Raw genomic sequence first — 56,687 nt, forward strand, 5'->3', positions numbered from 1 at the left:
GCGCCTCAATCCCGGCACGCCGGGACCCAGTAAGAGCCAAGGACGCGCACCTCAGATCAGCGCCTCAATCCCGGCGGCGTGGATGAAGCCAAAGCACTGGGTCCCGGCGTCCGCCGGGATGAGCGGGTCGTGAGGGGGAGATGCAAAAAGGGCCGCCGGTTCGTCCGGCGGCCCTCTGTCTGTCCGAAACCCGGTCGGGCTTAGCCTTCCATGTCGTCCGGCAGGCCGACGGCGTGGAAGCCGGCGTCGACGTGGACGACTTCGCCCGTGGTCGAGCGGCCCAGGTCCGAGCACAGCCACAGGGCGGCGCCGGCGACGCCTTCCATCGAGGTCTCTTCCTTGATCAGCGAGAACTGGGCCGACTTGGAGTGCAGGCCGCGCCCGCCCGAGATGCCGGCCAGCGACAGGGTGCGCATGGCGCCCGCCGAGATGGCGTTGACGCGGATGTTCTTCGGACCCAGATCGCGGGCGATATAGCGCGTCGCGGCTTCCAGGGCGGCCTTGGCCACGCCCATGGTGTTGTAGTTCGGAATGACCCGCTCGGACCCGAGATAGGTCAGGGTGATCATCGCGCCGCCGTTGGGCATCAGCCTGGCCGAACGCTTGGCCACGTCGACGAAGCTGAAGGCCGAGATGTTCATGGCCAGCAGGAAGCTGTCGCGGGTGGTGTTGTCGACGAAGGAGCCCTTCAGCTCGTCCTTGTTGGCGAAGGCCACCGAGTGGACGACGAAGTCGATCGTGCCGAATTCCTTCTCCAGCTCGGCGAAGGCGGCGTCCATGGAGGCGTCGTCGGTGACGTCGGCCTGGATCAGCAGCTTGGCGCCGACGCTTTCAGCCAGGGGGCGCACGCGGCGCTCAAGACCCTCGCCCAGGTAGGTGAAGGCCAGCTCGGCGCCCTGGGCGGCCAACTGCGAGGCGATGCCCCAGGCGATGGAGCTGGAGTTCGCGACCCCCATGATCAGGCCCTTCTTGCCCTTCATGAGGTCTCCGGTGGGCATGTCCCAGCCTTCGCTCGTCGCCATGGGTTCGTCTCCGTATCTAGAACTTGTTCCGCCTTTTGGACGGGCGCGCGGCGGGTGACAAGCGTTCAGGCCCTGATCCGCTTCCTGATCCGTCGCTGGCGTTTCGCGGCGAGCGGCCTAAGTTGTAGGCATGAGCTTCGACGTCGACAGTCCGAATGCGCAACCGGAGGCGGGGCCGGTCTTCTTCGACCGCCGCGAACTGGACCAGATGCTGCGGGTCTATGGGCGGATGGTGGCGGCGGGCGAATGGCGCGACTACGCCATGGCCGGCCAGAAGGATCGCGCCGAGTTCGCCGTCTTCCGCCGCCACGGCGACGCGCCGCTCTACCGTATCGAGAAGCGCCCGGCCCTGCGGCTGAAACAGGGTCAGTGGGCCGTGATCGGCGAGGGCGGCCATGTGCTGAAACGCGGCCGCGACCTGGCCCAGGTGCTGCGTGTCTTCGACAGCCGAAAGTTCACGGTGGTGGAGTAGGGCGGAAGGAGAGGGCCAAAGAAAAGGCCCCGACGTCGCCGTCGAGGCCTTTTCCGTTAGGACTTGCGAAGCCCCTATTCGCGGCTGCCCATGAAGGCCAGCAGGAACTGGAACAGGTTGATGAAGTTGATGAACAGGCTCAGGGCGCCGAAGCCCGTGGCCACGCCCATCGCGTTCTTGTCGCCGCCGAGGGCGTAGTAGGTCATCTTCAGGCGCTGGGTGTCATAGGCGATCAGACCCGAGAAGATCAGCACGCCGGCGCCCGAGATGATCAGGTACATCACGCCCGACTGCATGAAGATGTTCACGATCGAGGCGATGACCAGGCCGATCACGCCCATGATCAGGAAGGTGCCCATGCCGGTCAGGTCCTTCTTGGTCGTGTAGCCGACCAGGCTCAGACCCGCGAAGGCGGCAGCCGTGACGAAGAAGGTCGAGGCCAGCGAACCGTTGGTGTAGCGCAGGAACAGCACGCCCAGGCCCGCGCCGATGGTGGCGACCACGGCCCAGTAGAGCATGTTCACGCCCTTGGCCGTCGGGTTCTTCATGAAGAACATCGAGCCGAACAGCATGACCAGCGGCGAGAACTGGACGATCATGCCCAGCATCGTCAGGCCGATACGGCCGTCGTCCATGCGGGCGAACAGCAGTTGCTGCACCGCCGGGACGTTGCCGGTGACGTAGGCCAGGACGCCCGCGACGACCAGACCGATCGCCAGCTTGTTGTAGACGCCCAGCATGAAGGCGCGCAGACCGGCATCGACGGACATGTCCGCCGACTGCGGAAGCGGGCGCGCATAGCCGTTGTTGAAATCGCTCATCGCGAAAGAAGTCTCCCATTCGGCCAGGAATGTCCCGACCTTTGGCTGAAATATCGGGACGCTGAGGCGTCCTTGCAAGAAAAACCGGACTTCCGGCCGCCGGTTCCGCCCGCTACCAAGGGTCGCATGTTACGCCTGTTCACCGCCATCGTCATTCCCGAGGACGTCGCCGAGACCCTGGCGCGCCGCCAATCCGGCCTGCCCGGCGCGCGCTGGCGGCCGCTGGACGCCCTACACGTCACCCTGGCTTTCTATGGCGAGGCGTCCGAGCGCACGGCTGATGACCTGGCCTCGGAGCTGACGCGGGCCGAGGGCGGGGGGGCGTTCGAGATCACCCTGAACGGCGTCGGCGCCTTCGGCGACAACCACCGCAGCCATACCCTATGGGCGGGTCTGGAGCGGTCCGAGCCGCTGAACGTCCTGGCCGGGCGTTGCCGGTCGGCGGGCGAGCGGGCGGGCGTTCCGCCGGAGAAGCGCGAATACCGGCCGCACGTCACCCTGGCCTATCTGAAGCCCCAGGCGAATCCTGATCGCATCGGCGCCTGGATCACCGGACACAATCTGCTGAAGTCGCCGCCGATCCGCGTGGATCGCTTCGGCCTCTATTCCAGCGTCCTGACCGGCGACGGCAGCGTCTACACCCTGGAACGCGAGTATCTATTGTGATCGACCGCCCGATATCGCCTCCCTCGTCTCCCTTGGGCCCCACGCTGGAGACGGAACGCCTGTTCCTGCGTCCGCCGACGCTGGAGGATTTTCCGCGCTGGGCTGACTTCATGAGCGACCCCGAGACGACGCGCTTCATCGGCGGGGTGCAATCCCGGCATGAGGTATGGCGCGGCATCGCCTCGGTCGCGGGCATGTGGGCGCTGCACGGCGAGGGCATGTTCTCGTTGATCGAGAAGGCGACCGGCCTGTGGATGGGGCGCATCGGGCCGCTGCATCCCTATGGCTGGCCGGGCCGCGAGGTGGGCTGGAGCCTGCACCGCGACGCCACGGGCAAGGGCTACGCGATCGAGGCCGCCGCCGCGACGATGGACTACGCCTGCGACGTGCTGGACTGGCCGGACGTCATCCACTGCATCGATCCCGACAACCGGGCGTCGGAGAAGGTGGCCGAGCGGCTGGGCTCGACCAATCGCGGGCCGGGCGTCATGCCGCCGCCGTTTCATGAGCACGCGGTCAACCTATGGGGCCAGACGCGGGACGAGTGGCGGGTGAACCGTTTGAAGCTGGCTCGCTGATCTTCTCCTCCCCATGAAGCGGGGAGGAAACGCTTGCAGCTGGAACATAGGCGGAACATAAAGGCGGCATGGCCGCTGCCGCGCTACACCTCGAACTGGTCTTCAGCCGCCCGGAGACGACCCTGTCGGTCACGCGGGGCGCGGCGCGGCTGATGCTGGACATGGGCTATGCGCCCCTGCTGGAGGTCTGCCTGCCTAACGGACGGCGCGCCGACGTCATGGCTCTGGGGCCCAAGGGCGACATCATTATCTGCGAGGTGAAGTCGGGGGTCGACGACTATCGCGTCGACCGCAAATGGCAGGAGTACGGCCCCTTCTGCGACGCCTTCTACTTCGCCGTCGCGCCGGAGTTTCCTGAAGGCGTCCTGCCCGACGAACCCGGCCTGATCGTCGCCGACGGCTTCGGCGGGGCGGTGGTGCGCGAGGCGATCGCCACGCCCCTGGCCCCCGCACGCCGCAAGGCCTTGACCCTGGCCTTCGCGCGCCTGGGCGCGCTCAGGACGATGCGGGACTGAAGCCCTATCCGCCCACGGCGTGCAGGGCCGCGCCGTGTTCACGCAGCCAGCGGCGGTGCGGGCGGGGGTCGCCGATCAGGCGCGCCACGACGGACCAGTAGGCGGGGCTGTGGTCGGCGTGGACCAGATGGGCGACCTCGTGCGCGGCCAGGTAGTCGGCCACGGCGGGCGGGGCCATGATGACGCGCCAGGAATAACGGATCGAGCGATTGTGCGGACTGCACGAGCCCCAGCGCGAGCGGGTGTCGACGATGGACACCTTCACCGGCTTCTGGCCCAGCGTCTTCAGATGGACTTCGGTTCGCTCGACTAGAAAGTCGCGCGCGGCGCGACGAAACCAGTTCTCGATGCGACGAGAGAAGGCCTCGCCTTCGCCGCCCGAGCGCAGCAACGGCCCCGCGGCCGTCTCGATCAGGCGCGCCGCCCCTGCGCCGCCTGTGGCCTCCAGCCGCAAGGGCCGTCCCAGCCAGGTCACGATTGCGCCCGGCTCAAACGCCAGGGTGTCGACCCGCGCGGCCAGCCGTTCGGCGATCCATCCGGCCTTTGTGCGAGCGAAGGCCACGACCTCGCCCAGGCGCCGCTCGCTAGGCGCCACGGCCACGGCCTCGCCCGCGCGGGCGTCGATGCGGATCGACAGCCTTCGCGCGCGCGGATTGACCGACAGTCTCAGGGCGCCGCCGCCCTCAAGCGGCAGACGCTGACCGTTCCGGTACGACACTGAGGTCTTCGTTCTGAGCGATGAAGTCACGCACGCGCGGATAGATCTCCTCGCGGAACCGGCGGCCGTTGAAGACGCCGTAGTGGCCGACCTTGGGCTGGACGTAGAGCAGGCGCCGGTCGTCGGGAATGTTGGGCGTCAGGCCGTGCGCGGCCTGGGTCTGGCCCACGCCGGAGATGTCGTCCATCTCGCCCTCGATGGTGGCCAGGCCGATGTCGGTGATCGCCGTCAGATCGACCGTCTCGCCGCGATGCTGCAACAGGCCGCGCGGCAGCAGGTGCTGCTGGAAGACGATGTCGATGGTCTGGAGATAGAATTCCTCGGTCAGGTCCAGCACTGACAGATATTCGTCGTAGAACTGCTCGTGCTTCTCGACCCCGTCGCCGTCGCCCGCCACCAGATCCTCGAAATAGCGGCGATGGGCGTCGACGTGCTTGTCCTCGTTCATCGACATGAAGCTGTAGAGCTGGACAAAGCCCGGATAGACCCGCCGTCCGACGCCCGGATAGGGCCAGGGCACGGTGTGGATCATGTTCGACTTGAACCAGGTGAAGGGCTTTTCCTCGGCCAACTGGTTCGTCACCGTCGGCGACAGTCGGGCGTCGATGGGCGAGCCCATGAAGGTCATGGAGGCGGGCCGGTTCGGGTCGTTCTCGGCCGCCATCACGGCGCAGGCCGCCAGCACCGGCGGCCCCGGCTGGCAGACTCCGACGACGTGGGCGCGCGGCCCGACCGCCGCCAGCATGTCGCGCACATGGTCGATGTAGTCGTTGAAGTCGAAGCGCCCTTCCAGCATCGGCACCTGGCGGGCGTTGGTCCAGTCGGTGACATAGACGTCGTGGTCCTGCAGGAAGGTCTCGACCGTGCCGCGCAGCAGGGTGGCGTAGTGGCCCGACAGCGGGGCCACGATGACCACGGCGGGCGCCGCCGTTGGTTTGCCCGCGCGCTTCAGGTCGCCGATGTTGCGGGCGAACCGCACCAGTCGGCACCAGGGTGAGGACCAGACGACCTGTTCGGCGGTGCGGACGGGCTTGCCCTCGATCTCGAGCGTCTCAAGACCCCAGTCGGGCTTGCCGTAGCGGCGCGTCAGGCTCTCGAACACTTCCGCCGAGGCATAGGCGGTGCGGCCGATGGCCGTGTCCGACGCCGGATTGAACGGAGAGGTCCAGAACTGGCGGGCCATCTGGGCCCCGATCCGGAACGGCGTCGCCGAATGATAGGCGAGCTCGTGAAAAGCGTAGAGCATGAAACCCCGACTGCGGCCCCCGCCGATGCGGAACGCCGATCATACAGAGTGGTGCGCCGCAAAAAAGGCCGGTCGCGCTTCGTTCAGGGAAAGGTGATCAGCCCTTCTCCATCGCGTTCTCGATCAGGGTCGCGGTGCGGCTGGGCCCCAGGTCGTGCGCCACGGCGCTGCGGAACTGTCCGTCCGGCCCCATCAGATAGACGGTCAGGCCGTGGTTCATGGTGTAGCCCTCGCCTTCGCCGACCTTCTGATAGAAGGCGCGATAGGCCTTGGCCGCCTGCGCCACCTGTTCCGGCGTGCCGGTCAGGCCGATGACCCCGTCAGGGAAACCGTCCGATGACAGATAGTCCTTCAGCATCTGCGGCGTGTCGCGCTCGGGGTCGATGCTGATGAAGACGATCTGCAGATCTTCAGCCTTGTCGCCCATCCGCTCCTGCACGGCGTTCAGCACGCCTAGGGTGGTGGGGCAGTAGTCGGGGCAGTAGGTGAAGCCGAAGAAGACCAGGGTCCATTTGCCGTTCAGGATCGTCTGATCAACCGTCTTGCCGTTCTGATCCGTCAGGGTGAAGTCGCCGCCGACCAGGGGCTGGCCCGTCGCGACGTCCGTGGTCTGGGCCGCCTGCTGGCGCCCGCCGACGACCACCATGGTGATCAGGCCCAGCGCCAAGGCGATGACCGCGCAGGCGGCGGCGAACAGGATCACAGGACGGCGGGGCATGGCGTCTCCTCATCGGGAACGGAGGTCGTTTCGGCGGCCGCGACACGGCGAACCGTGCAGCCGCTCTTCGCCCGGTCTATAGAAGAGCGGTGAGCCCTACAGAAGCCCCCATCCCGTCGCACGCCCATCGCGAGGTCCAGCCGCACGTCCTGACCCAGGCGGCCGGCGAACTGGCCGGTCTGCCGGAGCTGCCCCGGCGCGGGCGGGGCCTGTCGCTGCGCACCCTGATCGTGCTGCGCTGGCTGGCGGTGATCGGCCAGACCTCGGCGATCCTGACGGCCTATTTCGCCCTGCATTTCCCCCTGCCTTTGTGGGAGTGCCTGGCCGTGATCGGCGCGGGCGTGGCGATGAACCTGGCCACCATGGCGCGCGCGCGGCGCATCGACGGCAGCCTGCCCGACGGGCCGAGGACCGCCGCCCAGCTAGGTTTCGACATTCTGCAGCTGGCGACCCTGCTGGCCTTGACCGGCGGGCTGGCCAACCCCTTCTGCCTGCTGCTGGTGGCGCCCGTGACCATCGCGGCGGCGGCCCTGCCCGCGCGCCAGGCGGTGATCCTGGGCGTGATGGCGCTGATCGCCGTGGGCTTCCTCTTCTCCTGGTCCTTGCCTCTGCCGTGGCGCCTGCATGAACATCTGGAGCTGCCGGGCCTCTATCGTTTGGGGCTGGGGCTGGCGCTGGTGACGGGCGTGCTGTTCACGGCCGGCTACGCCTGGAAGGTGGCGGCCGATGCCGACAAGCTGGAGCTGGCCCTGGCCACCACCCAGGACGTGCTGCAGCGCGAACAGCGGCTGGCGGCCCTGGGCGGTCTGGCCGCCGCCGCCGCGCACGAGCTGGGCACGCCGCTGGCCACCATCCAGGTCGTCGCCAAGGAGATGCTGCGCGACGCGCCCTCGGGCAGTCCAGCAGCCGAGGACGCCGCCCTGATCCTGCAACAGGCGGAGCGTTGCCGCGCCATCCTGAAACAGTTGTCGTCCCAGCCTGAGGAAGGCGACGCCCTGTTCGCCGACATCGGCCTGAAAGCCCTGTTGGAGGAGGTGGCCGAGCCGCATCGCGGCTTCGACCTGGATTTCGATATCGCCCTGAAGATCCCGTCCGGCCAGGACGCGCCGCGCCTGCGCCGACTGCCCGAGATCGTCCACGGTCTGTCCACCCTGGTGGAGAACGCCGCCGACTTCGCCACCGCCCGCGTCCAGTTGACCGCCGTGGTCGACGCCGGGTGGATCGAGATCGACATCGTCGACGACGGCCCCGGCTTCGCCTCCGAAATCCTGCCGCGTCTGGGCGAGCCCTATGTGACCAGCCGCCCCCAGGCTAAGGCCCGCCGCGCCCTGGCGGCCCAGATCGCCTCGGCCACGCGCCCGGCCCGCCGGGAACGCCGCGCGCCGCCGCCTCCGGTCACGGCCCCCATCGCCCCCAGCCAGGGCGGCATGGGTCTGGGCTTCTTCATCGCCCGCACCCTGCTGGAACGCTCCGGCGCCAAGGTGTCGGTGGGTGCGGGCGACGTCGCCAAGGGCCAGCCGGGGGGCGCCCGCGTCTCGGTGCGCTGGCCGCGTCAGGTGCTGGAAGTCACCGCCTCGGCCATGGAAGGCGATGGAACCTGATGTCGCAGTCACGAGCTTGGCCCTTGACCCTGCGTCCCTGACGCACGACCTGAAACCTCAGGAGAAATACATGTCCGAACTCGAGACCCAGATCACGGAACAGATTGCAGCCCTCAGCGACAGGTCCTTGTTGCTGTTGGACGACGATCAGGCTCTGCGCACCCGTCTGGGCCGGGCGCTGGAATCGCGCGGCTTCGCCGTCGCCCTGGCCGGGTCCGTGGCCGAGGCCAACGACGCCCTGCGCCAATCGGTCCCCGCCTTCGCCGTTCTGGACATGCGGCTTGAGGACGGCAACGGCCTGAAGGTGGTCGAGATGATCCGCGAGCGGCGCGAGGACGCCCGCATCGTCATGCTGACCGGTTACGGCGCCATCGCCACGGCGGTCGCGGCGGTCAAGGCCGGCGCCGTGGACTATCTGCAGAAGCCCGCCGACGCCGACGACGTGGTCAAGGCCCTGCTGTCGACCGGCGAAGCGCCCGAGCCGCCGGAAAACCCGATGTCGGCCGACCGGGTGCGCTGGGAGCATATCCAGCGCGTCTATGAGCTGTGCGACCACAACGTGTCGGAAACGGCCCGTCGCCTGGGCATGCACCGCCGCACCCTGCAGCGCATCCTGGCCAAGCGCGCCCCGCGATGAAACGTCCTTCTCCCCTTGTGGGAGAAGGTGGCCCGTTAGGGCCGGATGAGGGGTGTCGGTGCAACGTCGCCGATTGCGCTGACCGGATTCAGATTGTCAGGATGAGGAGCAGCCACCCCTCATCCGTCAGGCTTCGCCTGCCACCTTCTCCCACAAGGGGAGAAGGAATAACTTAAAAGAACAGCGCGTCGGGGCGGCGTTCTTGCTGAGGCGCGGCTTGCGGTGGGCTGGGGCGCGCCGCCGAGGGCTGCTGCGGCTGTTGCGGCTGCGGGGCCTGGCCGTCGATGACGACGGGCGGCGGCGCGTCCTCATAGGGCTGGGCCGTGGCGTAGGGGTCCTCGACCTGGCCCATCAGGTCGCCGACCGGGTCGGGCGCGATCCAGCCTTCGGGCAGGGGCGGGCCGTTGGGGATGGCCTGGACCGCCAGCTTGGGCAGGGCCGCTTCCATGAAGCCGCGCCAGATGGCGGCGGGCGAGGAGCCGCCGGTGACGCGGGCCATCGGCTTGTTGTCGTCCTTGCCGACCCAGACGGCGGCGACGAAGCCGCCCGTATAGCCGACGAACCAGGCGTCCTTGTAGTCCGAGGTGGTGCCGGTCTTGCCCGCGATGTCGCGCCCGCCGATAGCGGCCGAGCGGCCGCTGCCCGAGGTGATCACGCCGCGCAGCATCTGGTTCATGTAGTAGAGTGGCGGATTGTTGATGGCCTGGCCGCCTTCCGACGGGCCGTGGGTGTAGATGACCCGGCCGGACGGGGTGCGGATGCGGCTGATGCCATAGGCGTCGACGCGGCGCCCGCCGTTGGCGAAGGCGTCGTAGGCCTGGGCCATCTCCAGCGGACTGACCTCGACGGCGCCCAGGGCCATGGACGGCTGCAGGCCGATCTCGCTGGTGATCCCCAGGCGTTTGGCGGCGCGGGCCACGCTGTCGCGGCCGACCTGGTCGGCCACATAGGCGGCGACGGTGTTGGTCGACTGGGCCACGGCCTGGGCCAGGGTCATCTGACCGGAGAAGCGGCCGGAGTAGTTGCGCGGCGACCAGCCGCCGATGGTCACGGGCTGGTCCACCACCGGGGTCTCGGGCGTATAGCCGGCCTCGACCGCCGCTAGATAGACGAAAGGCTTCCAGGCTGAGCCGGACTGGCGACGCGCATCGACGGCGCGGTTGAACTGGCTGTCGCCGTAGGAGGCGCCGCCGATCATGGCGCGCACCCGGCCGTCGCCGTCCAGCGCGACCAGGGCCGCCTGTTCGACGCCCTTGCCCTTGTCGCGGTCCAGGATGCGGCGCACGGCGCGCTCGGCGTCGGTCTGCAGCGTCAGGTCCAGGGTGGTCTCGACCACGAGGTCTTCGGTCGGCTCGCCGACCAGGCCGCGGATCTGCTTGTCCAGCCAGTCGATGAAGTATTGGGCGTGCTGGCTGGCCAGGGTCTTGGACACCCGCACCGGCTCGGCCACGGCGGCTTCGCGCTGGGCCGGGGTGATGGCGCCGACCTCGACCATTTCGTTCAGCACGACGTTGGCGCGGGTGGCGGCGCGCTCGCTCTCGGACACCGGCGAATAGCGCGAGGGCGCCTTCAGCAGGCCCGCCAGCAGGGCGGCCTCGCCGACCGTCAGCTTGTCGGCGCTCTTGTCGAAATAGCGCTGCGAGGCGGATTCGATGCCATAGGCGCCGGCGCCGAAATAGACGCGGTTCAGATAGAGGGCGAGGATCTCCTTCTTGGAGAACTTCATCTCCAGCCACACGGCCAGCATCAGCTCCTGAACCTTGCGCTTCATGTTCTGATCGGGCGTCAGGAACAGGTTCTTGGCCAACTGCTGGGTGATGGTCGAGCCGCCCTGGACCACGCGCCCGGCCTTCAGGTTCGAGGCCATGGCGCGGCTCATGCCGATCGGATCGAAGCCGGGGTGGTGATAGAAGCGGCGGTCCTCGATGGCCACGAAGGCGGCGGGGACGTAGTCGGGCAGGGCGTCCAGATCGACCGGGGGCGCCATCTGGGTGCCGCGCACCGCGATCAGGGCGCCGGAGCGGTCCAGATAGGTGATCGAGGGCTGGCGATCGACCTCATACAGGCTGGAGGTGTCCGGCAGGTCGCGCGCGAAAACGGCGAAGAAGACGACGGCGAAGATCAGGCCCCAGACGGCCAGAACCGCGCTCCAATAGAACAGGCGGCCCATGAAGGTCCGGCGCGGTTTTCCTCCGCCCTGGTCGTTCCCGTCGGGTCCGCGGTCTTTGCGCGCCATGAACATCCCTCTATGCCAGCGACGCGAACCCTAGCCGTTCGCGTCGCCGACGAAAACGCCCCCGTTTCCGATCACGACAGCGTGAGCGCCTATTTCGCCGAAAGAATGGCGCGCCGCGCCAGCCAGACGCCCTGATCGCCGGCGTTCTCCGCCGTCAGCCCGCCCTCGTCGAGCAGGGCGCGATAGGCCTTCGGCGCCAGGCTGCCGTGATAGAGCGGCTCGCCGCGCCATTCGCCGATGGCCTCGCCGTGGGCCGGACCGGCGGTGAACATCAGCCGTCCGCCGGGCGTCACGCGCGCAGCCAGTACGGGCAGGACCGCCGTCTGCGCTTTCGGCGTCAGGTGGAACAGGCTGTGCCAGGCCAGTACGCCGTGAAAGGCGCCCTCCGGCAGGGCTTCGCGCATGTCGCCGATGCGCCAGTCGCCTTTGGGCAGGGTCTCGCGCGCGTGGGCGATCAGGCCCGGCGAGGCGTCGAGGCCGACGACCTCGAACCCGCGCTCCAGCAGGGCGGCGCCCATCGGCCAGCCCGAGCCGCAGCCGACGTCTAGCACGCGGGCGCCGGGCGGCCAGCCGTTCACGAAGCGGTCCAGCCAGGCGGCTTCGTCCCAGTCGCCTTCATGTCGGCGAAGGACGGCGCCCCGGTCGCGAATCCAGTCCGCCGCCTTGTCTTGATACAGGCCGACGATCCGGTCCGCGGCCGGATGGCTCATTTGGCCAGGAAGGCGTCCAGTTCGCCGTAGAAGGCCGTCGGCTGGTCGAGCATGATGAAGTGGGCGCTGTCGTCGATGCGTTTCAGCTTGGCCCCCGGCAGGGTCGCGAACGACATCTGATAGATGGCGTCGGTGACGGCGTCGGTCATGCGGGCGTCGTTGAACTTGACGTAGAGCACTTCGGTTGGGGCGGTGATCCTGGCCAATTCGGGGCGCAGGTCGGTGGTGACCAGTTCGCGGAAGGCGGCGGCCGAGACCTTCTGGTCGCTGTCGCGCATGTCCTGGAGGGCCTCTTCGCGGCGGCTTTCGGTGTTGATCATGCCGTTGATGGCGGTGGTCGCCTGGGCGACGTAGGCCTCGCGCGGGCTGATCGATTGGGCGGTCCAGATCTGATCGGCGACGGGGGTCACGCTTTCGGCCGTTGCGCCGGGCGCGCCGAACATGGCGCCCATGAAGGGGATCATGTCGACGACCATCAGCTTGCCGACCAGATCGGGGTGACGCGCAGCCAGCATCATGCCCATGGTTCCACCCATGGAGTGGCCGACGACGGCGGGCTTGTTCAGATGCAGCTCGTGGATGTAGCGGGCGATCTCCTCAGCCACGGGGGCGCCGACCGGCTGGGGCGCGTCGCCCTGCGCATTGGCCTGGGGCGCGGCGCCGGCGAAACCGGCGACATGGATGCGATGGACGCGATAGCGCCCGGCCAGATGATCGACCGTGCCCTGCCAAATGTCGGGCGAGGACGACAGGCCGGGGATCAGGATCAGGTCGGGGGCGTCCTCCGGCCCGTCGACGCGGACGCTAAGACGGTCGGAGGCGAAGGCGGCGTGCTCTGCACCATGCGCGGCGAGATTGACGTGGCCGTCCTGAGCCACGGCGGGGGCGGCGGCCAGCAAGAGGGCGGCGCCGAAAAAGGCGGTGGAGGCGGTGCGGATCAAGGCGTCTCTCCCAAAGAGAATTTGAGACAGATTAATTCATCGGCTGAGGAAGGGAATGCCCTTTGGACGGCTGACCGTCCCTGCTGCTACAAGGCGGCCATGACCGCAGACGCCGCGCCCGCACCTGTTTCCACGCCTGAAGCCAAGGCCCCTGAAGCCAAGGCCCCGCCCACCGCCTTCGGCAGGGGCTTCGTCACCGACGCCTGGTATTTCGTCGCCCTGGCGCGCGACGTGCCGGTCGCCAGTCTGAAGCGCTATGAGATCATGGGCGAGCCGGTGCTGATCGGGCGCACCCGCGCGGGCGACGTCTATGGGATGCGCGACATCTGCCCCCACCGCGCCGCGCCGCTGTCGGCCGGGCGTCTGGTCGAGAAGCCGGGCGAGGGCGAGACGATCGAGTGTCCCTATCACGGCTGGCGCTTCCGGCCGGACGGGGTGTGCGCGGCCATTCCGTCGCTGGTCGAGGATCAGGCGTTCGAGGCCAACCGCATCAAGGTCCGGTCCTACCCGGTGCGCGAGAGCCAGGGCATGGTCTTCGTCTGGATGGCGGCCGACGCCCGCAACCCGTCCGAACCGGATCAGGAGCCGCCGCAGTTCCCTGGCGCCGTCGGCCAGCCGCGTCTGGTCGAGTGGATGGATTTCGACAGCCATATCGACCACGCCGTCGTCGGCCTCATGGACCCTGCACACGGCCCTTACGTCCATCAGCAATGGTGGTGGCGGTCCGAGCATTCGATGCACGAGAAGGCCAAGACCTTCGCCCCGGTCGACTTCGGCTGGGCCATGGTGCGCCATGCGCCGTCCTCGAACAGCCGCCTGTACAAGGTGCTGGGCGGGGCGCCCGCGACCGAGATCACCTTCCGCCTGCCGGGCTATCGCTGGGAGCATATCCAGGTGGGGGAAAAGCAGGTGCTGGCCCTGACCTGCCTGACGCCGGTGAACGACACCAAGACCCGCATCACCCAGATCTTCTGGTCCGACCACTGGGTGTTCGGCATCGCCAAGCCCTTCCTGCGGATGGGTGTCGTCGCCTTCCTGAAGCAGGACGGCGGCATGGTGAACCTGCAGAACGAGGGACTGAAATACGACCCGGCCCTGATCTGGATCGACGACGCCGACAAACAGGCCAAATGGTATCAGCAGCTGAAACGCGAATGGCTGAAGAGCCGCGCCGAGGGCCGCGCCTTCGTCAATCCGATCCTGGAGACGGTGCTGCGCTGGAAGAGCTGACGGTCAGGGCGGACAGGAGCGCTGGTCGTCGGCGCGGAACAGCGTAATCATGCGGCCATGAAGCGGATCGCGCGCATCTTCCGTCTGCATTTCGCCCTGTGGCTGGGGCTCGCCGTCCTGGCGGTCGCGGTGGTTCTGACACCCGCCGCCTGGGACTGGCCGATGCGGATCGCCGCCGGTTGGGACGTCAGCGTCAGCGTCTTCCTGACGCTCACCTTCATCCGCCTGTATCGCCATCGCACGGCCTCGGCCATTCGCAAGCGGGCGGCCGACCTGGATCAGGCGGGCGGCGCCGTCTTGCCGCTCAGTCTGCTGGCGGCGGCGGCCAGCGTCTTCGTGATCGTCATGGAGACGGCGGACGGCGGCAAGCCGAGCCTGGGCGAGGCGCTGTTCTCGCTGGGCACCATCGCCGCCTCCTGGCTGTTCACCCACGTCCTGTTCGCCCTGCACTACGCCCACGAGTTCTATGCGCCGGCTCACGGCGGCGGCGATCGGCGCGGGCTGATCTTTCCGGGCGAGGAAGAAGCGGACTACGGCGACTTCCTGCACTTCTCCCTGATCATCGGCGTGGCCAGCCAGACGGCGGACATCCAGATCAGCAGCCGGAAGCTGCGCCGGATCGCCACCGTGCACAGCCTGATCGCCTTCGTCTTCAACACGGTGATCCTGGCGCTGGCGGTGAACATGGCGGTCAACCTGCTGTAGGCTTTCGCGCGCCCGTTTCGCCCGGGCGCCTTGACTTGGCCGCTATTGAGGCCCATCTGCGCTGCATCGCACAATGCGGTGACCGGCGCGTTCCAGCGCGTGTTTGGGCTTCCCTCCCCGGAGGGCCTGTCTGTCGAGCGGCCGGATCATTCGATTTCATACGTCGTCCATACACGCGGGGCGGCGCCCGTTCCCCGCCCGAGCTTCGGGCAGGCGACGTGCGCCCTTTGTGAAGGTCTGGTTCGTCCAGCCGCGCGCGCCGCCGTTCGTGAAAGACTGACGTGAGCGACATCACCTTTGAATCCATGGGCCTGAACAAGGCTCTCCTGACAGCCCTGGCCGCGACCGGCTATGAGAAGCCGACGCCGATCCAGGCCAAGTCCATTCCCGACGTCATGAAGGGCAAGGACCTGCTGGGCATCGCCCAGACCGGCACCGGCAAGACGGCGGCCTTCGCCCTGCCGATCCTGCATCGCCTGGCCGAAAACCGCGTGGCGCCCAAGCCGCGCACGACGCGCGCCCTGATCCTGAGCCCGACGCGTGAACTGGCGACCCAGATCGCCGACAGCTTCAAGCAATACGGCGCCCACCTGGGCTTCCGCGTCGCCGTCATCTTCGGCGGCGTGAAATACGGCCCGCAGGAACGCGCCCTGCAACAGGGCCTGGACGTCCTGGTCGCCGCCCCCGGCCGCCTGCTGGACCACCTGCAACAGAAGACGCTGGACCTGTCCTCGACGGAGATCTTCGTCCTGGACGAAGCCGACCAGATGCTGGACCTGGGCTTCATCAAGCCGATCCGCCAGATCGTCAGCCGCATTCCGGCCAAGCGCCAGAACCTGTTCTTCTCGGCCACCATGCCGTCGGAGATCGGCAAGCTGGCGGGCGAGCTGCTGAAGGACCCGGTCAAGGTCCAGGTCACGCCGCAGGCCACCACGGTCGAGCGCATCCAGCAGTCGGTGATCTGGGTCGAACAGGGCAAGAAGCGCGCCCTGCTGACCGAGCTGTTCTCTGATCCCGCCTATACGCGCTGCCTGGTCTTCACCAAGACCAAGCACGGCGCCGACAAGGTCGCGGCCTATCTGGAAGCCGGCGGCGTCGAGGCCGGCGCCATCCACGGCAACAAGAGCCAGCCGCAACGCGAGCGCGCGCTGGAGGCCTTCAAGAACGGCAAACTGCGCGTGCTGGTCGCCACCGACATCGCCGCGCGCGGCATCGACGTGGACAAGGTCACCCACGTGGTGAACTTCGAGCTGCCCTATGTGCCGGAAGCTTATGTCCACCGCATCGGCCGTACGGCGCGGGCGGGCAAGGACGGCACCGCCATCAGCTTCGTCGCCGGCGACGAGATGAAGCTGCTGAAGGACATCGAGAAGGTCACGCGCCAGAAGATCCCCGCGATCGACCGCCGCAACGACAAGGCCCTGTCTCAGCTGGACGCCTCCATCATGTCGGCGGGCGTGGCCAAGAAGGCGACCCTGCCCGAGCGTGAAGGCCGGTCGGACGGCGAAGGGCGCGGCGGCCGTCGCGGCGGGCGCAACCCGCACCGCGAAGGCGTCAAGCAGGAGGGCGGCGGTCAGCCGCACCGCCAGCGTCGCGGCCGCAACGGCGCGCCTGCGGCCGAGCGTCCGGCGGCGGCCTATGATCCGATGGCGGGCGACCGCGCCCGTTCGTCGGTGCGCGCCGCGCCGTCCGCCGAGCCCAAGCCGGTCGGCGAGCTGCAACGCCGCCCACGTCGTCGTCGTCCGTCGAACGGCGGCAAGGGCCACGCCGCCCAGGGCTGATGCTCTCGGCGTAGAGGCGAATAAAAACGGCGGCTCCTTTGCGGGAGCCGCCGTTTTCACGTCGATCGTCAGGCCTGGATCAGAAGGCCCAGCGGGCGCCGACCGAGGCCACCAGGGCCGAGCCTTCGGCCTCGCCGCGCAGGTGCGAGGTCATGGCGCCCTGGTACAGGGTGCGGTCGTCGCGGATCGTCGAGTCGCTGAAGGCGATGTAGGTCAGACCGGCGTCGAAGGTGACGCCCTCGGTCACCTCGGTCGAGCCGCCGACCGAGAACAGCCAGCGGTCGGCGTCCGGGATGCGGGCAGTGCGCAGGCTGTCACGGGTCGGGGTCGGGTCATAGCCGACGCCGGCGCGCAGCGTGGTCTTGTCGCTGATCGCGTAGTCCAGGCCGATGGCGCCGGTGGTGACGTCCTTGTAGTTCTGGTGGATGACGTCGCCGCCGCCCGTGTATTCGACGGTGATGGCGTCGAACTCGGACCAGCCGATGCGGTTGACCTGGGCGTTCAGGGTCAGCTTGTCGTTGACGGCGTAGCGGACCGAGGCCGAGGCGAACCACGGGGTGTTGAAGCTGGCCGTGCCGCCGGTCGAGACGTTGGCGCCCGCCAGCGGGCCCAGCAGACCGGCCACGGTCACGTCGCCGTCCAGTTCATGCTCGATCTTGGAGCGGTAGCTGAGGCCGAAGTCCCACGGCCCCTTGTGCACCTGGGCGCCGACGTTCCAGCCGAAGTCCCAGCCGTCGCCTTCCAGGCTGTTGGAGCCGTCGGGCAGGGCCGGCGACAGGTTCGGCATGGCCGAGGTCAGCTTGGCCTTGACGTACTGGGCGTTCAGCCCGGCGCCGACGTCCAGCCAGTCATTGACCTGATAGGCCACGGTCAGGCTGGCGTCGCCGGAACGCAGTTCCGACGTCAGGGCGTCGTAGCGAGCGAAGGAGCCTTGCTCGTACTTGGTGGTGAAGTTGTAGGGGGCGGCCACCGAGACGCCGACGGCGAAGCGGTCGCCGATCGGGGTGGCGAAGGCGAAGTTCGGCACCAGGCCGCTTTCGATCGGATCGACCTCGGTGTTGCGCGGGTTGCGCACCGGCACGTCCACGCCGCCCGGATAGGTCAGGTAGGAACCGGCGTTCTTCACTTCGGAATCGATGCGGATGGCGTGCATGCCGACGGAGACTTCGCGGCCGCTGCGGGCGATGGAGGCGGGGTTCCACCACATCGAGCCGACGCCGCGGTCGGCGGCTTCGCCCGAGAAGGCGCGTCCGGCGCCGCGCACGGACTGTTCCTGCAGATAGAAGGAGCCGGCGAAGGCCGGGGCGGCGACGCCCGTCATCAGGGCGGTGGTCAGAGCCAGGCCGCCGAGGCGGGCCATGTTCCTGGGGGTCATTACGCTTCACCTATGTCGTGGGCCGGCCATTGAAAAAGCGGACGGCGTTGGTTCGGGGAGAGCCGCCACGCTACTCATCACAGCGTCCGTGTCATGAAAGCGTTGCGTCCAAGGCCGGTGTCGGACCGCTTCTCGGCGAAAGCGTGGCGCAAAAATCGCACACTTTCACACCTTGGTGAGGTTACGTAGCGGCAATTTCGATGCTTGAAGAACGCAGATTTGCAGCAAGATCGTGTTCCGCAGCGTCAACTTCGGTCCGGTCTCGGCCTCGGATCACCAGCTGGGTTCCGACCTCGCCGGCGGTCTGTCCGGCGCCGAAACCGAAGGGGTAGGAACCGAAGGACAGGTGTGGTCGCGCCTCGGCGGCGGCGCGCAGGATGTCGGCCACGGCGCCCTCGCCGACGCCGGTGACGCGCAACGATCGGCTGTAGACCGGAACGCCCGTCTTCAGGCGAGGCGCTACGTCGTCCAGCATGGCCTCCATGATCTTGGGCACGCCTGCCATGACGAAGACGTTCTCGACCTGAAAGCCCGGCGCGTCGCTGACCGGATTGGCGATCAGGATACCGCCCTCGGGCACGCGGGCCATGCGACGCCGTGCAGCGTTGAACTCGCCCGGCGCATAGCGGCGCTCCAGGATGGCGAGCGCCTCGGGGTGTTCGCTGACCGGAACGCCGAAGGCGGCGCCGATGGCATCGGCGGTGATGTCGTCATGGGTCGGGCCGATGCCGCCGGTGGTGAAGACGTAGTCGTGCGCCGCGCGCAGGGCGTTCAGCGCCACGACGATCTGGTCCTGACGGTCGCCGACGATCCGCGCCTCCATCAGGTCGACGCCCAGCGGCGCCAGAAAGCACGCCAGGGTGTTTAGATTGGTGTCGCGCGTGCGGCCCGACAGAATCTCGTCGCCGATGATCAGAACGGCGGCGGTGGGGGAGGGAGCGAGCTGGGACATGGGCCGTAGATAGGAAGGGCGCGGCCCTGCGTCAGCCGCGAACCCTGACGGGCTTGAGGTTTTGTGCTAGTTTGACCATCTGAAGTCCTGAAAGTCGTTTCTTCGCCCGTTCCGCGTCCTTGCGGAGCGCGCCTCCCCGAAAGCCGAGCATGTACGAGACCCCCGACCTGGAAACCGACGTCTTCGTCCGCAGCCACGAAATCCGCATCTATGACGCGGAAGGGTTCGAGGGCATGCGCAAGGCGGGCCGTCTGGTCGCCGAGGCGCTGGACATGATCGGCGAGCACGTGAAGCCGGGCGTGACCACGGGCGAGCTGGACGATCTGGTGCGCGAGTTCACCCTGGACAACGGCGGCACGCCCGCCTGCCTGGGCTACAAGGGCTACACCAAGACGGTCTGCACCTCGATCAACCACGTCGTCTGCCACGGCATTCCCGGCGACAAGGTTCTGAAGGAAGGCGACATCGTCAATATCGACCACACGGTCATCGTCGACGGCTGGCACGGTGACAGCAGCCGGATGTATCCGGTCGGCGAGATCAACGCCCGCGCCAAGAAGCTGATCGACGTCACCTATGACTCGCTGGACCTGGGTCTGGCCCAGATCAAGCCGGGGAACACCTTCGGCGACATCGGCTTCGCCATCCAGAAGTTCGTCGAGGCTCAGCGCATGAGCGTGGTGCGCGACTTCTGCGGCCACGGCATCGGCCGCGTCTTCCACGACAGCCCCAACGTCCTGCACTACGGCCGTCGCGGCGAGGGCGCCGTGCTGAAGCCGGGCATGTTCTTCACGGTCGAGCCGATGGTGAACCTGGGCAAGCCTGCGGTGAAGGTGCTGTCGGACGGCTGGACCGCCGTGACGCGCGACAAGTCGCTGTCGTCGCAGTGCGAACACTCGATCGGCGTGACCGAGGACGGGCTGGAAATCTTCACCGCCTCGCCCAAGGGTCTGTTCCGCCCGAAATTCTGAGCTAGTCTCTCCCTTGGGGGAGGCTGATGCTGGATCAACCGCCGGAACAACCGAAGGCCAAGCCGCACCACGCCGGGCATCGCGAGCGGCTGCGCGACCGCGCGCGCACAGCGGGTCTCCACCATCTGCCGGACTATGAGCTGCTGGAGCTGTTCCTGTTCCGCAGCCAACCGCAGGGCGACGTCAAGCCGGTGGCCAAGGCCCTGCTGACGCGGTTCGGGTCGCTGGCGGCGGTGCTGGCCGCTTCGGTCGAGGATCTGATGACGGTCAAGGCCGAGGATTCACGGGGCCGGGCCAAAGGGGTGGGCGCCGAGACGGCGCTGGACCTGGCCGCCCTGCACGAAGTCTCGCGCCGCGTGGCCAAGGAAGAGGCGAACAAGCGCACCGTCATTTCGTCGTGGACGGCGCTGCTGGCCTATGTGCGCCTGTCGTTGCAGCACGAGCCGCGCGAGCAGTTCCGCGTCCTCTATCTCGACAAGAAGAACCAGCTGATCCTCGACGAGATCCAGAACCGGGGCACGGTCGACCACGCCCCCGTCTATCCGCGCGAAGTGGTGCGCCGGGCGCTGGAGCTGTCGGCTAGCGCCATGATCATCGTGCACAACCACCCCTCAGGCGATCCGACGCCCAGCCGGGCCGACATCGACATGACCAAACAGGTGATCGAGGCCGCCCGCGCCTTGTCGGTTCAGGTTCACGACCACCTCATCGTCGGCCGCGAAGGCGTGGCCAGCTTCAAGCAATTGGGATTGATGTGACTGTTCTTTCGACCGCACGCCTGACCCTGACGCCCGTCGCCGTGGGCGACATGGACGACCTGACCGCCCTGTGGGCCGACGCCGAGTTCACCCGCCACATCATGGGGCGCGGCCTGTCGGCGGAGGAGGTCTGGTTCCGCCTGTTGCGCGACATCGGCCACTGGCAGGCCAAGGGCTACGGCAACTGGTCGATCCGCGAGGCGACAAGCGGCGCCTATGTCGGCAGCGTCGGGGTGCTGGACTATCGCCGCGAGATCGAGCCGCCCTTCGACGCGCCGGAGCTGGGCTGGGGCGTGGCGCCCGCCTTTCAGGGCGCGGGCCTGGCGCGCGAGGCGCTGGAGGCGGCCCTGGCCTGGACGGACGCCTATCGGCTGGAGCCGCGCACGGTCTGCATGATCTCGCCCGAGAACGCGCCCTCGGTGCGTCTGGCCGAGCGGGTGGGCTATCGTCCCTACGCCCGCGCCGACTACAAGGGGTCGGTCGTCGACCTGTATGAGCGTCCCCGCGCCGGATGAGCGGCTGACAGGAGGGGCGCGGGGCGATAAGCTTTACAATTCAGGCCCTGAGACGGCCTTCTGTGTTCTAGGAGTTCCATGATGTCCATGTCCGTCGACGACCTTCGCGCCCATCTGGTCGAGGCCTTCCCCGACGCGGACATCGCCATCGAGGACCTGGCCGGCGACGGCGACCACTATCGCGCCCGCATCGTGTCCGAGGTGTTTCGCGGGATGAACCGCGTGCGTCAGCACCAGACCGTCTATGCTGCGTTGAAGGGCAAGATGGGCGGCGAACTGCACGCCCTGGCGCTGGAGACCTCGGCGCCGGTCGAGGCCGGCTGATCCCGTGCGCTACCGCCCCTTCGGCGCCACGGGGGCTGCGGTCTCCAGCCTGACGCTCAGCCTGGGGGCCGAGGCGGCGGCGCGTGGACCGAACCATGTCCGCGACCTGGTGTTCGCGGGGCTGGAGGCGGGGGTGAACGCCTATCATCTGGAGCGGCCGGACCCGACGCTGCTGCAGGCCGTCGGCGAGGCCCTGGGGCATGTCGAGCGGCGGCTGGTCTGGGCCAGCGTCAGCCTGGGGGGCGACCGGGATTTTTCAGCGACGGGCCTGGGTCGTTCGATCGAGCAGGGGCTGCACGCATCGGGCCTGGGCTGGTTCGACATGGCGGTGCTGGAGCGCCCGGCCGAGAATGAGCTGCCGCAGACGTCCCTCACCGCTTTGAAGGCGATGCGGAAGGCGGAGTATGTGCGGATGCTGGGGGTGTCGGGCGATGAGCCGGTGACGGATCTCTACGTCTCGACCGGCGCGTTCGACGTTCTGTTCACGCCGTTCCACGTCAATGTGCCCTGGCAGGTGCGCTCGCGCATGAGGGCGGCGCACGATCGGGAGATGAGCCTGTTCGCCGACGACTACTTCCCCGACAGTCTGGCGACCGAGCGCCGTGCGGCGGACGCGGGCGGGGCGAAGAAGCGGGGCCTGTTTGGCGCCGTCGGCTGGGGCGCCGGACGCGGCGACGCCGATCTGGAGCGGCCGGGCAGCTTCGCCTTCCTGCACCGGACGCCGGGCTGGACCGGCGAGGCCATCTGCCTGGCCTACGCCCTGGCAGACCCGGCGGTGGCCAGCGTGCTGATCCGGCCCAGGGACCGGGCGCATCTGGAGGAACTGGCGAGCGTGCCTGAGCGCGACCTGCCCGCCGGCCTCTCGGCCCAGATCGAGATGGCGCGGGTGGACGCCTCGGCCTGACTAGGCGCCGACGGCGGAGAAGGGGCCGTTGAGGAAGCTTGGCTTGCCATAGGCCAGGGGACGGCCGTCCTCGGCCAGGACGCGCCCGCCGGCCGCCTCCAGCACCGCCTGGCCGGCGGCGGTGTCCCATTCGTTGGTGGGGCCGGTGCGCGGATAGGCGTCGAAGCGGCCCTCGGCGATCAGGCAGAACTTCAATGATGAATCCATGCCCTGCCATTGGGTGCAGCCGTTGCGGGCGGCCAGACGCAGGGCGTCCTCGTCGCTGATGCTGTGGCTGACCAGGGCGACGGCGTCGGCCGGGCGTTCGCGCACCCGGATCGGGCGCCACGGCTCGCCGAAGGAGCGGCGCAGCGCGCCCTGGCCCGGCGCGGCCGAGCGCCAGCTGATCCCCAGGGCCGGGGCCGTCACCGCCCCCGCCACGGGCGCGTCGCCGCGGATCAGGGCGATGTTGACCGAATAGCTCTCGCGCCCCTGAACAAAGCCCCTGGTGCCGTCCAGCGGGTCGATCAGCCAGAACCATGCGCCGACGGACGGCGGGGCGCCGTCGGCGGCGACGGCCTCTTCGGCGACGGCCTCGACCTGGGGCCAGTGTTCGGCCAAGCGGCGCAGGATCAGGGCCTCGGCGGCGCGGTCGGCCTCGGTCACGGGGCTGGCGTCGGCCTTGGTCTCCACGGCCGTCTCGGCTCTCCAATAGGGCAGGATCAGGCGCGCGGCCTCCTCGGCGATGTCGGCGATGACCTCGGCCAGGCGGCCGGAGGCGAGGTCGGTTTCGAGGTCGGCGTAGGCGGAGACGGTCATGAAGCGCTCGATAGACCATGCGGCCGGTTTAACGAACCGGCAAATCAGGCCACCTTGACCTTAACCTTTTCCAAATCCTGCGCGCCCCGCTTTGGCATCATGACTGTTTCCGACGACACCCTCGACCTATCCGCCGCCGACCTGCCGGTGGACGGCGCCGAACTGGCCGCCTTCATCGCCGCCAAGCTGTGCCACGATTTCATCAGCCCGGCGGGCGCGGTGATGTCGGGCCTGGACCTGCTGGACGACCCCAGCGCCCAGGACATGCGCGACGACGCCCTGGGCCTGATCCGTCAGAGCGCGGCCAAGATGGTGGCCCTGGTGCATTTCGCCCGCGTGGCCTTCGGCGCGGCGACCAGCAGCGAACAATTCTCCGGCGCCGAACTGCACGGTCTGGTCGCGGGCCTGACCGACGGCGGGCGCGCCACGCTGGATTGGCGCGTGGGCGATCAGGTTTTCTCCAAGCTTCAGGCACGCGCCCTGATCAACCTGGCCTATCTGACGGTTTCGGCCCTGCCGATGGGCGGGGCGGCGGTGGTGACGGTTCGGCGCGAAGGCGGCCAGCTGTTCCTGGTCGGCTCGGCCGAGGGCGCCCGCGCCCGGCTCAAGGCCGAGGCCGTGGTCGGCCTGAAGGGCGAGCGGCTGACCGAGGGCCTGGCGGGGCAGTGGATTCAACCCTACTGGCTGTGGCTGACGGCGCGCGAGGCGGGCGGGCGGCTGGATCTGGCGACCGAGGAGGGGCGCGTGGCCTTGATGGCGCGCCTGCCGGACGGTAATGAGCAAACCGCGTTCGTCGATCCAACGCTCCGTTAACCCGCCTGAACGACTATGGCGAGAGCGTGATCTCGATCTCGCGCGAAACGGGAAACGACCCAGTGGACCCCAAAACCTGTCTGATCGTCGATGACAGCCGCATCATCCGCAAGGTGGCGCGTCGCATCCTGGAGGATATGTCCTTCGACGTGGCCGAGGCGGCAGACGGCGCCGAGGCGCTGGACTATTGCCAGGCCGCCATGCCTCAGGTGGTGCTGCTGGACTGGCAGATGCCGGTGATGGACGGTCTGGCCTTCCTGCGTCGTCTGCGCGACCTGCCGGGGGGGCGTGCGCCCAAGGTTCTGTTCTGCTCGGTCGAGACGCGGGCCGACCGAATCGCCGAGGCCCTGTCCGCAGGAGCCGACGAATATGTTATGAAGCCCTTCGACGGCGAGATCCTGCAAGCCAAGCTCGCCGAAGTGGGAGTGGTGCAGTCGCCGTCATGACGCCGGAGGATTTTGATCGTCTTCAGACCTTGCTGGCGTCCCGCGCCGGCTTCCGGCTGACCCGAGACCGGATGCAACTGGCGGAGCATCGGCTGGGGCCTGTGGCGCGGCGCGAGGGCTATCACAACGTCGAGGCCATGTTGGCCAGCCTGTGGAGCCGCCCGGTCGCCTCCCTGGGCTGGAGCGTGATCGAGGCGCTGCTGAACGGCGAGACCTGGTTCCGGCGCGACCGCACGGCCTTTGAGGTGATGGAGCGCGAACTGCTGCCCGCCCTGACGGCGGCTCGGCCGGGCGGCCGGGTGCGCATCTGGTGCGCGGGCGCCTCGACCGGACAGGAGGCCTATTCCCTGGCCATCGCCGCCCTGGAGGCCGGGGCCCAAGTCGAGATCGAGGCCACGGATCTGTCGCGCCAGGCGATCGAGAAGGCGCTGTCGGGCCTCTACACCTCGTTCGAGATTCAGCGCGGCCTTTCGGCGCGCGCCATGCTGCGCTGGTTCGAACAGGTCGACGACCAGTGGCGGGCGCGCCCCGAATTGCGCGCCGCCATCGCCTTCACCCGCGCCAATCTGCTGGACGAGCCGACGGATGAGGGCCGGTTCGATGTCGTCTTCTGCCGCAATGTCCTGACCGATATGGCGCCCGAACGGCGCGCGCGGGTTCTGGACGGGCTGGAGCGGCGGATGGTCGACGACGGCTGCCTGTTCCTGGGCCATGACGAACGGCCGGACGGCGACAGCGTGTCCTTCCGCCCCGTGGCCGGGCGCAAGGGCCTCTATGTGAAGAGCGCGGCCGCCGCACGCCGCGCCGCCTGAACCGTCAGGCCGCCGACAGCAGGCCCTGGGCGGCGACGGCCTTGACGCCGGGGCCGGGAACTTCGGCGAAGGCCAGGTCCGTCACGCCGAAATACTCATGCTGGTTCAGGGCGCACCAGTCGGTGGTGACGATGCGGACCGTCTCGCGCTGTTCGATCCCTTCGACCGCGCCATAGACGAAGTCGCCGGTGCGGCGCGCGAAGGGCATGACCCGGTCCTGATTGGCCAGGGCGGTCAGCTCGGCCAGGCGCGCGGCGGGAACCTCGGCGGCCATCAGCTTGCCGTCGAAGCGCACCACGGCGTCGAAGGCGTAGCGGCTGACCGGACCGGCGCTCAGGCCCGTGCCCAGGGTGGTGTGGCCGATGAAGCCCGCCTGGGCCCCGGCGAAGCGGGCGAAGGCGGCGGCCACGGCGCGGCCGGTGTCGCCCAGCGACAGGGCGGTCGAACTGGTCCCGAGGATCACGCGCTCCTGATCGGTCAGGTGCCGGTCCAGGGTCGTGCGGATCAGGGCGGCCAGGGTTGGGTCGGCCGCACCGTCCAGGGCGACGGTGCGCGACTGCGCCCGGACGCTTCCGTCGCTGAGATAGTCGGCCGCCGTGTAGGCGTTGCTCCACGATCCGGTGTGGGCGTAGAGGCCGCGCCCCAGCGTCTCCTGGAACAGCAGGTGGTTGTGGCCGCCGATCATCAGGGCGCCGTCGGGCAGGGCGGACAGCATACCCCGGTCGCCCGCCACCCCGGCGTGGCTCATCACCAGGGTCAGGTCGGCGCCGCGCAGCAGGGCGGACAGGTGCGTGGTCGCCCATTCGGTCGGATCGGGGATCGACAGCCAGTCGCGACTGGCCTTGGGATAGGTATGCAGTCCGTTCGTGCCGAAGCCGACGACGCGCAGGCGTCGCTCGCCGAAGGCCAGCTCGGTCGCCGCCGGCGCGTAGGGGCGGCCGGTGCGCGTATCGACGATGTTGCTGAGCACGGTGATCCCCAGCCCGCGCATCCGCGCCACCACTTCATGCAGGTCCGGCGTCAGGTCGTTGTCGTGGTTGCCCAGGTTGACCACGGTCGGGGCGATGGCGGGCAGGGCGGCCAGGAAGGTCCAGTCGACGGCGCCGTCGGAGCGCACCGAGACGACATTGCCGTGCTCGAAGATGTCGCCGTCGATCGCGATCAGATGAGGAACCGGCTGACTGCGGACTTCGGCACGCAAGGCGGCCAACAGTTGGGCGCTGCGTTCATAGGCGGAATGCAGGTCGGACATGGCCAGGACGCGGCCGATGACGGCGCTCTCGCGAGTCTGACCGAGGACGGGCAGGGCGCCGCCGATCAGCGGCAAGGCGGCTGCGGCGCCCAGGAAGCCGCGACGGGAGGGGGAGGCGAAGGTCATCTGAAAGTCTCCGGTGCGCGGACCCTGCGGGAGACGACGCAGCCGATCTGAATGGCACGGTTGGTTGCACTGCACAACTTGAGGCGCGCCTCATATGCAAAACGAACGGCGGTTTGTTCCGACCTGTGGCCATGTCGCGAAAGGTTCATGCATCAAACTGCATCGGTGCTGGAACCAGCGACGCTTCGGGCCTAGGGCCTGCGGCGAATTCACCCACCCAAGATCATCAAGAAGGGGATATCTCGATGACGCGTCTCTCGGTTCTCGCCGCCTCCGCCAGCAGCCTGGCTCTGCTGCTCTCCACCCCGGCTCTGGCGCAATCCGCCTACGTTCAAGCCGAACAGGCCGCCGCCGTCGGCGACATCGTCGTCACCGCCCAGCGCCGCAGTGAAAACATCCGCGACGTGCCGTTCGCCGTCACCGCCATGAACACCGAGACGCTGAACGCGGTGAACGCCGGCGGCGGCGACATCCTGCAGCTGTCGGGCCGCGTGCCCAGCCTGCAGGTCGAAAGCTCTAACGGCCGTTATGCGCCGCGCTTCTACATCCGCGGCCTGGGCAATGTGGACTTCGACTTCAACGCCTCGCAGCCGGTCTCGGTCGTGTTGGACGACGTGGTGCTGGAGAACGTCTATCTGAAGGGCTTCCCCCTGTTCGACGTGAAGCAGCTGGAAGTGCTGCGTGGTCCGCAGGGCACCCTGTTCGGCCGCAACACCCCGGCGGGCGTGGTCAAGATCGACACGGTGAAGCCGGGCGACGAATTCACCGGCTTCGGCTCGCTGACCTACGGCAACTACGGCTCGATGCGCGCCGAGACGGGCGTGACCCTGCCGGCGTCGGATACGCTGTCGGTGCGCGTCGCCGCCCTGTGGAATCACCGCGATGACTGGGTCAACAACGCCTATGACGCGCCCTTCGCCAAGAAGGACGGCAAGGACCTGGGCTCCTTCGATGATGTGGCGGGCCGCATCCATGTCGCCTGGACCCCGACCGACCGTCTGTCGACCCTGCTGACCCTGCAGGCGCGCGACTATGAGGGCACGGGCACGATGAACCGCGCCAACGTCCTGACCAAGGGCTCGAACAAGCTGAACGACAACTTCGACCGCGAGACGGTCTGGTATGACGGCGGCCGCAACAACTATCAGAAGCAGAAGACCCTCTCGCAGTCGCTGCAGGTCGCCTATGATTTCGGCCCGGCGACGCTGACCGGCGTCATCGGCTCCTACCAGGGCGAAAGCCAGGGCAACGGCGACATCGACGGCGGCGTCTCGGTCGGGGCTCCGGCCGGCGCCGGTTACAAGACCCCGTTCGCGGTCGAGACCGGCACCCTGTCCAGCGACCTGGTTCAGAACACCTATGAGCTGCGCCTGGCCTCGAACGGCGACGGCCGCTTCGGCTGGCAGGTCGGCGCCTTCTACTGGGACGAGCGCTTCAACCTGGTCTCGGGCACGTTCAACGGCGTCGGCGGCATCGCGCCGACGGTGATTCCCGACGTCATCCAGAAGTCGGACTCCTGGTCGATCTTCGGTCAGGGCCGCTATCAGGTCACGGACGCGCTGAAGCTGACGGCCGGCGTTCGCTACACCGACGACAGCCGCGACTTCTGGGGCCGCCGCATCATCCCCGCGGGCAGCCCGTCCACGGCCAAGCCGCTGGACAACGTCACCAAGTCGGTCGGCGACGAACAGGTCAGCTGGGACGTCAGCGCCCTGTATGAAGTCAACGACGGCCTGAACCTGTTCGCCCGCGTGGCCAACGGCTATCGCGGCCCGTCGATCCAGGGCCGCATCGCCTCGGCGGACATCGTGACCACGGCGGATTCGGAAACCGTCATGTCCTATGAGGCCGGCTTCAAGGCGCGCCTGTGGGAGGGCCGCGCCCGCCTGAACGCCACGGCCTACTTCTACGAAGTCTCCGATCCGCAGTTCACCGCCATCGGCGGCGCCGGCAACTTCAACCAACTGCTGAACGCCGACAAGGGCGAGGGCTATGGCCTGGAAGTGGACGGTGACGTCTACCTGGGCGCAGGCTTCAGCCTGGCCGGCGGCCTGGCCTGGAACCATACCGAGATCAAGGACAAGGACCTTCAGGTCGGCGTCTGCTCGGCGCTCGCCAACTGCACCGTCACGGACCGGATGGTGACGGTTGGAACGGCGCGCCTGGCCTATATCGACGGCAACCCCTTCCCCCAGGCGCCGGAATGGACCGCCAATCTGACGCTGTCCTACGTCCATCCGATCGGCGACGATCAGGAGCTGTTCGCCGCGACCGACTGGGTGATGCAGAAGGACTTCAACCTGTTCCTCTATGAATCGGTCGAGTTCATGCAGGACACGGCGTTCGAAGGCGGCCTGCGCGCGGGCTGGCGCGACCTGAACCAGGGTCTCGAGGCGGCCGTCTACGTCCGCAACATCACGGACGAAGCCAATGTCATCGGCGCCATCGACTTCAACAACCTGACGGCCTTCGTCAACGAGCCGCGCATGTACGGCGTGGAGCTGTCGAAGCGTTTCTAAGCCGTCACGGCTGATCGCATCGGGGGGCGGCGACGGGGAGACCTGTCGCCGCCCTCTTGCCATTCCGGCTCAGCTTGGTCCTACTGCGGGCCGGATCGGGGAGGATCTCTCATGCGGCTGGCCTTGCTGTTCGGATCGCTGACGCTCGCCTTCTTGCTGGCGGTGTGGACTACCCAGGCGCCGAAGCCGCGCGCGGCGGACGCGCCCGCCGTCGCCTTTTCGGCCGCGCGGGCCATGAGCGACATCGAACAGATCGCCCGCGCTCCGCATCCGGTCGGTTCGCCCGAACACGCACGGGTTCGCGCCTATCTGAGCGCCCGCCTGACGCAGCTGGGGCTGGAGGTCAGCGAGCAGGCGGGGCCGCTGTCCCCCGCCTCGGTCAAGCGGCTGGCGCGCGCGGGCGGCGACCCGGCGGCGGCGAACAATCAGGCGATCAATCTGATCGGCGTCCTGCCCGGAAAAGACCGCAGCCAGCCCGCCGTCATGCTGATGGCCCACTATGACACCGTGGTCAGCTCGCCCGGCGCGGCCGACGATTCCGCCGGGGTCGCCGCCATTCTGGAGGCGGTGCGGGCCATCAAGGCGCGCGGTCCGGTCGAGCGCGATCTGGTCGTGCTGCTGACCGACGCCGAGGAGCTGGGCCTGGACGGGGCGCGGGTCTTCTTCGGCGGCCATCCCTTGCGCGATCGCATCGGGGCCGTGGTCAATCTGGAGGCGCGCGGCGGCGGCGGCCGCGCCGCCATGTTCGAGACGGGGCGCGAGGCGGGGCCTACCGTCCAACTGTTCCGTCGCGCGGCGGCCAGGGCCGACGGCGGGACCACCGCCACCTCCATCGCCGCCTTCATGTATGAGCGGATGCCCAACGGCACCGATTTCACCGTGCCCAAGGACAGGGGGATCGGCGGGCTGAACCTGGCCTTCATCGGCCGCCCGGATCAGTACCATTCGGCCAACGCCACGCCAGCCAACCTGGATCGGGGCGCGGTCCAGCATCTGGGGTCGCAGGCGCTGGAGGCGGCGGATGCGCTGGCGCGTGCGCCCAGCCTGCCGGCCAAGGGCGAGAACCTGGTCTACTCCGACGTCTTCGGCCGCTGGATGATCGCCCATGCGCAAGGCGCGGGCTGGGTCCTGCTGGCGCTGGCGGCGGCGTTGGGCGGCTTCGCGGCCTGGCGGGCGAGGCGCCGGGCGGAGCTGACGGCGGGGCAGGTCGGTTTGGGCGTGCTGGATGGGCTGTGGTTCCTGACCGGGGGCGTCATCCTGCTGCAGGCGACGCGCCTGCTGGCCGGACCGATGTCGAGCCGCGCCGCGTCGCCGGACGTCTATTACACCCTGCTGCGCCGTCTACCTTGGATGGAGGCGGGGGCGACGCTGGCGATCATCGCCCTGGCCTTGGTGCTGGTGACGGGCGCGCGGCGGCCGCGGCCGCGCGTGATCGGCGGGGCGTTCGTCGCCTTGACCGCCGTAGTTCTGATCGTCGGCGGGTTCAGCCCCGTGATGCTGGGGTTGGGCGTCGTCGCCGTCGGCCTGTCGCTGTGGCCGGGCCAAGAACGGTCCCAGGCCGAGGGGGCGGCCTGGGGAGGCTGGCTGGGCCTGCTCGCCCTGGTCTTCGCCTTCGGCTGCGCCCTGCAGGCGGCGGCGCCAGAGGCGGCCCTGCTGTTCGTCTGGCCGGTGCTGCTGGCCGCAACGGCGGCGGCCCTGGCGGCCCTGATCGATCCCGGCCTGACGCGCCCGCTCGGCCTTTTGCCGGCCGTCGTCGCGACCGTGTTGGGCGGCGCCTGGCTGCTGGCCATCGGCCACTTCGTCTTCCTGGGCGTGGGGATGGACATGCCGGGGGTTCTGGCCCTGATCTCCTTGCTGGTCCTGCTGTTCGCCCGGCCTCTGGCGCCGGGAGCGAAGACGGCGCGTCTGGTGATGTTTGCGGCGGCGGCCTGCCTGATCGTGGGCGTGGGGCTGAATATTTCGGCGCAGTTGCTGGCGCCGTCGCCCGCCGTGGCGGAGACCTTGCCCTAGAGGGGCGCTGGCGTCGGACCGCGCGAGCGTTTATCGCAACGGATCATGAGCGATCCCGTCCTGGTCACCGGCTCCGCCGGCTTCATCGGCTTCCACACCGCCCGGCGCCTGCTGGAGCGGGGCGAGCGCGTGATCGGGCTGGACAACCTCAACGCCTATTATGATCCGGCGCTGAAGCAGGCGCGCCTGGCCCAGCTGCAGGCCTATCCGAACTATCGCCATCACACGCTCGACCTGGCCGACCGCGACGGCGTCGCCGCCTTGTTCGCCGAGCACACGCCGCGCCGCGTGGTCCACCTCGCCGCCCAGGCGGGCGTCCGCTACAGCCTGGAAGCGCCCGAGACCTATGTCGATTCCAACGTCGTCGGCTTCCTCAGCATCCTTGAAGGCTGCCGCGCGGTCGGGGCGGCCAACCTGGTCTTCGCCTCGACCAGTTCGGTGTTCGGCGCCAATCGCGCCCTGCCGTTCTCGGTGCGCCAGGCGGCGGATCATCCGCTGACCGTCTATGCGGCGACCAAGCTGGCCAATGAGGCCATGGCCCATTCCTACGCCCATCTGTTCGGCTTTCCGGCGACGGGGCTGCGGTTCTTCACGGTCTACGGGCCGTGGGGCCGGCCGGACATGGCCCTGTTCAAATTCACCCGCGCCATCCTCAAGGACGAGCCGATCGACGTGTACGGCGAGGGGCGGATGAGCCGCGACTTCACCTATGTCGACGACATCGTCACCGGCGTGATCGCCGCCCTGGACCGTCCCGCCGCGATCGATCCGGCGTGGGACGCGACCGCTCCCAATCCGGCGACCAGCGGCGTGGCGCCCTGGCGCATCCTGAACCTGGGCGCGGGACGCCCCGTGCCGCTGATGCGCTACATCGAGGTGCTGGAGACCAAGCTGGGCCGCAAGGCGAAGCTGAACCTCATGCCCATGCAGGACGGCGACGTGGCCGACACCGAGGCCGACGTGACCGACACCCTGGCCGCTCTCGACTACGCCCCTTCGACGCCGGTGGAGGAGGGCGTCGCCCGCTTCGTCGACTGGTACTGCAACTTCTACCGTGAGAACTGACGCGCGACAGCGGTCGCCTTGGAGGGCGATCGAGCGTCAGCGATTTCGTGGAGATGCCCTGGTGGAGCCGAGGGGAGTCGAACCCCTGACCTCGTCATTGCGAACGACGCGCTCTACCAACTGAGCTACGGCCCCGACCGACAGGCAGGCGCGGGACATAGAAGCGCGCAGGGGGGCGTGTCAACGGGCCGCGCACGAATCCTTGGCGATCGGCGGCCGGGCCGCTAGAAGCGGCGTGAACGAAGCAGGAGTTTCTCATGGGTTTCGCCCTTGTCTGGCTGGTGAACGCCGTCGTCACCTTGATGATCTGGTGCATCATCGCCTCGGCGATCCTGAGCTGGCTGTTCGCCTTTGACGTGATCAATCCGCGCAACCGTTTCGTGGGCCAGATCGCCTATGTGCTGGATACGGTGACGCGGCCGATCCTGGGGCCGATCCAGCGGGTGGTGCCGTCGCTGGGCGGCATCGACATCACGCCGATCATCGCCTTGTTGGCGCTGCAGTTCCTGAGCGTGCTGTTCAACCGGACGGTCGCGCCGATGCTGATCATGTCGCTGGGCTGATCCGGCGCGCACATCGAGTGAGGCTGTCGGGCGTTGAGCCCGGACCACGGCCCCCCAGGAATCCGCACATGGAGCCCAATCCGCCCTTGCGCGGCGCGAGCGGGCTCCTAAGGTGCCGACGACGGGTCCCTATCGGACCGCATTTTTCGCGTAATTCATGACCACGATCAGGACAGTCGCCGTCATCGGCGCCGGGCAAATGGGTTCGGGCATCGCTCAGGTGGTGGCCGCCGGCGGCTATGAGGTGAAGCTGTACGACATTGCGCCGGACCGAGTGACCCTGGCCCTGGGCGAGATCGCGGCCAGCCTGGCGCGTCGCGCCGCACGCGGCCTGTCGACCGAGGCGGAGGCCCAGGCGACCCTGCAACGCATCGCTCCGGCCGCCAGCCTGGCCGAGGCGGCCAAGGCGGACCTGGTCATCGAAGCCGCGTCCGAGGAAGAGGCCGTCAAGAAGGGCGTCTTCACGGAACTGACGCCCCTGCTGGGGCCGGACACCCTGCTGGCGTCCAACACCTCTTCGATCTCCATCACCCGCCTGGCCTCGGTCACGGATCGGCCCGAGCGCTTCATCGGCCTGCACTTCATGAAGCCGGCGCCTACGATGAAGCTGGTCGAACTGGTGCGCGGCATCGCCACCTCGGCCTCGACCTTCGAGACGGCGGTCGCCTTCGCCGAGAGCCTGGGCAAGATCATCACGGAGTCCGAGGACTTCCCCGCCTTCATCGTCAATCGCATCCTGGTGCCGATGATGAACGAGGCGGTCTATGTGCTGTACGAAGGCGTCGGTGACGTGGCCTCGATCGACAAGGCGCTGAAGCTGGGCGCCAACCATCCGATGGGGCCGCTGGAGCTGGCGGATTTCATGGGGCTGGACGTGGCCCTGGCCATCATGAACGTGCTGTATGACGGCCTGGCCGACAGCAAGTATCGGCCCTGTCCGCTGCTGGTGAAATATGTCGAGGCCGGCTGGCTGGGCAAGAAGAGCGGGCGCGGCTTCTACGACTATTCCGGCGAGACGCCGGTGCCGACCCGCTGATGGCTGTCGCTCTTCCCTTCCTGCCGGGCCTGAAGCGCGTGGCGCCGCGGCGCGGCGCAGGCGCGCTGATCCCCGCGGCTCTGGCGGCGGCGGCCTGGCCTCCGGTGATCCTGACCCTGTTCATCTGGCCGCCCGAAAACTGGTGGTCGGGCGTGGATACGGACTGGCGGCTGGTGATGCTGGCGGTCGGACTGATCGCGGCGCCGGTCGGGCTGTGGCTGTTGCTCGACAGCCATGGCAAGACGGGGCGTCCGTCGACGCGGCTGGGCGTGGTGTGCCGTTTCACCGTGTTCGGCGGCCTGCTGGCGGCGGCGATGCAGACGATCATGGCCGTGGTCATGGCGGGTCTGGCGGGCGCCGCCTCGCAGAGCCTGGTTCAAAGCCTGGGGGCGATCGAGACGGCCCTGCTGATCTACGGCGTCGGCGGCCTGCCGCTGGCGGTCATGATGGGCGTCAGCTACGCCCTGTGGGGCGGCCTGTGCGTGGCCTATCTGGGATTTGTCCCGGCCCCGGTGGTCAACAACCGCATGGGCGTCCTGTCCGAACGGGACGTTACGGGGATTTAACGTGAAGCGAAGCGGCGGTCCCGCCTAAGGCTCGACCTCTTCACGCAGAACAGGGGGCGAGCATGAGGGATCAGGTCGAGACGGTTCAGCCGAAGCCGGTGGCGGCGGATCAGCGGATCGTGACGCTGGACGTGCTGCGCGGCGCGGCGGTGCTGGGCATTCTGGCGGTCAATGCGTCGGCCTTCGCCTTGCCGCTGGTGATCCTGGAGTCGGCGCCGGATCAGTCGCCTTTTCCCGCCGTCGTGGGGGCTTCGGGCGTGGCGCAGTGGGCGGTCGACGTCTTCTTCCGCCAGAAGTTCGTGACCCTGTTCTCCATGCTGTTCGGCGTGTCGATCTTCCTGGTCGGCGGCGAGCGGAAGGATGAGGCCAAGGGAGGCGTCCTGCGCCGCCGCCTGATGTTTCTGGCCCTGTTCGGCCTGATCCACGGCCTGGCCTTCTGGTACGGCGACATCCTGTTGCTCTACGCCTGGGCAGGGCTGTTCGTGATGTTGATGCGGTCGATGCCGGCCAAGCCGCTGATCTGGATCGGCGCCGGGGCGACGGTGCTGCTGGCCACGCTTCAGGCGGGCCTGATGATGGCGATGGCGCATTTCCCGGAGGCCATGAGCGAAGGCGGCCCCGCCGATGGGGCGGTCGCGGCCTCCATCGCGGCCTATCAGAGCGGCTGGGCAGGCGCGGCGCTGGAGAACCTGAAGGCCTGGGCCTTCGCTCAGGGCGCCAGCCTGTTCATGTATGTCTTTTCGACCGTTCCGCTGATGATGCTGGGCCTGGGTCTGTTCAAGGCGGGCTTCTTCCACGGCCGCGTCCCGGCGCGCGTCTATGCGATGTTGATGGCGGGTGGGGCGGCGGTGCTGGCGTTGCTGGGCGTGCTGGAATGGCTGGAGATCCAGGCCGGTCCGGGCGTTGAAGCCACCGGCGGCTGGGCGGCGGTCGTCGCCTCCTATCCGATCATCGTCACCCTGGGCTACGCCTCGGCGTTGATCCTGGCGACCACGCGCGGCGTGGGCTGGCTGCGCAAGGGGTTGGCGCCGGTGGGGCGGATGGCGTTCACCAACTATCTGACCCAGACCCTGATCATGACGACGATCTTCTACATGCCGTGGGGCCCGCGCCTGTTCGGTCAGGTCGACTATCCGATGCAGTGGGCCATCGTCGTCGGCGTCTGGGCGCTGCAGTTGATCTGGTCGCCGCTGTGGCTGTCCAAGTTCACCATGGGCCCGTTCGAATGGCTGTGGCGGCGCCTCAGCTATGGGCGCGACCTGCCGCTGCGCCGCGGGGCCTGAGCGGGAAGGGGCGGACGGCGAGTTGCGGCGATGGAACTGATGGCTTAATCGCCGCTTCATGACCGACGAAGCCTCCAACCGCCCCGAAGCTCGCGCGCCGCGCGGGTTCGCCGACCGTCGCGGCCGCGACCTGACCGCCGAGCGCCGCATCGTCGCGCGCGTGTCCGAGGTCTATGAGCGCTGGGGCTTCGAGGCGCTGGAGACCCCGGCGTTCGAGTACGCCGACGCCCTGGGCAAGTTCCTGCCGGACGCCGACCGTCCCAACGAAGGCGTCTTCGCGCTTCAGGACGATGACGATCAGTGGATGGCGCTGCGTTACGACCACACGGCGCCGCTGGCCCGTTTCGCCGCCCAGAACTGGGAGACCCTGCCCAAGCCGTTCCGTCGCTACGCCTATGGGCCGGTGTGGCGCAATGAAAAGCCGGGGCCGGGCCGCTTCCGCGAATTCTGGCAATGCGACGCCGACACCGTCGGCTCGGACCGACCCGAGGCCGACGCCGAGATCATCGCCATGGGCTGCGAGGGTTTGCGGGCTGCGGGTCTGGCGGCCGGGCAGGCGGTGATCCGCGTCTCCAACCGCAAGCTGTTCGACGGCCTGTTCGACGCGGGCGGGATCACGGATCCGATCCAGCGCCTCACGGCTTTGCGCGCCGTGGACAAATACGACCGTCTAGGCGTCGAGGGCGTGCGACTGCTGCTGGGCGAGGGCCGTCTGGACGAGTCCGGCGACTACACCAAGGGGGCAAACCTGCCCGCCTCGGTGATCGGCGCGATCGAAGCCTTCCTGGCCTCGGCCGAGACGTCGGGCCTCAGCCGTGCGGGCGTGCTGGACGCCGTGTCAGGCGCCGCCCTGGGCGCTGCGGGCGAAGAGGCACTGAAGGAGCTGGCCGCCATCGACCGCGCCCTGACGGCCATGGGCGTGTCGCAGGACGACGTGCGCTTCGATCCGACCATCGTGCGCGGGTTGGAATACTACACCGGGGCGGTGTTCGAGGCCGAACTGCTGCTGGACACCAAGGACGAAAAGGGGCGCGCGGTGCGCTTCGGTTCGATCGGCGGCGGCGGGCGCTATGACGACCTGGTGTCGCGTTTCACCGGCCAGTCGACGCCGGCGACGGGCTTCTCCTTCGGCGTGTCGCGTCTGGCTTCGGCGCTGCGCGCGGCGGGGCGCGGGGCTGAGGACGCCACGCGCGGGCCGGTGGTGGCCATCGTCTTCTCGGAGGACGACATGCAGCACTATCTCGACGCCGTGTCCGAGTTGCGCGCGGCGGGCATTCCGGCCGAGCTGTATCTGGGCCGGGCGGGCATGAAGGCGCAGATGAAATACGCCGACCGTCGCGGGGCCCCAGCCGCCGTCATCCTGGGCGGGGACGAGATCGCCGCCGGTCAGGTGACGATCAAGGATCTCGACGCCGGACGCGCCCGCGCCGCCGCCATTGCTGACAACGACGCCTGGAAGGCCGAGCGCCCAGGCCAGCAGACCGTGGCCCGCGATCAGCTGGTCGCGGTGGTGCGTTCCATTATCGAATAGGCTTCGATAAAAACCATGACGAAGACGTGAGTTATCAACGTTCAGTTACGAAAGAACGCTCTTTCGATAGAGGCTTGATTGACTTGACCCCCTCGATGGCGTCATTTGGTCTCACTCAAGAGGCGCAGCGCTCAGCCGCAGCGACATCTTGAAGGCGTTTCGGGGAGGAAACGTCCGCTCCTGAGAGAGCGAGAAGGCCCGCTGCGATGTATCCCCCGCAGCGGGCTTTTTCATGCCTGACGCTCAGGAAATGTATCGAAAAGTATTCGAGAGTCGCTGGGGTGTTGACCTCATGCGCCGTCATCCTCGGGCTTGACCCGAGAATCCAGGGGCGCCGACTTCTCCATCCCGCCTTGTGCGTCAAACGACCAGATTGCTGGATCCTCGGGTCAAGCTCGAGGATGACTGCGGGTGCTGGTGTTGAGGAACTGGCCGTATGAAAAAGGGCCGGAGCATCGCCGCTCCGGCCCTCTTCGTTCAGCAGGCGCCGCATCTTACCAGATGCGGACGCGCTCTTCCGGCGTCAGGTAGTATTTGGTTCCCGGCTTGATGCCGAAGGCGTCGTACCAGGCGTCGATGTTGCGGACCGGGCCGATCACGCGGAACTCGGCCGGGCTGTGCGGATCGGTGGCGATCTGGTTGATCAGCGCCTCATGACGGTATTTGGACTGCCACACCTGGGCCCAGCCGTAGAAGAAGCGCTGGTCGCCGGTCGTGCCGTCGATGACCGGGGCGGGCTGGCCATTCAGCGACAGGTGGTAAGCCTCGAGACCGACCGCCGTGCCGGCGGCGTCGCCGATGTTCTCGCCCATGGTCAGGCCGCCCTGGACGGGGTGGCCGGGCACGGGCTCGAAGGCGTCATACTGAGCGCCCAGGCGCTTGGTCAGGCCTTCGAAATTGGCCTTGTCCTGATCGGTCCACCAGTTGCGCAGCACGCCGTCGCCGTCGGACTTGGAGCCCTGGTCGTCGAAGCCGTGGCCGATCTCGTGGCCGATGACGCCGCCGATGCCGCCGTAGTTGACGGCCGGGTCCGCATCCGGGTCGAAGAAGGGCGGCTGCAGGATGGCGGCGGGGAAGACGATCTCGTTATTGGCCGAGTTGTAATAGGCGTTCACCGTCTGCGGGGTCATGCCCCACTCGTCCTTGTCGACCGGCTGGTCCAGGCGCGACAGGCGATAGTTCCACTGGAACTGGCCCATGCGCTGGCTGTTGCCGAACAGGTCGTCGGCCTGGATCTCGAGCGCCGAATAGTCGCGCCACTTGTTCGGATAGCCGATCTTGACGGTGAACTTCCGCAGCTTCTCCTGAGCCGCCGCCTTCGTCTCCGTGCCCATCCAGGTCAGGTTGTCGATCCGGTGCGACAAGGCGGTGCGAAGGTTGGCGACCAGTTCTTCCATCTTGGCCTTGGATTCGGCCGGGAAGTATTCGGCGACATAGAGACGGCCCGCCGCCTCGCCCAGGGCGCCTTCGGCGAAGCTGATGGCGCGCTTCTCACGGCTGCGCTGTTCGGGCTGACCGGCCAGATCGCGCGAGTGGAACGCCCACTGGGCGTCCGAAAAGCGCTGCGACAGCATGGGCGCGGCGTCGTCCGTGGTGTGGAAGGCCTGCCAGGCCTGCAGGGTGGCCACCGGCGTCTCGGCGAAGATGGCGGCCATCTTCGGCATGGCCGTGTTCTGGCGCACGATCACGCGATCGACCGCGCCCAGTCCGGCGGCGTTGAAATAGCCGGCCCAGTCGAAGCCGGGCGCTTCGGCGGCCAGGGTCTGGATCGAATAGGGGTTGTAGGTCTTGTCGCGGTTGCGGTTCTCAATCGGGGTCCAGTGGGCCTCGGCGATCCGGTCTTCCAGGGCGAGGATGGCGGCGGCCGAACCGGCTGGATCGGTCCAGCCGATGTTGGTCAGCGTCTGTTCGATATAGGCCTGATACTTCTGCTTCTTGTCGGCGAAACGAGCGTCCAGATAGTAGTCGCGGTTGGGCATTCCCAGGCCCGACTGGCCGGTGGTCACCGCGTAGCGGGTGGGGTTCTTCTGATCGATGGTGATGCCGGTGCCGAAGAAGGAGCCGCCCGCGCGTCCCTGGGTCTGGCCCATGTAGGCGGCGATCTTCTCATGGCTGTCGGCGGCGCGGATGGCGGCCAGATACGGAGCTAGCGGCTGGGCGTCCAACTGGTCGATGCGAGCCTGGTCGATGAAGGCGCGGTAGGCGTCGGCGATCTTCTGCTCGTCCGAACCGGCGGCCAGATCGGTACGCGCGGCCAGATCTGTCACCAGCTTCTTCATGCGGTTGTCGGACAGTTCGCGCAGCAGGGCGAACGAGCCGTAGGAGGTGCGGTCCGACGGGATGGTCAACTGGTCCAGCGCCGCGCCGTTGGCGTAGCGGAAGAAGCTGTCGCCCGGATCGACCGTGGTGTCGCGACCGGCCAGGTCGAAGCCCCAGGTTCCGTATCGGGGGGCGTCCGTGCCCTGCCAGCCCGAGGCGCCGCCCTGGGCGGCCGGGGTCTGGAACAGTTCGAAGACCGAGCAGGCTTCGTCGATGCAGGCGTGGTCATGACCGTCGTGGGCCAGGGCTGCGGCTGGCGCCAGAAGGGCCGCCGCTGCGACCCCCGCGAACAGTTTCTTCATTCGTCGTTTCCTCATCTCGGACCCTCAAGGGGCGCGCTGCCCAAAGCCTAGAAGCAGGGGGCGATCATGCGGTCTTAAAAAATTTTAATGCGCCGCGCGAGGGCGGACTGAATTCCCTGTTTTGGGCCCTGAGGCGCCCTAATGATGCAGAGAGGAAATAGACTGAGGCATAAAGCCAAGCTTTGAGCCTGTGAGCTTCGCTGACCTTGCGGCATCAGTAGAACTCCGTAGTCATGTTGAACTCCTAAGCGTGGTGCGGCAGAGTTTTATGCCGCCCGTGACCCATTTTGGTCATTGTTCGGTGATGAAAGTTCACCACTTCCTCCTAGGAGCGTTCTCCGCCTTGTTCCAGGTTCGCGTCAGTTCGACGGCGAGCCGCGATGAGGCGAACGCCGCACATAGATGAGTTTAGAGCCGCCGCCGATGCGTGAATCTTCCCAGTCCGCCCCTGCCGTCGCCGAAGCCGAAGTCCAGCCTCGGCTGAACCGCCGCCAGGCCGCCAAGGTGCGCACGCGTCAGAAGGTTCTGGACGCCGCCCGCACCCTCTTCGCCGAGCGCGGCTATGACGCCGCCACCATCCGCGACATCGCCAAGGGCGCAGGCATGTCGACCGGCGCGGTCTTCGCCAACTTCCAGGACAAGGCCGAGCTGTTCGAAGCCGTCTTCTCCGAAGAGATGGAAGGCCTTCTGGTCGATATCCGCACCGCCGCCGCCGAGGGCCGCGTCCTGGACCGCCTGTCGAACGGGCTGACTGCGGGTTATCACCGCTCGCTGGACCATCTGCCGCTGATGCAGGCCATGGTGGCGCGCTCGTGGTTCCAGCCGGAAGACGCCGATCTGCGCTCGCGCGCCTTCGTCCGTCCGCTGGTCGAGGCCGTGGCCGAGATTCTGCAGGCCGGCGTGCGTGAAGGCGAGCTGCGCCAGGATGTGGACCTGCCCATGTTGGCGCGTCTGATCTGGGACGTCTTCATCAACAACTTCCGCTTCGCCGCCTATGACAACTGGGGCATCGAAGAGCTGACGCCGCATATCCGCAAGCAGCTGGAACTGATCCTGTCCAGCCAGCTGGCGCGCCAGTAAGGCCTCAGCCAGAACCGATCGAGGGCCGTACGCCGAACAGGCGTGCGGCCCTTTTTCCATGCCCCGGTCGGACCGGATCCAGCTTTCTTGCGCCCCGATGGAACGGCGGTCTTGCTGACGTGTTGCAGTCCAAGGCCAAGCTGAACGATGGGAGGGTGCCATGTCGTCCATTGAGCGCGGACGGGGCTTCGGCAGCGTCCTTGTCAGGCTTCTCGGGATCGTCATCGCCCTGATCGGGCTGACGCTGACCATCGGCGGAGGCCAACTGATCATGTTGGGCGGGTCCGCCTATTATCTGATCGTCGGTCTGTTGATGATCGTTTCGGGCGGGCTGCTGGCCTTGCTCAAACCGTTGGGCGGCTGGCTCTACATCGCCATCTTCATCGGCACCGTCGTGTGGGCGCTCTGGGAGGTCGGGCTGAACGGCTGGGCCCTGGTCCCGCGCGTGGTGGCGCCGCTGGTGCTGCTGATCGCGGTGGTCCTCAGCTTCCCGGCGCTGAAACGCGACGGGGGCGGCGGCAGGCTGGCCCTGGGCGGTCTGGCGGCCATCGTCGTCTTCGGCCTGGTCGCCGGCGTGGTGGTGGCCCAGGCCAACAAGGCGCGGGTTCTCAGCCCCGTGCCGGGCGCGGCGAGCGGCGGCGTGGGCGATCCGGCGGTGCTGAAGGTCGGCGCCGACTGGCCCGCCTGGGGCGGTTCGGACAGCGCCCAGCGCTATTCGCCGCTGAGCCAGATCAACAAGGACAATGTGAAGGGGCTTCAACGCGCCTGGACCTTCCGCACCGGCGATCTGCCTGACGAGCGCTGGGGCGCCGAGACGACGCCGCTGAAGGTCGGCGACACCCTCTATCTGTGCTCGGCCCGCAACCGGTTGTTCGCGGTGGATGCGGCCACGGGCAAGCAGAAGTGGACCTATGATCCCAAGGTCGCCGACGACCAGATCCCCTATACCGCCGCCTGTCGGGGCGTAGCCTATTACGCCGCGCCGAACGTCGATGCGGCTCAGCCCTGCGCCACGCGCATCATCGAAGGCACGCTGGACGGACGGCTGGTGGCGGTGGACGCCCGCACGGGCGTTCCCTGTGCGGGTTTCGGGACCAACGGTTCGGTCAGCATCAAGCACGGCATGGGCGACCCCTATCCCGGCATGGTTTCGATCACCTCGGCGCCGGTCATCGTGCGCGGGGTGGTGGTGACTGGCCATCAGGTGCTGGACGGCCAGAAGCGGTGGAACGCGTCCGGCGTGATCCAGGGCTTCGACGCCGTGACGGGCCAACTGCGCTTCGCCTGGGACATGATGCGGCCGGACATCACCACCCTGCCGCCCGAAGGCGAGACCTATACGCCGGGCACGCCGAACATGTGGACGACGGCCACGGCGGATGAGGCGCTGGGTCTGGTCTTCCTGCCGATGGGCAACTCGGCGGCGGACTATTATTCCGGCCTGCGTCGTCCGGCCGAGAACGAATACGCCACCTCCCTGGTCGCGCTGGACGTGACCACCGGCAAGCCGCGCTGGCATTTCCAGACGGTGCGCAAGGACGTCTGGGACTATGACCTGGGCTCGCAGGCGACCCTGGTCGACATGCCGATCAACGGGACCATGGTTCCGGCGGTGATCCTGCCATCCAAGCAGGGCGACCTCTATATTCTGGATCGCCGCACCGGCCTGCCGCTGCACAAGGTCGAGGAGCGCCGCGTGCCGCAGGGCGGCGTCGAGCCTTCGCAGCGCAGCCCGACCCAGCCCTTCTCCCTGTTCCACACTCTGAGGAAGGCCGACCTGACTGAACGCGACATGTGGGGCATGTCTCCGATTGACCAGATGGTCTGCCGCATCCAGTTCCATCAGGCGGCCTATGACGGCTATTTCACGCCGCCGACGTCGGATCGGCACTGGATCCAGTATCCGGGCTACAACGGCGGATCGGACTGGGGCGGGGTGGCGGTCGATCCGGCGCGCGGCGTGATCGTCGCCAACTACAACGACATGCCCAACCACAACCGCCTGGTGCCCCGCGCCGAGGCTGATCGTCTGGGCTGGTTCTCGCGCGACGACCCCCGTTACATCGAACGCGAGAAGGAGGCGGCGAACCGCGGCGGCAACCTGTCGAAGTCCAAGGCCGAGGGCGCGGGCGACCCGCAGATGGGCGTGCCCTACGCCATCGACGTCAATGCGGGTTGGCGGGTCAAGTTCACCGGCCTGCTGTGCAAACAGCCGCCCTATGGCGGGATGCGCGCCATCGACCTGAAGAGCGGCCGCACCCTGTGGGATCGTCCGTTCGGCACGGCGCGCAAGAACGGACCGTTCGGCATTCCGTCGATGCTGCCGCTGGAGATCGGCACGCCGAACAACGGCGGTTCGGCGGTGACGGCGGGCGGGTTGATCTTCATCGCCGCGGCGACGGACGACCTGATCCGCGCCATCGACATCGAGACCGGCAAGACGGTGTGGTCGGATGTCCTTCCGGCGGGCGGCCAGGCCAATCCGATGATCTATGAGCAGAACGGCCGCCAGTACCTGGTCATCATGGCCGGCGGGCATCACTTCATGGAGACGCCGCGCGGGGACTATGTGATCGCTTATGCATTGCCCGAGAAGATGTAGGGCGCGACGCCTCTCCCTCCCCGTCCCGGGGAGGGTGGTCGCGTAGCGACCGGGTGGGGAGGACCAGGTGATTAAGGCGCGGCGTTTGATTTGCCTTGCCGCCCCCACCCGGCTTCGGCTGCGCCTCTGCCACCCTCTCCGAGACGGGGAGGGAGAGGCGGGGCGTTTGTCTCAGGGCCGCGTCTGGCCTTCGCCGCGCACCACATATTTGTAGGTGGTCAGTTGCTCCGCTCCGACCGGCCCGCGCGCATGCAGCTTGGACGTCGAGATGCCGATCTCTCCGCCGAAACCGAACTCGCCGCCGTCGGCGAACTGGGTCGAGGCGTTGATCAGGACGATGGCGCTGTCGACGCCCTCAGCGAAGCGTTCGGCGGCCTTTTCGTCGGTGGTGACGATGGCCTCGGTGTGGCCCGAGCCGTAAGCGCGGATGTGCGCGACCGCGCCGTCCACGCCGTCCACCACGCGCACCGACAGAACGGGAGCCAGGTATTCGGTGGCCCAGTCGGCCTCGACCGCTTCGCCCATGCCGGGGACCAGGGCGCGGGCTTCGGCGTCGCCGCGCAGTTCGCATCCGGCGTTGATCAGATCAGCGGCGACGGCGGGCAGAAGACGCGCGGCCGCCGCGCGGTCGATCAGCAGGGTCTCGGTGGCGCCGCAGACCGAGACGCGGCGCATCTTGGCGTTCAGGGTCACGCGGCGGGCGACGTCCAGATCGGCGGCGCCGTCCAGATAGGTGTGGCACAGACCCTCAAGGTGACCCAGTACGGGCGCCTTGGCCTCGGCCTGAACGCGGGCGACCAGGCTCTTGCCGCCGCGCGGGATGATCAGGTCGACGGCGCCGTCGAGGCCCGACAGGATGGCGCCGACGGCCTCGCGATCCGGCACGGGAACCAGTTGGACGGCGTCGGCGGGCAGGCCCGCTTCAGCCACGGCGCGGACGACGACGACGGCGATGGCGCGCGACGAATCCAGACAGTCCGAACCGCAACGAAGGATCGCCGCATTGCCGGATCGGATGCACAGGGCGGCGGCGTCGGCGGTGACGTTGGGGCGGCTTTCATAGATGACGGCCAGCACGCCGATGGGGGTGCGGACGCGGGCGATGTCCAGGCCGTTGGCCGGGGTCCAGCGGGCCATTTCACCGCCTACCGGGTCGGGCTGGGCGGCGATGGTTTCGACCGCGACGGCCATGCCCTCGACGCGGGCGGGGGTCAGGGCCAGGCGGTCGATCAGGGCCTCGGACAGGCCGCCGTCGCGGGCGCGGCTTACGTCGCGGGCGTTGGCGGACAGGATGGCGGCCTCAGCCGCGCGCAGGCCCTTGGCGAGCCGGTGAAGCGCCTCGGTCCGGGCGTCCGGCGTGGTGGCGCGAAGGGCGTCGGCGGCGGCGTGGGCGCGGCAGCCCATGTCCAGCATGGCGGCGTCGAGGTCGCTCATCGGTCCTCCAGAACCAGATCGTCGCGGTGGATGACGACCGAGGGGCCGCGATAGCCCAGCAGGCTTTCGATCGCGTCCGAATGGCGGCCGCGGATCAGGACGATCTCGTCGGCGGCGTAGGCGGCCAGTCCGACGCCGATGCGCGCCCCGTCAGGGCCGGTCAGGCGCACGCTGTCGCCCTTGCCGAAGTCGCCGCTGACGGCGACGACGCCGGAGGGCAGCAGGCTCTTTCCGGCATGGAGGGCGGCGACGGCCCCCGCATCCAGCGTCAGGGCGCCGCCGGGCGCCACGCTGCCCGCGATCCACTGCTTCCATGCGGCCATGGGGGTGGCGGGGGCCAGGATCAGGCTGGCGCGGGCGCCTTGCTGAACGGCCTTCAGCGGATGGTCGGTCAGGCCCGAGGCGATGACGGTGGCGCATCCGGCCGAGGCGGCGATCTGGGCCGCCGCCAGCTTGGTCGCCATGCCGCCGGTGCCGACGCCCGCCTGCGTATTGGCGCCGGTGGCCATGGCCAGAACATCCGGCGTCAACCGCTCGATCAGCGGCAGATGGCGGGCGTTCGGATCGCGGCGTGGGTCGGCGGTATAGAGCCCGTCCACATCGGATAGCAGGATCAGCAGGTCGGCCCGGCCGAGTTGGGCCGCCCGCGCGGCCAGGCGGTCATTGTCTCCGTAGCGGATCTCTTCGGTGGCGACGGTGTCGTTTTCATTGACCACGGGAATGACGCCAAGGCCCAGCAGGGCCTCAAGCGTGGCCCGGCCGTTCAACCAGCGGCGGCGCCGTTCGGTGTCGTCGCGCGTCAGAAGCACCTGGCCCGCCATCAGGCCGTGCGGCGCCAGGGCTTCCTCCCAGGCGTGCATCAGCAGGGACTGGCCCACGGCGGCGGCGGCCTGCTTGTCCTGAAGGCGGCGGGTCGAGAGGTTGAGCCGCCCGCGCCCGAGGGCGACGGCGCCGGAGGAGACCACGATCACGTCGCGCCCTTGGCCGCGCAGGTCGGCGATGTCGGCGGCTAGGCCGGCCAGCCAATCGGCGGCGACGGCGCGTTGCGCGGCGTCGAACAGCAGGGACGAGCCGATCTTGACCACCAGCCGGCGCGCCTCGGCCAGTGCGGCGGCGGGCGAGGCGGCGGCCTCAAGGGCTTCAGGAAGGGATGCGGAGGAGGTCACTCAACCTCCCTATCGCAAGATCGTCGCCTAAGCCAAGCTGTTAGCGATGATTGTTCAGAAAAGCGCTTTTGCAATGCGATTGAATGAAGAAAATTCTGTTTCCGTGCGAATTCGACAGAGAAACCGCCAAAGAAAACGCCCGGCGGGCGAACCAGCCGGGCGTCTCAGTTTCAGCTTGGGGCTGAAGGTCAGGCTTCGGGATCGGGAGCCTGTTCCCAACCACCCGCCAGGGCCTTGAACAGGCCGATCTGGTAGGTGGTGACCTGGGCTTCCGAGGCGGCCAGGGCGGCGTCGGCGCCGGCCAGGGTGCGCTCGGAATCGAGCACCGTCAGGAAGCTGTCGGCGCCGGCGTCGAAGCGCAGGCGCGACAGGCGCGCCGCGGTGGCCGCCTGATCCCGCGCGGTGCGCAGGGCCGTGCGGCGGTCCAGTTCGTTGGCGTAGGCGCTGAGCGCCGTCTCGGTTTCCTGCAGCGCCGTCAGCACGGTCTGGTCGAAGGTCGCCAGGGCCGCGTCCGACTGGGCGTCCGCCTGCTTGATCCGCGCCCGAGCCGCCCAGACGTTGGGGAAGGACCAGGAGATCAGCGGGCCGACGCTGAAGCGGAAGTTGGCGTCCTCGCCCAGATCCGAGGCGTCGAGCGCCGTCGATCCCAGCGATCCGCCCAGGCGGATGCTGGGATAGAGGTTGGCGGTGGCGACGTTGACGCGGGCGGCGGCGGCCGACAGGCGCGCCTCCGCCTGACGCACATCGGGACGACGGGCCAGCAGGGCCGCGCCGTCGCCGACCGGGATCGGCTGCGACAGCTGGGGCGGGCCCTGGCAGGCGCGCGCCGCTTCGCTGGCTTCGGCCGGCGTGCGGCCGGTCAGAGTGGCCAGGCGGAACAGGGCGCCGTCGCGCGACGCCCGCAGGGGCGGCAGGCTGGCGCGGGTCTGTTCCAGGGCGGCGCGAGCGCGGGCCACGTCCAGGCCGTTGCCGGCGCCCCCGTCCAGCAGACGCTGGGTCAGGTCGACGGTCTTGGCTTGCAGGTCGATGGTCCGTTCGGCCACGGCGATCTGGGCGTTGGCCGAGCAGGTGTCGGCGTAGGCCCGGGCCGTTTCTGCCGCGACCGTCACCCGCACGACCTCCAGGGCGGCGGCGGCGGCGGCCACGTCGCCCCGCGCGGCGCGGATGGAGGACTCCACCCGGCCGAACAGGTCGATCTCATAGGAGACGTCCAGGCCGACGTCATAGGTGTCGACCTCCGGCAGCTTGGCGCCGCCGGCGGTGGGCACGGTGTCGGTCGAGGCCCGGCTGCGGTTGTAGGCGGCCGAGGTGGTGGTGGTCGGGAACCGGCCCGAACGGGCTTCGGACAGCGAAGCCCGGACGGCGCGCAGATTGGCCGCGGCCGCCTCCAGCTCGTTGTTCTCGGTCAGGGCCTGCTGGATCAGACCGTCGAGGGTCGGGTCCTGATACAGCCGCCACCAGTCGTCGCGGGCCGCCTCGGTCGAAACCGAGGCGGATTGCGAGCCGACGAAGGCGCCCTGGCCTTCGGCCGGGAGGGTGGGGAGCGGCGCCTTGGGGCCCACCGCGCAGGCGGCGAGCAGGGCGGCCGACCCCGCGGCGGTCAGTAGAGTGCGGAGTTTGCCGTTCATTTTACGCATCTCCCTGGCGCGGAGCGGCGGGAGCCGGTTCCGGGCCGTCGGGGTCAAAGGGGTCGTGCGGGGTGGAGCCGAAGCTGGTTGGAAGCTCGCGCTCCTTGCCCGGCGCCTTGGGCAGCTTGCCCGCCATCCAGCGACAGATGACGTAGAAGACCGGGGTGAAGATCAGACCGAAGAAGGTCACCCCCAGCATCCCATAGACCACCGCGATGCCCAGGGCGTTCTGCATCTCCGAGCCGGGGCCCGTGGCGATGGCCAGGGGCAGCACGCCGAAGATGAAGGCGAACGAGGTCATCAGGATGGGGCGCAGACGCTGGCGCGCGGCCTGGACGGCGGCGTCCCAACGGTTCAGGCCCTCTTCGTCCTCGGCCTGCTTGGCGAACTCCACGATCAGGATGGCGTTCTTGGCCGCCAGGGCGATCAGGACCACCAGGCCGACCTGGGTCAGGATGTTGTTGTCCAGACCATGCAGGTTCACCCCGAGAATGGCCGCGAGGATACACATCGGCACGATCATGATGACCGCCAGCGGCAGGGTGAAGGCCTCATATTGAGCGGCCAGAACCAGGAAGACGAACACCACCGCCATGATGAAGATGATGGTCGCGCCGCCCGCCGCCTGCTTCTCCTGCAGGGCGATTTCGGTCCACTCGTAGCTGAAGCCTTCCGGCAGCGTCTTGGCCGCCAGCTCTTCCATCGTGGCGATGGCGTCGCCGGTGGACACGCCCGGCGCCGCTTCACCCTGCAGTTCCGAAGCCGGGAACAGGTTGTAGCGGACCACGCGGGCCGGGCCGGAATCGTCGGCCAGGGTCGCCACCGAACCGATCGGCACCATCCCGCCCGAGGCCGAACGGACCTTCAGGTTGGCGATGTCGGCCAGCTCGTCGCGATAGGCGGGCTCGGCCTGGGCGGTCACACGGAAGGTGCGGCCCAGGAAGTTGAAGTCGTTGACGTAGGTCGAGCCGAGGTAGGTGCCCAGGGTGTTGAACACGGTCGAGGGCTGGACCCCCATCAACAGGGCCTTGTCGCGATCGACGTCGGCGGCGATGCGCGGCGAGCCGGTGTTGTAGAGGCTGAACACCTGCTGCACCTGCTCCGGCGCCTGAGCGGCCGCGCCCATCATGGCGAAGGTCGCGCCTTCCAGGGCCTGGAAGCCGGCGCCGGAACGGTCCTGGATCATCATCTTGAAGCCCGAGCCGGTGCCCATGCCCTGAACGGGCGGGGGCGACAGCATGAAGATGCTGGCTTCCTCGATGACGCCGGTCGCTCCGCTGAGCGCGCCGGCCAGAGCCGAAGCTTCCAGTTCGGGCGTGGTGCGCTCGTCATAGTCCTTCAGCTTGATGAACATGGTCGCGGCGTTGGACGACAGCGAGAAGCTGGAGCCGTCCAGACCGGCGAAGGCGGTGACCTCCTGAACGCCGTCGGCCTTCTGGACGATCTCGACAGCCTTGTTCATGGCGGCCTTGGTGCGTTCCAGCGAGGCGCCCGGCGGAAGCTGGACGACGCCGATCAGCACGCCCTGGTCCTGAGCCGGAATGAAGCCGGTCGGGGTGTCGGCCATGCGCCAGCCCGTCAGCGCCAGAAGGGCGGCGTAGATGACGAGCATGATGGTGACCATGCGGATCAGCTTGGCCGTCAGGCGGCCGTAGCGGTCCGAGACCCAGTCGAAGCCTTCGTTGAACTTGGCTCCGGCCCAGCCGACGTAATAGGTGACCGTGCCCAGCAGGCCCGGTTTGCGGTGATGGTCGTGGTCCTTGTGCGGCTTGAGCAGCAGGGCGGCCAGAGCCGGGGACAGAGTCAGCGACACCAGCAGCGAGATCAGCGTCGCCGAGGCGATGGTGACGGCGAACTGGCGGAAGAAGATGCCGGGGATGCCGGGCACGAAGGCGGTCGGCACGAACACCGAGGTCAGCACCAGGGAGATGGCGATCAGGGCGCCCGACACTTCCTGCATCGAGCGATAGGCCGCTTCCTTGGGCGTCAGGCCCTCGCGGATATAGCGCTCGACGTTCTCGACCACGATGATGGCGTCGTCGACGACGATGCCGACGGCCAGAACCAGAGCGAACAGCGACAGGGAGTTGATCGAATAGCCCAGGGCCAACTGCACCGCGAAGGTGCCGACCAGGGCCACCGGGATGGCGATGATCGGGATGATGGCCGCGCGCCAGGTCTGCAGGAAGACCAGGATGACGATCATCACCAGGAAGACGGCCTCGACCAGCACGTGCTCCACGGCCGAGACCGAGGCGGCGACGTATTCCGTCGGGTTATAGGGGATGGCGTATTTCACGCCGGGCGGGAAGCCGGCCTTGATGGCGTCCAGCTCGGCGATGACGGCCTCGGCGGTCGACAGGGCGTTCGAGCCGGGCTGCTGGATGACGGCGATGCCGACGCCGCGCTGGCCGTTGAAGTAGCCTTCGACGCCGTAGATTTCCGAGCCGAGCTCGATGCGGGCGATGTCGCTGACGCGGGTCACGCGCCCTTGAGCGTCGGTCTTGAGCACGACCTTGCCGAACTCTTCCGGGGCCGACAGACGGCCCTCGACCTGAACCGGCAGCTCGAAGGCGGCGGCGTTGGTCGGGAAGGGGGGCTGGCCGATCGAACCGCCGGCGGCCTGGACGTTCTGGGCCTGCAGGGCGGCGACGATCTCGGGCGCGGTCAGGTCGCGTGCGGCCGCCTTGGCCGGATCGATCCAGATGCGCATCGAGTAGTTGCCGCCGCCGAAGACCTGAATGCCGCCGACGCCGTCGATCCGCAGCAGGCGGTCGCGGATCGTCGACTGGGCCATGTTGCCCAGATAGTCGCTGTCGATGCCGGGGTCGTCGGACGTCAGCGAGGCCAGCATCAGGAAGCCCGAGGACTCCTTGTTGACGACCACGCCGACCTGACGGACCTGCGCCGGAAGGCGCGGCTCGGCCAGAGCGACCCGATTCTGGACCAGCACCTGGGCGGTGTCGAGGTCAGTGCCGGGCTGGAAGGTCACGGTCACGGAGACCCGGCCGTCCGAGGTGGACGACGAGGTCATGTAGAGCATGTTCTCGACGCCGTTGATCTCCTGCTCCAGCGGCGCGGCGACCGTTTCGGAGAGGGTTTCAGCCGAGGCGCCGGCGTAGGAGGCGGTCACGCTGATCGTCGGCGGCGCGATGTCGGGATACTGCGCCAGCGGCAGCATCGGCATGGCGAAGGCGCCGATCAGGGTGATGAAGACCGAGATCACGATCGCGAAGATCGGTCGGTCGATGAAGAAGCGGGATATGTTCATGAATCAGGTTCCGGCTCGTGAGCCCCCTCCTCAGCCGGCGCTGGCGACGAAGGTGGCGGACGAAGCGACCGGCGCCGTGGTCACGGGCGCGTCGGTCTTGGTTTGCTCGGCCTTGATGGTTCCGTTCTGGGCGGTGACCTTCTGGCCCGGACGGGCGCGCTGAAGGCCGTTGATGATGACGCGGTCGTCCGGCGTCAGGCCCGTGCGCACGACGCGCAGACCGTTGGCCAAGGGGCCCAGCTGGACCGGCTTGGCGCCGACCGTGCCGTCCTTGGCGACGACATAGACCACCTTGCGCGGGCCGTCGGTAACGACGGCGGAATCCGGCACCAACATGGCCGCATAGCCGCCCGAGCCCGCCAGTTGGGCGTGGCCGAACATGCCGGGCTTCAGGAAGCCGTCGGCGTTCTGCACCACGGCGCGCAGGCGGATGGTGCCCGAGGAGGCGTCGATGGCGTTGTCGGTGAAGTCCAGCGTGCCGGTGCGGTCATAGCTGGTCTCGTCCTGCAGGCGGATGCGGATCGGGGCCGAACCGTTGCGGGCGTCGCGCTGATACTTCAGCGCCAGGGCTTCGGAGCCGTCGAAGACGAAGTAGATCGGCGAGGACGAGACGATGGTCGTCAGCACGTCGCCGGCCGACGATCCGCCGCCGATCAGGTTGCCCGGATCGACCCGGCGGTCGGACACGCGGCCCGAGATCGGGGCGGTGACGCGGGTGAACTCGACGTCCAGCTGACGGGCGCGGATGGCGGCGTTGGCGGCGGCCACGGCGGCTTCGGCGGTCTGGACCGCGCCGCGCTTGGAATCGACCTCGGCCTGGGACACGGCCTGCGAGGCCAGCAGGCCTTCGGCGCGGGTCAGCTCGGTGCGGGCCAGCGTCAGTTGCGCCTGACCCTGGGCCAGTTGGGCGCGAGCCGAGGCCAGGGCGGCCTGGGCCGGACGCGGATCCAGGGTGAACAGGGGTTGGCCCTGGCGCACGAAGTCGCCGTCCTTGAAGTGAACCGACTGGATGTAGCCGCCGACACGCGCACGCACGTCAACCGAACGGGGCGCCTCGAAGCGGCCCGTGAATTCGTCCCAGTCGACGACCTGTTGCGACAGGGGCGCCGCCACCGTGACGGGCGGCGCGCCCTGGGCGGGCGCTTCCTGTCCCTTGGAACAGCCATAGAGGGCGGCCGCCATCAAAGCGGACGCGGCCGCGATCTTAACCGTGCGCATCGGCGCAATCTCCTTGGGAGTAACGTGATCTGAGAGACTGTCGCTCTTTGGGGAGGATGCGTCCAGTCAACACCGGCTGACTTAAAGACGACGAAAGCCGCGCTTGTCAACGCCTGATGACAAGGCCATATAGCGCGTAAGGTTTATTGGAGTGCGACCAATTGGTCCTGTGCGACGTCCCCCGCCCGCGTAACGCCAACGCCACCCGCCAGGCTATTCTGGAGGCGGCGCGTGAACGCTTTTGCGCGGAAAGCTATGATGATGTGGGCATGCGCGACGTGGCGCGCGACGTCGGCGTCGATGCGGCGTTGATCAGCCGTTACTTCGGTTCGAAGGAAGACCTGTTCGTGGCGGTCATGGACAGCTGCAAGAACGGTCGCGACCTGATGGAGGGCTCGCGAGAGGACTTCGGCGAGCGTTTGGCTCGCGAGATCGTGTATGGCGACATGACGCCGTGCGATGCGGACGCGGGCGGGGCGCGGATGCGCGGTCTGCTGATCCTGCTCCGGTCCGTCGGCTCGGCCAAGGCGATGGACGTGGTCCAGCGCACCTCGAACAACCGCTTTTTCGAACCCTTGACCCAATGGATCGGCGGAGAGGACGCGCCCGTGCGCGCCCGTCTTGCGGCGGGCCTGATCATGGGCATGGCGATCGGGCGCGAGTTGTCTGACGGTTATTCGAATCTGGACGACGTCCAGAAGGCGTCGCTGGCCAAACGCATGGCGCGCGCTCTCCAGGGGCTGATCGACGGATAATTGGAAAGAGGCGGACCAGAGCCCGCCTCTTCAATTCTGTCCTGTCTGAGCCTTAGGCCCAGTGCATCGGCACATGGCGCGCCGCCGCCCAGTGGATGGCGCGGATGGCGTCGACGATCGCGCGCGTCGCCGCAACCGTACCCAGCGGCCCGCCCAGGTCGGCGGTGACGGCGCCCGAGGCCAGGACGGCTGCGACGGCGGCCTCGATGGAATCCGCCTCGTCCTCCAGCTCGAAGCTGTGGCGCAGCATCATGGCTGCCGACAGCACCATGCCGACCGGGTTGGCTAGATCCTGCCCGGCGATGTCCGGCGCCGAGCCGTGAATGGGCTCGAACAGGCCGGGGCCGTCGGCGCCCAGCGACGCCGAGGGCAGCAGGCCGATGGAGCCGCCCAGCACCGAAATCTCGTCCGACAGGATGTCGCCGAACATGTTCTCGGTCAGGATGACGTCATACTCGCGCGGTTTGCGGATCAGGTGCATGGCCATGGAGTCGACCAGGGCGTGCTCCAGGGTGATCTGCGGATATTCCTCGGCATGGATGCGGGTGACGACCTCGCGCCACAGGCGACTGGTCTCCATGACGTTGGCCTTGTCGACCGACGTCACCTTGCCGCGGCGCTGTTCGGCGGCCTGGAAGGCGGCGCGGGCGACGCGCTCGATCTCCTCGACTGTATAGACGCACAGGTCGGAGGCCTGGGTCTCGGTGCGAGTGCGCTCGCCGAAATAGACGCCGCTGGTCAGCTCGCGGAAGACGATCAGGTCGACGCCCTCGACGATCTCCTTCTTCAGCGGCGAGCGGTGGGCCAGCACCGGCGAGACCTGCAGCGGGCGCAGGTTGGCGTACAGGCCCATGGCCTTGCGGATCGCCAGCAGACCCTGTTCAGGACGGACCGGCGCGCCGTCCCACTTGGGCCCGCCGACGGCTCCCAGCAGCACGGCGTCGGAGGCCAGGCAGGCGGCTTTGGTCATCTCGGGCAGGGCTTCGCCGGTCGCGTCGATGGCGGCGCCGCCGATCAGGTGTTCGGTGAAGTCGAACTTGTGGCCGTAGATGTCGCCGATGCAGGTCAGCACCCGCTGGGCGGCCAGGGCCACTTCGGGGCCGACGCCGTCGCCAGGCAGGACGACGATGTTGAAGGTGCGCGGGGCGGGAGCGGTCATCGTGCGGTCTCCGGTTGGGGGGCGTCGTTTCTCAGGCGTTCGAAGGTGGCGACGTAGGGCAGTTTCGACTGAAGCCAGCCGAGGGCGTCGACCCCGTCCAGCAGGCACTGGCGGGCGAAGGCCTCGACCTTGAACGGCACGGCCGGGGCGTTGCCGCGCCGGATCTCATTGGCGTCCAGATCGATGGTCACCGGCTGTTCGGGATGGGCGGCCAGATCGTCCCAGACGGCTTGATCGACGACGATGGGCAGGAAGCCGTTCTTCAGGGCGTTGGAGGTGAAGATGTCGGCTATCTCGGTCGAGATCACCGCCCGGAAACCGTAGTCCAGCAAGGCCCACGGCGCGTGTTCGCGCGACGAGCCGCAGGCGAAGTTCGGCCCGGCCAGCAGGATGCGCTGTTCGGTCGGATCGATGCGGTTCAGCACGGCCTCGGGTTTGGGCGAGCCGTCGGCCTCATAGCGCCAGTCGTGGAAGGCGTGGGCGCCCAGACCCTCGCGCGTCGTGGTGGTCAGGAAGCGCGCGGGGATGATCTGGTCAGTGTCGATGTTGGCCTGACTCAGCGTCAGGGTCTTCGACGTCAGGGTTCTGAAAGCCTCAGACATGGGCGGCCTCCGACAGATAGACGCGCGGATCGGTCAGCACCCCGGCCACGGCGCTGGCGGCGGCGGTGGCGGGGCTGGCCAGGATGGTGCGGGCGCCCTTGCCCTGACGGCCCTCGAAATTGCGGTTGGAGGTCGAGACGGCCAGTTGGCCGGGCGCGACGAAGTCCCCGTTCATGGCGATGCACATGGAGCAGCCGGGGATGCGCCATTCGGCCCCCGCCTCGGTGAAGACCCGGTCCAGACCTTCGGCCTCGGCGTCGCGGCGGACGGCTTCCGAGCCGGGCACGACCAGCATCCGCACGCCCGGCTGGACCTTGCGGCCACGCAGGACGTCGGCGGCGGCGCGCAGGTCGGGCAGGCGGCCGTTGGTGCAGCTGCCGATGAAGACCACGTCGACCTTGTGGCCGGTGGTCGCCTCGCCGGCGGTGAAGCCCATGTAGTCGATGGCCTTCTGGTCCGAGGCCGAGCGCGGCTGCGGCACGGGCGCGCCGACCGGGGCGCCTGCATCGGGGGTGGTGCCCCAGGTGGCCATCGGGCGGATGGCGGCGCCGTCCAGCACGACCTCCTTGTCGAAGACGGCGCCGGGGTCGGTGGCCAGGCTCAGCCAGTCGGCGGCGGTGACTTCATAGTCGGCGGGGACATGGCGACGGCCGCGCAGCCAGTCCACGGTGGTCTGGTCGGGCGCGATCATGCCGGCGCGGGCGCCCGCCTCGATGGACATATTGCACAGGGTCATGCGCCCTTCCATGTCCAGAGAACGCACGGCCTCGCCCGCATATTCGATGACGAAGCCGGTGCCGCCGCCGAAGCCGATGGCGGCGATGACGGCCAGCGCCACGTCCTTGCCGGAGACGCCGGGACGCAGTCGCCCGTCGACCGTCACCCGCATGGCCTTGGCCCTACGCTGCAACAGGCACTGGGTCGCCAGCACATGGCCGACTTCCGAGGTGCCGATGCCGAAGGCCAGCGCACCGAAAGCGCCGTGGGTGGCGGTGTGGCTGTCGCCGCAGACGACGGTCATGCCCGGCTGGGTCAGGCCCAGTTCCGGCCCCATGACGTGAACCACGCCGCGCTGATCCGAGCCCCAGCCCGCCAGTTCGACGCCGTGACGGGCGCAGTTGGCCTCCAGCGTCTCGACCTGACGGCGCGCCTGTTCGGTGACATAGGGGCGCTGACCATCCGGCCCGGCGGGCAGGGTGGGGGTCGAGTGGTCCAGGGTGGCGAAGGTGCGGTCAGGACGGCGGACCTTCAGCCCGCGCGCCTCGATTTCGGAGAAGGCCTGGGGCGAGGTGACTTCGTGGACCAGATGCAGGTCCACATACATGACGCCCGGAGTCTCGGCGGTTTCCGGCACGACGACGTGCCGGTCCCAGACCTTTTGATACAGGGTTTTAGGCTGGCTCATGCGCGCGCTCCTTGGCCGGGGCGGCGTTTTCGGCCTCGCCGATGGGCTCCAGCCAGCCGAAGCGGTCGGGCGTCGTGCTGTCGAACAGGCCGCGGAAGGCTTTGTTGACCGCCTTGGTCACCGGGCCGGGGCCGCCTGCGCGGGTCATGATGCCGTCGATGGAGCGGACGGGCGTGATCTCGGCCGCCGTGCCGGTCATGAAGACCTCGTCGGCGACATAGAGGGCTTCGCGCGGCAGCACCTGTTCGCGCGCCTCATAGCCCAGGCCGCGCGCCAGCTTCATCACGCTGTCGCGGGTGATGCCCTGCAGGATGGAGGCGGCGGCGGGCGGGGTCATCAGCACCCCGTCCTTGACGATGAACAGGTTCTCGCCCGCGCCCTCGGACAGCAGGCCGTCGGCGCCCAGCGCAATGCCTTCGCCGAAGCCGCGCACGCGGGCCTCACGCCCGATCAGATAGGAGGACAGATAGTTGCCGCCCGCCTTGGCGCCCGCCGGGACCGTGTTCGGCGCCACGCGGTTCCAGCTGGAG

The 56,687-nt window shown here is 68.4% G+C and carries 50 protein-coding genes and 1 tRNA gene (1 of these 51 running past the window's edge); 28 read left to right on the plus strand and 23 right to left on the minus strand.

All coding sequences use genetic code 11. The features are described 5' to 3' along the window. Positions 1-200: 200 nt before the first annotated feature. A complete protein-coding gene (locus FM111_RS14050; protein WP_179205119.1) occupies positions 201-998 on the minus strand; it encodes an enoyl-ACP reductase FabI in 798 nt (265 codons plus the stop codon). Between the two features lie 154 nt (positions 999-1,152). Between FM111_RS14050 and FM111_RS14055 the strand changes: the two genes are divergently transcribed. Continuing rightward, positions 1,153-1,494 (plus strand): DUF2794 domain-containing protein, encoded by a 342-nt coding sequence (locus FM111_RS14055; protein ID WP_087141553.1) that lies wholly within the window; start codon positions 1,153-1,155, stop codon positions 1,492-1,494. 74 nt (positions 1,495-1,568) lie between these two features. On the opposite strand, the gene FM111_RS14060 is transcribed toward FM111_RS14055, so the two are convergent. After that, complete coding sequence (locus tag FM111_RS14060) at positions 1,569-2,315, minus strand: Bax inhibitor-1/YccA family protein (RefSeq protein ID WP_087141554.1); 747 nt, start codon at positions 2,313-2,315, stop codon at positions 1,569-1,571. 126 nt (positions 2,316-2,441) lie between these two features. On the opposite strand from FM111_RS14060, the gene thpR reads away from it, so the two are divergent. From thpR to mmcB, 3 genes are all read left to right on the plus strand, one after another. Further along, complete coding sequence (gene thpR / locus FM111_RS14065) at positions 2,442-2,981, plus strand: RNA 2',3'-cyclic phosphodiesterase (protein ID WP_087141555.1); 540 nt, start codon at positions 2,442-2,444, stop codon at positions 2,979-2,981. A gap of 32 nt (positions 2,982-3,013) precedes the next feature. Further along, the gene (locus FM111_RS14070) at positions 3,014-3,559 is read left to right on the plus strand and encodes a GNAT family N-acetyltransferase (protein ID WP_256968334.1); all 546 of its coding nucleotides are present in this window, start codon (positions 3,014-3,016) and stop codon (positions 3,557-3,559) included. 68 nt (positions 3,560-3,627) lie between these two features. Beyond that, positions 3,628-4,074: a DNA repair putative endonuclease MmcB gene (gene mmcB, locus FM111_RS14075; RefSeq protein ID WP_087141556.1), complete on the plus strand. Its 447-nt coding sequence runs from the start codon at positions 3,628-3,630 to the stop codon at positions 4,072-4,074. Positions 4,075-4,078: 4 nt separating this feature from the next. Here mmcB and FM111_RS14080 read toward each other — a convergent pair whose 3' ends face one another. From FM111_RS14080 to FM111_RS14090, 3 genes are all read right to left on the minus strand, one after another. Further along, complete coding sequence (locus FM111_RS14080; RefSeq protein ID WP_087141557.1) at positions 4,079-4,792, minus strand: M48 family metallopeptidase; 714 nt, start codon at positions 4,790-4,792, stop codon at positions 4,079-4,081. Beyond that, positions 4,758-6,038, minus strand: coding sequence for a polyhydroxyalkanoate depolymerase (locus tag FM111_RS14085; protein WP_087141558.1), 1,281 nt, complete (start codon positions 6,036-6,038; stop codon positions 4,758-4,760). The genes FM111_RS14080 and FM111_RS14085 overlap by 35 nt, the downstream gene beginning before the upstream one ends. Positions 6,039-6,135: 97 nt before the next feature. Beyond that, a complete protein-coding gene (locus FM111_RS14090) occupies positions 6,136-6,756 on the minus strand; it encodes an SCO family protein (protein WP_087141559.1) in 621 nt (206 codons plus the stop codon). 89 nt (positions 6,757-6,845) lie between these two features. Between FM111_RS14090 and FM111_RS14095 the strand changes: the two genes are divergently transcribed. After that, complete coding sequence (locus FM111_RS14095) at positions 6,846-8,357, plus strand: ActS/PrrB/RegB family redox-sensitive histidine kinase (RefSeq protein ID WP_087141560.1); 1,512 nt, start codon at positions 6,846-6,848, stop codon at positions 8,355-8,357. 70 nt (positions 8,358-8,427) lie between these two features. Next, on the plus strand, positions 8,428-8,994 hold the full coding sequence (locus tag FM111_RS14100) for an ActR/PrrA/RegA family redox response regulator transcription factor (RefSeq protein WP_087141602.1): 567 nt from the start codon (positions 8,428-8,430) through the stop codon (positions 8,992-8,994). Between the two features lie 172 nt (positions 8,995-9,166). Here FM111_RS14100 and FM111_RS14105 read toward each other — a convergent pair whose 3' ends face one another. From FM111_RS14105 to FM111_RS14115, 3 genes are all read right to left on the minus strand, one after another. Beyond that, positions 9,167-11,236: a transglycosylase domain-containing protein gene (locus tag FM111_RS14105; RefSeq protein WP_087141561.1), complete on the minus strand. Its 2,070-nt coding sequence runs from the start codon at positions 11,234-11,236 to the stop codon at positions 9,167-9,169. 83 nt (positions 11,237-11,319) lie between these two features. After that, on the minus strand, positions 11,320-11,940 hold the full coding sequence (locus FM111_RS14110; protein ID WP_087141562.1) for a class I SAM-dependent methyltransferase: 621 nt from the start codon (positions 11,938-11,940) through the stop codon (positions 11,320-11,322). After that, on the minus strand, positions 11,937-12,881 hold the full coding sequence (locus tag FM111_RS14115; RefSeq protein ID WP_087141563.1) for an alpha/beta fold hydrolase: 945 nt from the start codon (positions 12,879-12,881) through the stop codon (positions 11,937-11,939). Before FM111_RS14115 ends, FM111_RS14110 begins: the two co-directional genes overlap by 4 nt. Before the next feature lie 99 nt (positions 12,882-12,980). Here FM111_RS14115 and FM111_RS14120 point away from each other — a divergent pair, with 99 nt between their 5' ends. From FM111_RS14120 to FM111_RS14130, 3 genes are all read left to right on the plus strand, one after another. Beyond that, entirely contained in the window at positions 12,981-14,111 is a 1,131-nt protein-coding gene (locus FM111_RS14120; protein ID WP_087141564.1) for an aromatic ring-hydroxylating oxygenase subunit alpha, read from the plus strand. A 57-nt stretch (positions 14,112-14,168) separates the two neighbouring features. Further along, entirely contained in the window at positions 14,169-14,816 is a 648-nt protein-coding gene (locus FM111_RS14125) for a DUF1345 domain-containing protein (protein WP_087141565.1), read from the plus strand. A 305-nt stretch (positions 14,817-15,121) separates the two neighbouring features. Next, on the plus strand, positions 15,122-16,597 hold the full coding sequence (locus FM111_RS14130) for a DEAD/DEAH box helicase (protein WP_087141603.1): 1,476 nt from the start codon (positions 15,122-15,124) through the stop codon (positions 16,595-16,597). 79 nt (positions 16,598-16,676) lie between these two features. Here FM111_RS14130 and FM111_RS14135 read toward each other — a convergent pair whose 3' ends face one another. Beyond that, positions 16,677-17,972: an OmpP1/FadL family transporter gene (locus FM111_RS14135; protein WP_087141566.1), complete on the minus strand. Its 1,296-nt coding sequence runs from the start codon at positions 17,970-17,972 to the stop codon at positions 16,677-16,679. Positions 17,973-18,153: 181 nt separating this feature from the next. After that, entirely contained in the window at positions 18,154-18,924 is a 771-nt protein-coding gene (locus FM111_RS14140; RefSeq protein ID WP_087141567.1) for a competence/damage-inducible protein A, read from the minus strand. A 149-nt stretch (positions 18,925-19,073) separates the two neighbouring features. On the opposite strand from FM111_RS14140, the gene map reads away from it, so the two are divergent. The 5 genes from map to FM111_RS14165 all read left to right on the plus strand — a co-directional run bounded on the left by map (position 19,074) and on the right by FM111_RS14165 (position 22,396). Continuing rightward, the gene (gene map / locus FM111_RS14145; RefSeq protein WP_087141568.1) at positions 19,074-19,895 is read left to right on the plus strand and encodes a type I methionyl aminopeptidase; all 822 of its coding nucleotides are present in this window, start codon (positions 19,074-19,076) and stop codon (positions 19,893-19,895) included. 26 nt (positions 19,896-19,921) lie between these two features. Then, a complete protein-coding gene (gene radC, locus FM111_RS14150; protein WP_087141569.1) occupies positions 19,922-20,653 on the plus strand; it encodes a RadC family protein in 732 nt (243 codons plus the stop codon). Next, entirely contained in the window at positions 20,650-21,168 is a 519-nt protein-coding gene (locus FM111_RS14155) for a GNAT family N-acetyltransferase (RefSeq protein WP_087141570.1), read from the plus strand. Before radC ends, FM111_RS14155 begins: the two co-directional genes overlap by 4 nt. A gap of 81 nt (positions 21,169-21,249) precedes the next feature. Further along, positions 21,250-21,492, plus strand: a complete 243-nt coding sequence (locus FM111_RS14160) for a BolA/IbaG family iron-sulfur metabolism protein (protein ID WP_087141604.1) — start codon at positions 21,250-21,252, stop codon at positions 21,490-21,492. A 4-nt stretch (positions 21,493-21,496) separates the two neighbouring features. Next, entirely contained in the window at positions 21,497-22,396 is a 900-nt protein-coding gene (locus FM111_RS14165; RefSeq protein WP_087141571.1) for an oxidoreductase, read from the plus strand. Here FM111_RS14165 and cysQ read toward each other — a convergent pair whose 3' ends face one another. After that, entirely contained in the window at positions 22,397-23,194 is a 798-nt protein-coding gene (gene cysQ / locus FM111_RS14170; RefSeq protein WP_087141572.1) for a 3'(2'),5'-bisphosphate nucleotidase CysQ, read from the minus strand. It lies immediately after the preceding gene. Between the two features lie 99 nt (positions 23,195-23,293). Here cysQ and chpT point away from each other — a divergent pair, with 99 nt between their 5' ends. The 3 genes from chpT to FM111_RS14185 all read left to right on the plus strand — a co-directional run bounded on the left by chpT (position 23,294) and on the right by FM111_RS14185 (position 25,265). Beyond that, a complete protein-coding gene (chpT, locus tag FM111_RS14175; RefSeq protein WP_087141573.1) occupies positions 23,294-24,007 on the plus strand; it encodes a histidine phosphotransferase ChpT in 714 nt (237 codons plus the stop codon). Positions 24,008-24,069: 62 nt separating this feature from the next. Then, complete coding sequence (locus FM111_RS14180) at positions 24,070-24,453, plus strand: response regulator (RefSeq protein WP_087141574.1); 384 nt, start codon at positions 24,070-24,072, stop codon at positions 24,451-24,453. Further along, positions 24,450-25,265: a CheR family methyltransferase gene (locus tag FM111_RS14185; RefSeq protein ID WP_087141575.1), complete on the plus strand. Its 816-nt coding sequence runs from the start codon at positions 24,450-24,452 to the stop codon at positions 25,263-25,265. The genes FM111_RS14180 and FM111_RS14185 overlap by 4 nt, the downstream gene beginning before the upstream one ends. A 4-nt stretch (positions 25,266-25,269) precedes the next feature. Here FM111_RS14185 and FM111_RS14190 read toward each other — a convergent pair whose 3' ends face one another. Further along, complete coding sequence (locus FM111_RS14190) at positions 25,270-26,643, minus strand: metallophosphoesterase (protein ID WP_087141576.1); 1,374 nt, start codon at positions 26,641-26,643, stop codon at positions 25,270-25,272. A gap of 245 nt (positions 26,644-26,888) precedes the next feature. Here FM111_RS14190 and FM111_RS14195 point away from each other — a divergent pair, with 245 nt between their 5' ends. From FM111_RS14195 to FM111_RS14205, 3 genes are all read left to right on the plus strand, one after another. Further along, entirely contained in the window at positions 26,889-29,162 is a 2,274-nt protein-coding gene (locus FM111_RS14195; protein WP_087141577.1) for a TonB-dependent receptor, read from the plus strand. A gap of 111 nt (positions 29,163-29,273) precedes the next feature. Beyond that, a complete protein-coding gene (locus FM111_RS14200; RefSeq protein ID WP_087141578.1) occupies positions 29,274-31,172 on the plus strand; it encodes a M20/M25/M40 family metallo-hydrolase in 1,899 nt (632 codons plus the stop codon). Between the two features lie 45 nt (positions 31,173-31,217). Then, positions 31,218-32,237 (plus strand): NAD-dependent epimerase, encoded by a 1,020-nt coding sequence (locus FM111_RS14205; RefSeq protein ID WP_087141579.1) that lies wholly within the window; start codon positions 31,218-31,220, stop codon positions 32,235-32,237. Between the two features lie 59 nt (positions 32,238-32,296). On the opposite strand, the gene FM111_RS14210 is transcribed toward FM111_RS14205, so the two are convergent. Continuing rightward, a tRNA-Ala gene (locus FM111_RS14210) sits at positions 32,297-32,372 on the minus strand. Positions 32,373-32,494: 122 nt separating this feature from the next. On the opposite strand from FM111_RS14210, the gene FM111_RS14215 reads away from it, so the two are divergent. From FM111_RS14215 to hisS, 5 genes are all read left to right on the plus strand, one after another. Beyond that, entirely contained in the window at positions 32,495-32,800 is a 306-nt protein-coding gene (locus tag FM111_RS14215; RefSeq protein ID WP_087141580.1) for a YggT family protein, read from the plus strand. Between the two features lie 157 nt (positions 32,801-32,957). Then, positions 32,958-33,836: a 3-hydroxybutyryl-CoA dehydrogenase gene (locus FM111_RS14220; RefSeq protein WP_087141581.1), complete on the plus strand. Its 879-nt coding sequence runs from the start codon at positions 32,958-32,960 to the stop codon at positions 33,834-33,836. Then, a complete protein-coding gene (locus FM111_RS14225) occupies positions 33,836-34,402 on the plus strand; it encodes a hypothetical protein (RefSeq protein ID WP_256968337.1) in 567 nt (188 codons plus the stop codon). Before FM111_RS14220 ends, FM111_RS14225 begins: the two co-directional genes overlap by 1 nt. A 62-nt stretch (positions 34,403-34,464) precedes the next feature. Beyond that, entirely contained in the window at positions 34,465-35,685 is a 1,221-nt protein-coding gene (locus tag FM111_RS14230; RefSeq protein WP_087141582.1) for a DUF418 domain-containing protein, read from the plus strand. 58 nt (positions 35,686-35,743) lie between these two features. Further along, on the plus strand, positions 35,744-37,216 hold the full coding sequence (hisS, locus tag FM111_RS14235; protein ID WP_087141583.1) for a histidine--tRNA ligase: 1,473 nt from the start codon (positions 35,744-35,746) through the stop codon (positions 37,214-37,216). Positions 37,217-37,710: 494 nt separating this feature from the next. Here the strand turns inward: hisS and FM111_RS14240 are convergent, their stop codons facing one another. Further along, complete coding sequence (locus FM111_RS14240) at positions 37,711-39,837, minus strand: M13 family metallopeptidase (RefSeq protein WP_087141584.1); 2,127 nt, start codon at positions 39,835-39,837, stop codon at positions 37,711-37,713. 423 nt (positions 39,838-40,260) lie between these two features. Between FM111_RS14240 and FM111_RS14245 the strand changes: the two genes are divergently transcribed. After that, the gene (locus tag FM111_RS14245; RefSeq protein WP_087141585.1) at positions 40,261-40,917 is read left to right on the plus strand and encodes a TetR/AcrR family transcriptional regulator; all 657 of its coding nucleotides are present in this window, start codon (positions 40,261-40,263) and stop codon (positions 40,915-40,917) included. A gap of 160 nt (positions 40,918-41,077) precedes the next feature. Next, on the plus strand, positions 41,078-43,519 hold the full coding sequence (locus FM111_RS14250) for a membrane-bound PQQ-dependent dehydrogenase, glucose/quinate/shikimate family (RefSeq protein ID WP_087141586.1): 2,442 nt from the start codon (positions 41,078-41,080) through the stop codon (positions 43,517-43,519). 171 nt (positions 43,520-43,690) lie between these two features. On the opposite strand, the gene FM111_RS14255 is transcribed toward FM111_RS14250, so the two are convergent. From FM111_RS14255 to FM111_RS14275, 5 genes are all read right to left on the minus strand, one after another. Then, positions 43,691-44,953, minus strand: a complete 1,263-nt coding sequence (locus FM111_RS14255) for a glutamate-5-semialdehyde dehydrogenase (RefSeq protein ID WP_087141587.1) — start codon at positions 44,951-44,953, stop codon at positions 43,691-43,693. After that, on the minus strand, positions 44,950-46,119 hold the full coding sequence (proB, locus tag FM111_RS14260; protein ID WP_087141588.1) for a glutamate 5-kinase: 1,170 nt from the start codon (positions 46,117-46,119) through the stop codon (positions 44,950-44,952). The genes FM111_RS14255 and proB overlap by 4 nt, the downstream gene beginning before the upstream one ends. A gap of 188 nt (positions 46,120-46,307) precedes the next feature. Further along, positions 46,308-47,747, minus strand: a complete 1,440-nt coding sequence (locus FM111_RS14265) for an efflux transporter outer membrane subunit (RefSeq protein ID WP_087141589.1) — start codon at positions 47,745-47,747, stop codon at positions 46,308-46,310. Position 47,748: 1 nt separating this feature from the next. After that, complete coding sequence (locus FM111_RS14270; RefSeq protein ID WP_087141590.1) at positions 47,749-51,018, minus strand: efflux RND transporter permease subunit; 3,270 nt, start codon at positions 51,016-51,018, stop codon at positions 47,749-47,751. Between the two features lie 30 nt (positions 51,019-51,048). After that, on the minus strand, positions 51,049-52,236 hold the full coding sequence (locus FM111_RS14275; RefSeq protein ID WP_087141591.1) for an efflux RND transporter periplasmic adaptor subunit: 1,188 nt from the start codon (positions 52,234-52,236) through the stop codon (positions 51,049-51,051). A gap of 161 nt (positions 52,237-52,397) precedes the next feature. Here FM111_RS14275 and FM111_RS14280 point away from each other — a divergent pair, with 161 nt between their 5' ends. After that, complete coding sequence (locus tag FM111_RS14280) at positions 52,398-52,991, plus strand: TetR/AcrR family transcriptional regulator (RefSeq protein ID WP_256968338.1); 594 nt, start codon at positions 52,398-52,400, stop codon at positions 52,989-52,991. Between the two features lie 52 nt (positions 52,992-53,043). Here FM111_RS14280 and leuB read toward each other — a convergent pair whose 3' ends face one another. The 4 genes in view from leuB to FM111_RS14300 are tightly spaced (each overlapping or abutting the next) and all read right to left on the minus strand, a layout consistent with a single transcriptional unit that may run on beyond the window. Further along, positions 53,044-54,150, minus strand: a complete 1,107-nt coding sequence (gene leuB, locus FM111_RS14285; protein ID WP_087141593.1) for a 3-isopropylmalate dehydrogenase — start codon at positions 54,148-54,150, stop codon at positions 53,044-53,046. Continuing rightward, positions 54,147-54,752, minus strand: a complete 606-nt coding sequence (gene leuD, locus FM111_RS14290) for a 3-isopropylmalate dehydratase small subunit (protein ID WP_087141594.1) — start codon at positions 54,750-54,752, stop codon at positions 54,147-54,149. Before leuD ends, leuB begins: the two co-directional genes overlap by 4 nt. Continuing rightward, a complete protein-coding gene (leuC, locus tag FM111_RS14295; RefSeq protein ID WP_087141595.1) occupies positions 54,745-56,157 on the minus strand; it encodes a 3-isopropylmalate dehydratase large subunit in 1,413 nt (470 codons plus the stop codon). Before leuC ends, leuD begins: the two co-directional genes overlap by 8 nt. Beyond that, positions 56,144-56,687 carry the 3' portion of a branched-chain amino acid transaminase gene (locus FM111_RS14300; RefSeq protein ID WP_087141596.1) on the minus strand. 431 nt of this gene lie beyond the right edge of the window, so only the last 544 of its 975 coding nucleotides appear in the window; its start codon lies beyond the right edge, outside the window — the gene reads right to left on this strand; it ends in the stop codon at positions 56,144-56,146. The genes leuC and FM111_RS14300 overlap by 14 nt, the downstream gene beginning before the upstream one ends.

The sequence above is a fragment of the Brevundimonas diminuta 3F5N genome (assembly GCF_900163625.1).
In the GTDB taxonomy this organism is placed as follows: domain Bacteria; phylum Pseudomonadota; class Alphaproteobacteria; order Caulobacterales; family Caulobacteraceae; genus Brevundimonas; species Brevundimonas diminuta_A.

Excerpts from the sequence above, each read along its gene's own strand:
- FM111_RS14050 (WP_179205119.1), bottom strand. The coding sequence starts at position 998 with ATGCCCACCGGAGACCTCATGAAGGGCAAGAAGGGCCTGATCATGGGG.
- FM111_RS14055 (WP_087141553.1), top strand. The coding sequence starts at position 1,153 with ATGAGCTTCGACGTCGACAGTCCGAATGCGCAACCGGAGGCGGGGCCG.
- FM111_RS14060 (WP_087141554.1), bottom strand. The coding sequence starts at position 2,315 with ATGAGCGATTTCAACAACGGCTATGCGCGCCCGCTTCCGCAGTCGGCG.
- thpR (WP_087141555.1), top strand. The coding sequence starts at position 2,442 with ATGTTACGCCTGTTCACCGCCATCGTCATTCCCGAGGACGTCGCCGAG.
- mmcB (WP_087141556.1), top strand. The coding sequence starts at position 3,628 with ATGGCCGCTGCCGCGCTACACCTCGAACTGGTCTTCAGCCGCCCGGAG.
- FM111_RS14085 (WP_087141558.1), bottom strand. The coding sequence starts at position 6,038 with ATGCTCTACGCTTTTCACGAGCTCGCCTATCATTCGGCGACGCCGTTC.
- FM111_RS14090 (WP_087141559.1), bottom strand. The coding sequence starts at position 6,756 with ATGCCCCGCCGTCCTGTGATCCTGTTCGCCGCCGCCTGCGCGGTCATC.
- FM111_RS14100 (WP_087141602.1), top strand. The coding sequence starts at position 8,428 with ATGTCCGAACTCGAGACCCAGATCACGGAACAGATTGCAGCCCTCAGC.
- FM111_RS14105 (WP_087141561.1), bottom strand. The coding sequence starts at position 11,236 with ATGTTCATGGCGCGCAAAGACCGCGGACCCGACGGGAACGACCAGGGC.
- FM111_RS14110 (WP_087141562.1), bottom strand. The coding sequence starts at position 11,940 with ATGAGCCATCCGGCCGCGGACCGGATCGTCGGCCTGTATCAAGACAAG.
- FM111_RS14120 (WP_087141564.1), top strand. The coding sequence starts at position 12,981 with ATGACCGCAGACGCCGCGCCCGCACCTGTTTCCACGCCTGAAGCCAAG.
- FM111_RS14125 (WP_087141565.1), top strand. The coding sequence starts at position 14,169 with ATGAAGCGGATCGCGCGCATCTTCCGTCTGCATTTCGCCCTGTGGCTG.
- FM111_RS14130 (WP_087141603.1), top strand. The coding sequence starts at position 15,122 with ATGGGCCTGAACAAGGCTCTCCTGACAGCCCTGGCCGCGACCGGCTAT.
- FM111_RS14135 (WP_087141566.1), bottom strand. The coding sequence starts at position 17,972 with ATGACCCCCAGGAACATGGCCCGCCTCGGCGGCCTGGCTCTGACCACC.
- FM111_RS14140 (WP_087141567.1), bottom strand. The coding sequence starts at position 18,924 with ATGTCCCAGCTCGCTCCCTCCCCCACCGCCGCCGTTCTGATCATCGGC.
- map (WP_087141568.1), top strand. The coding sequence starts at position 19,074 with ATGTACGAGACCCCCGACCTGGAAACCGACGTCTTCGTCCGCAGCCAC.
- radC (WP_087141569.1), top strand. The coding sequence starts at position 19,922 with ATGCTGGATCAACCGCCGGAACAACCGAAGGCCAAGCCGCACCACGCC.
- FM111_RS14160 (WP_087141604.1), top strand. The coding sequence starts at position 21,250 with ATGTCCATGTCCGTCGACGACCTTCGCGCCCATCTGGTCGAGGCCTTC.
- cysQ (WP_087141572.1), bottom strand. The coding sequence starts at position 23,194 with ATGACCGTCTCCGCCTACGCCGACCTCGAAACCGACCTCGCCTCCGGC.
- chpT (WP_087141573.1), top strand. The coding sequence starts at position 23,294 with ATGACTGTTTCCGACGACACCCTCGACCTATCCGCCGCCGACCTGCCG.
- FM111_RS14185 (WP_087141575.1), top strand. The coding sequence starts at position 24,450 with ATGACGCCGGAGGATTTTGATCGTCTTCAGACCTTGCTGGCGTCCCGC.
- FM111_RS14190 (WP_087141576.1), bottom strand. The coding sequence starts at position 26,643 with ATGACCTTCGCCTCCCCCTCCCGTCGCGGCTTCCTGGGCGCCGCAGCC.
- FM111_RS14195 (WP_087141577.1), top strand. The coding sequence starts at position 26,889 with ATGACGCGTCTCTCGGTTCTCGCCGCCTCCGCCAGCAGCCTGGCTCTG.
- FM111_RS14200 (WP_087141578.1), top strand. The coding sequence starts at position 29,274 with ATGCGGCTGGCCTTGCTGTTCGGATCGCTGACGCTCGCCTTCTTGCTG.
- FM111_RS14205 (WP_087141579.1), top strand. The coding sequence starts at position 31,218 with ATGAGCGATCCCGTCCTGGTCACCGGCTCCGCCGGCTTCATCGGCTTC.
- FM111_RS14215 (WP_087141580.1), top strand. The coding sequence starts at position 32,495 with ATGGGTTTCGCCCTTGTCTGGCTGGTGAACGCCGTCGTCACCTTGATG.
- FM111_RS14220 (WP_087141581.1), top strand. The coding sequence starts at position 32,958 with ATGACCACGATCAGGACAGTCGCCGTCATCGGCGCCGGGCAAATGGGT.
- FM111_RS14225 (WP_256968337.1), top strand. The coding sequence starts at position 33,836 with ATGGCTGTCGCTCTTCCCTTCCTGCCGGGCCTGAAGCGCGTGGCGCCG.
- FM111_RS14230 (WP_087141582.1), top strand. The coding sequence starts at position 34,465 with ATGAGGGATCAGGTCGAGACGGTTCAGCCGAAGCCGGTGGCGGCGGAT.
- hisS (WP_087141583.1), top strand. The coding sequence starts at position 35,744 with ATGACCGACGAAGCCTCCAACCGCCCCGAAGCTCGCGCGCCGCGCGGG.
- FM111_RS14240 (WP_087141584.1), bottom strand. The coding sequence starts at position 39,837 with ATGAAGAAACTGTTCGCGGGGGTCGCAGCGGCGGCCCTTCTGGCGCCA.
- FM111_RS14245 (WP_087141585.1), top strand. The coding sequence starts at position 40,261 with ATGCGTGAATCTTCCCAGTCCGCCCCTGCCGTCGCCGAAGCCGAAGTC.
- FM111_RS14250 (WP_087141586.1), top strand. The coding sequence starts at position 41,078 with ATGTCGTCCATTGAGCGCGGACGGGGCTTCGGCAGCGTCCTTGTCAGG.
- FM111_RS14255 (WP_087141587.1), bottom strand. The coding sequence starts at position 44,953 with ATGAGCGACCTCGACGCCGCCATGCTGGACATGGGCTGCCGCGCCCAC.
- FM111_RS14265 (WP_087141589.1), bottom strand. The coding sequence starts at position 47,747 with ATGAACGGCAAACTCCGCACTCTACTGACCGCCGCGGGGTCGGCCGCC.
- FM111_RS14270 (WP_087141590.1), bottom strand. The coding sequence starts at position 51,018 with ATGAACATATCCCGCTTCTTCATCGACCGACCGATCTTCGCGATCGTG.
- FM111_RS14275 (WP_087141591.1), bottom strand. The coding sequence starts at position 52,236 with ATGCGCACGGTTAAGATCGCGGCCGCGTCCGCTTTGATGGCGGCCGCC.
- leuB (WP_087141593.1), bottom strand. The coding sequence starts at position 54,150 with ATGACCGCTCCCGCCCCGCGCACCTTCAACATCGTCGTCCTGCCTGGC.
- leuD (WP_087141594.1), bottom strand. The coding sequence starts at position 54,752 with ATGTCTGAGGCTTTCAGAACCCTGACGTCGAAGACCCTGACGCTGAGT.
- leuC (WP_087141595.1), bottom strand. The coding sequence starts at position 56,157 with ATGAGCCAGCCTAAAACCCTGTATCAAAAGGTCTGGGACCGGCACGTC.